This window comes from Streptomyces sp. NPDC018045, from assembly GCF_044327445.1.
Classification (GTDB): domain Bacteria; phylum Actinomycetota; class Actinomycetes; order Streptomycetales; family Streptomycetaceae; genus Streptomyces.
Genome location: NZ_JBIRFL010000023.1, coordinates 56,366 through 106,854 on the forward strand (window position 1 = coordinate 56,366; position 50,489 = coordinate 106,854).

The 50,489-nt window shown below is 72.8% G+C and carries 47 protein-coding genes (1 of these 47 cut by a window edge); 21 read left to right on the plus strand and 26 right to left on the minus strand.

Features of this window, described 5'->3' with window-relative positions; all coding sequences use genetic code 11:
• On the minus strand, positions 1 to 1,046 hold the 5' portion of the coding sequence (locus ACH4EB_RS31530) for a P-loop NTPase fold protein (protein ID WP_398351508.1). 820 nt of this gene lie to the left of the window's left edge; 1,046 of the gene's 1,866 nt are visible here — the first part of the coding sequence; the start codon lies at positions 1,044 to 1,046; its stop codon lies off the left edge, out of view.
• Between the two features lie 266 nt (positions 1,047 to 1,312).
• Between ACH4EB_RS31530 and ACH4EB_RS31535 the strand changes: the two genes are divergently transcribed.
• Together ACH4EB_RS31535 and ACH4EB_RS31540 are read left to right on the plus strand one after the other, a co-directional pair.
• Entirely contained in the window at positions 1,313 to 2,524 is a 1,212-nt protein-coding gene (locus tag ACH4EB_RS31535; protein WP_398351509.1) for a pyridoxal phosphate-dependent aminotransferase, read from the plus strand.
• Between the two features lie 134 nt (positions 2,525 to 2,658).
• Positions 2,659 to 3,075: a hypothetical protein gene (locus tag ACH4EB_RS31540; RefSeq protein ID WP_398351510.1), complete on the plus strand. Its 417-nt coding sequence runs from the start codon at positions 2,659 to 2,661 to the stop codon at positions 3,073 to 3,075.
• A 303-nt stretch (positions 3,076 to 3,378) separates the two neighbouring features.
• On the opposite strand, the gene ACH4EB_RS31545 is transcribed toward ACH4EB_RS31540, so the two are convergent.
• Positions 3,379 to 5,202: a phosphoenolpyruvate carboxykinase (GTP) gene (locus ACH4EB_RS31545; RefSeq protein WP_398351512.1), complete on the minus strand. Its 1,824-nt coding sequence runs from the start codon at positions 5,200 to 5,202 to the stop codon at positions 3,379 to 3,381.
• 243 nt (positions 5,203 to 5,445) lie between these two features.
• Here ACH4EB_RS31545 and ACH4EB_RS31550 point away from each other — a divergent pair, with 243 nt between their 5' ends.
• Positions 5,446 to 6,174: a hemolysin III family protein gene (locus ACH4EB_RS31550; RefSeq protein WP_398351514.1), complete on the plus strand. Its 729-nt coding sequence runs from the start codon at positions 5,446 to 5,448 to the stop codon at positions 6,172 to 6,174.
• A gap of 406 nt (positions 6,175 to 6,580) precedes the next feature.
• Positions 6,581 to 7,213 (plus strand): TetR family transcriptional regulator, encoded by a 633-nt coding sequence (locus ACH4EB_RS31555; protein WP_398351516.1) that lies wholly within the window; start codon positions 6,581 to 6,583, stop codon positions 7,211 to 7,213.
• A gap of 129 nt (positions 7,214 to 7,342) precedes the next feature.
• Here the strand turns inward: ACH4EB_RS31555 and ACH4EB_RS31560 are convergent, their stop codons facing one another.
• The 3 genes from ACH4EB_RS31560 to ACH4EB_RS31570 form a co-directional block, all read right to left on the minus strand.
• Entirely contained in the window at positions 7,343 to 9,379 is a 2,037-nt protein-coding gene (locus ACH4EB_RS31560; protein ID WP_398351517.1) for a thioredoxin domain-containing protein, read from the minus strand.
• Between the two features lie 265 nt (positions 9,380 to 9,644).
• Positions 9,645 to 9,962: a helix-turn-helix domain-containing protein gene (locus ACH4EB_RS31565; RefSeq protein ID WP_398351519.1), complete on the minus strand. Its 318-nt coding sequence runs from the start codon at positions 9,960 to 9,962 to the stop codon at positions 9,645 to 9,647.
• A complete protein-coding gene (locus tag ACH4EB_RS31570; protein WP_398351520.1) occupies positions 9,959 to 10,321 on the minus strand; it encodes a type II toxin-antitoxin system RelE/ParE family toxin in 363 nt (120 codons plus the stop codon). Before ACH4EB_RS31570 ends, ACH4EB_RS31565 begins: the two co-directional genes overlap by 4 nt.
• A gap of 323 nt (positions 10,322 to 10,644) precedes the next feature.
• On the opposite strand from ACH4EB_RS31570, the gene ACH4EB_RS31575 reads away from it, so the two are divergent.
• The gene (locus tag ACH4EB_RS31575) at positions 10,645 to 13,932 is read left to right on the plus strand and encodes a tetratricopeptide repeat protein (protein WP_398351522.1); all 3,288 of its coding nucleotides are present in this window, start codon (positions 10,645 to 10,647) and stop codon (positions 13,930 to 13,932) included.
• A gap of 51 nt (positions 13,933 to 13,983) precedes the next feature.
• Here ACH4EB_RS31575 and ACH4EB_RS31580 read toward each other — a convergent pair whose 3' ends face one another.
• Positions 13,984 to 14,271: a hypothetical protein gene (locus tag ACH4EB_RS31580; RefSeq protein WP_398351523.1), complete on the minus strand. Its 288-nt coding sequence runs from the start codon at positions 14,269 to 14,271 to the stop codon at positions 13,984 to 13,986.
• Between the two features lie 4 nt (positions 14,272 to 14,275).
• Positions 14,276 to 15,148: a mycothiol conjugate amidase Mca gene (gene mca, locus ACH4EB_RS31585; protein ID WP_398351524.1), complete on the minus strand. Its 873-nt coding sequence runs from the start codon at positions 15,146 to 15,148 to the stop codon at positions 14,276 to 14,278.
• Positions 15,149 to 15,244: 96 nt separating this feature from the next.
• On the opposite strand from mca, the gene ACH4EB_RS31590 reads away from it, so the two are divergent.
• Together ACH4EB_RS31590 and greA are read left to right on the plus strand one after the other, a co-directional pair.
• Complete coding sequence (locus ACH4EB_RS31590) at positions 15,245 to 15,652, plus strand: DUF4307 domain-containing protein (RefSeq protein WP_398351525.1); 408 nt, start codon at positions 15,245 to 15,247, stop codon at positions 15,650 to 15,652.
• A gap of 335 nt (positions 15,653 to 15,987) precedes the next feature.
• Entirely contained in the window at positions 15,988 to 16,485 is a 498-nt protein-coding gene (gene greA, locus ACH4EB_RS31595; RefSeq protein ID WP_398351526.1) for a transcription elongation factor GreA, read from the plus strand.
• 118 nt (positions 16,486 to 16,603) lie between these two features.
• Here greA and ACH4EB_RS31600 read toward each other — a convergent pair whose 3' ends face one another.
• The 3 genes from ACH4EB_RS31600 to ilvA all read right to left on the minus strand — a co-directional run bounded on the left by ACH4EB_RS31600 (position 16,604) and on the right by ilvA (position 20,237).
• The gene (locus ACH4EB_RS31600; protein ID WP_398351527.1) at positions 16,604 to 17,404 is read right to left on the minus strand and encodes an ABC transporter permease; all 801 of its coding nucleotides are present in this window, start codon (positions 17,402 to 17,404) and stop codon (positions 16,604 to 16,606) included.
• Positions 17,405 to 17,600: 196 nt separating this feature from the next.
• Complete coding sequence (locus ACH4EB_RS31605; protein WP_398351528.1) at positions 17,601 to 18,725, minus strand: ATP-binding cassette domain-containing protein; 1,125 nt, start codon at positions 18,723 to 18,725, stop codon at positions 17,601 to 17,603.
• A gap of 294 nt (positions 18,726 to 19,019) precedes the next feature.
• Positions 19,020 to 20,237, minus strand: coding sequence for a threonine ammonia-lyase (ilvA, locus tag ACH4EB_RS31610; protein WP_398351529.1), 1,218 nt, complete (start codon positions 20,235 to 20,237; stop codon positions 19,020 to 19,022).
• 345 nt (positions 20,238 to 20,582) lie between these two features.
• Between ilvA and ACH4EB_RS31615 the strand changes: the two genes are divergently transcribed.
• The 3 genes from ACH4EB_RS31615 (at position 20,583) to ACH4EB_RS31625 (ending at position 22,156) form a co-directional block, all read left to right on the plus strand.
• The gene (locus ACH4EB_RS31615; protein ID WP_398351530.1) at positions 20,583 to 21,083 is read left to right on the plus strand and encodes a MarR family winged helix-turn-helix transcriptional regulator; all 501 of its coding nucleotides are present in this window, start codon (positions 20,583 to 20,585) and stop codon (positions 21,081 to 21,083) included.
• Between the two features lie 181 nt (positions 21,084 to 21,264).
• Positions 21,265 to 21,873 (plus strand): sigma factor-like helix-turn-helix DNA-binding protein, encoded by a 609-nt coding sequence (locus tag ACH4EB_RS31620; RefSeq protein ID WP_398351531.1) that lies wholly within the window; start codon positions 21,265 to 21,267, stop codon positions 21,871 to 21,873.
• A gap of 31 nt (positions 21,874 to 21,904) precedes the next feature.
• Positions 21,905 to 22,156 (plus strand): hypothetical protein, encoded by a 252-nt coding sequence (locus ACH4EB_RS31625; RefSeq protein ID WP_398351532.1) that lies wholly within the window; start codon positions 21,905 to 21,907, stop codon positions 22,154 to 22,156.
• Between the two features lie 49 nt (positions 22,157 to 22,205).
• Here ACH4EB_RS31625 and ACH4EB_RS31630 read toward each other — a convergent pair whose 3' ends face one another.
• A complete protein-coding gene (locus ACH4EB_RS31630) occupies positions 22,206 to 23,366 on the minus strand; it encodes a cystathionine gamma-synthase (protein ID WP_398351533.1) in 1,161 nt (386 codons plus the stop codon).
• 210 nt (positions 23,367 to 23,576) lie between these two features.
• Between ACH4EB_RS31630 and ACH4EB_RS31635 the strand changes: the two genes are divergently transcribed.
• The 3 genes from ACH4EB_RS31635 to ACH4EB_RS31645 all read left to right on the plus strand — a co-directional run bounded on the left by ACH4EB_RS31635 (position 23,577) and on the right by ACH4EB_RS31645 (position 26,054).
• On the plus strand, positions 23,577 to 24,683 hold the full coding sequence (locus ACH4EB_RS31635) for a hypothetical protein (protein WP_398351535.1): 1,107 nt from the start codon (positions 23,577 to 23,579) through the stop codon (positions 24,681 to 24,683).
• Positions 24,684 to 24,888: 205 nt separating this feature from the next.
• Positions 24,889 to 25,557: a peptide-methionine (S)-S-oxide reductase MsrA gene (gene msrA / locus ACH4EB_RS31640; protein ID WP_398351536.1), complete on the plus strand. Its 669-nt coding sequence runs from the start codon at positions 24,889 to 24,891 to the stop codon at positions 25,555 to 25,557.
• Between the two features lie 80 nt (positions 25,558 to 25,637).
• Positions 25,638 to 26,054 (plus strand): hypothetical protein, encoded by a 417-nt coding sequence (locus ACH4EB_RS31645; protein WP_398351537.1) that lies wholly within the window; start codon positions 25,638 to 25,640, stop codon positions 26,052 to 26,054.
• An 88-nt stretch (positions 26,055 to 26,142) separates the two neighbouring features.
• On the opposite strand, the gene ACH4EB_RS31650 is transcribed toward ACH4EB_RS31645, so the two are convergent.
• The 3 genes from ACH4EB_RS31650 to ACH4EB_RS31660 all read right to left on the minus strand — a co-directional run bounded on the left by ACH4EB_RS31650 (position 26,143) and on the right by ACH4EB_RS31660 (position 29,451).
• Entirely contained in the window at positions 26,143 to 27,450 is a 1,308-nt protein-coding gene (locus ACH4EB_RS31650; protein WP_398351538.1) for a DUF2786 domain-containing protein, read from the minus strand.
• Positions 27,451 to 27,562: 112 nt separating this feature from the next.
• Positions 27,563 to 28,822 (minus strand): Ig-like domain-containing protein, encoded by a 1,260-nt coding sequence (locus ACH4EB_RS31655; RefSeq protein ID WP_398351540.1) that lies wholly within the window; start codon positions 28,820 to 28,822, stop codon positions 27,563 to 27,565.
• A gap of 245 nt (positions 28,823 to 29,067) precedes the next feature.
• Positions 29,068 to 29,451: a hypothetical protein gene (locus ACH4EB_RS31660; RefSeq protein WP_398351541.1), complete on the minus strand. Its 384-nt coding sequence runs from the start codon at positions 29,449 to 29,451 to the stop codon at positions 29,068 to 29,070.
• Positions 29,452 to 29,566: 115 nt separating this feature from the next.
• On the opposite strand from ACH4EB_RS31660, the gene ACH4EB_RS31665 reads away from it, so the two are divergent.
• Positions 29,567 to 29,926, plus strand: coding sequence for a hypothetical protein (locus ACH4EB_RS31665; RefSeq protein WP_398351543.1), 360 nt, complete (start codon positions 29,567 to 29,569; stop codon positions 29,924 to 29,926).
• 257 nt (positions 29,927 to 30,183) lie between these two features.
• Here the strand turns inward: ACH4EB_RS31665 and hutH are convergent, their stop codons facing one another.
• The 5 genes from hutH to ACH4EB_RS31690 form a co-directional block, all read right to left on the minus strand.
• Positions 30,184 to 31,728: a histidine ammonia-lyase gene (gene hutH / locus ACH4EB_RS31670; RefSeq protein WP_398351544.1), complete on the minus strand. Its 1,545-nt coding sequence runs from the start codon at positions 31,726 to 31,728 to the stop codon at positions 30,184 to 30,186.
• 113 nt (positions 31,729 to 31,841) lie between these two features.
• Positions 31,842 to 32,996: a diguanylate cyclase domain-containing protein gene (locus tag ACH4EB_RS31675; protein WP_398351546.1), complete on the minus strand. Its 1,155-nt coding sequence runs from the start codon at positions 32,994 to 32,996 to the stop codon at positions 31,842 to 31,844.
• 106 nt (positions 32,997 to 33,102) lie between these two features.
• Positions 33,103 to 33,897 (minus strand): enoyl-CoA hydratase/isomerase family protein, encoded by a 795-nt coding sequence (locus tag ACH4EB_RS31680; RefSeq protein ID WP_398351547.1) that lies wholly within the window; start codon positions 33,895 to 33,897, stop codon positions 33,103 to 33,105.
• A gap of 98 nt (positions 33,898 to 33,995) precedes the next feature.
• On the minus strand, positions 33,996 to 35,282 hold the full coding sequence (locus ACH4EB_RS31685; protein WP_398351548.1) for an adenylate/guanylate cyclase domain-containing protein: 1,287 nt from the start codon (positions 35,280 to 35,282) through the stop codon (positions 33,996 to 33,998).
• A gap of 424 nt (positions 35,283 to 35,706) precedes the next feature.
• Entirely contained in the window at positions 35,707 to 36,594 is an 888-nt protein-coding gene (locus ACH4EB_RS31690; protein ID WP_398351549.1) for a biotin--[acetyl-CoA-carboxylase] ligase, read from the minus strand.
• 141 nt (positions 36,595 to 36,735) lie between these two features.
• Between ACH4EB_RS31690 and ACH4EB_RS31695 the strand changes: the two genes are divergently transcribed.
• From ACH4EB_RS31695 to ACH4EB_RS31715, 5 genes are all read left to right on the plus strand, one after another.
• Entirely contained in the window at positions 36,736 to 38,325 is a 1,590-nt protein-coding gene (locus ACH4EB_RS31695) for an acyl-CoA carboxylase subunit beta (RefSeq protein WP_398351550.1), read from the plus strand.
• Positions 38,326 to 38,392: 67 nt separating this feature from the next.
• A complete protein-coding gene (locus ACH4EB_RS31700; protein WP_398351551.1) occupies positions 38,393 to 38,608 on the plus strand; it encodes an acyl-CoA carboxylase subunit epsilon in 216 nt (71 codons plus the stop codon).
• Positions 38,609 to 38,716: 108 nt separating this feature from the next.
• A complete protein-coding gene (gene mmpB, locus ACH4EB_RS31705) occupies positions 38,717 to 38,848 on the plus strand; it encodes a morphogenic membrane protein MmpB (RefSeq protein WP_398351553.1) in 132 nt (43 codons plus the stop codon).
• A 213-nt stretch (positions 38,849 to 39,061) separates the two neighbouring features.
• Positions 39,062 to 40,531: a peptidoglycan D,D-transpeptidase FtsI family protein gene (locus ACH4EB_RS31710; protein ID WP_398351554.1), complete on the plus strand. Its 1,470-nt coding sequence runs from the start codon at positions 39,062 to 39,064 to the stop codon at positions 40,529 to 40,531.
• 84 nt (positions 40,532 to 40,615) lie between these two features.
• On the plus strand, positions 40,616 to 41,236 hold the full coding sequence (locus ACH4EB_RS31715; RefSeq protein ID WP_398351555.1) for a Maf family protein: 621 nt from the start codon (positions 40,616 to 40,618) through the stop codon (positions 41,234 to 41,236).
• A 28-nt stretch (positions 41,237 to 41,264) separates the two neighbouring features.
• On the opposite strand, the gene ACH4EB_RS31720 is transcribed toward ACH4EB_RS31715, so the two are convergent.
• From ACH4EB_RS31720 to ACH4EB_RS31745, 6 genes are all read right to left on the minus strand, one after another.
• Positions 41,265 to 42,506, minus strand: coding sequence for a lanthionine synthetase LanC family protein (locus ACH4EB_RS31720; protein ID WP_398351557.1), 1,242 nt, complete (start codon positions 42,504 to 42,506; stop codon positions 41,265 to 41,267).
• Between the two features lie 67 nt (positions 42,507 to 42,573).
• Positions 42,574 to 42,741 (minus strand): hypothetical protein, encoded by a 168-nt coding sequence (locus ACH4EB_RS31725; RefSeq protein WP_398351558.1) that lies wholly within the window; start codon positions 42,739 to 42,741, stop codon positions 42,574 to 42,576.
• A 17-nt stretch (positions 42,742 to 42,758) separates the two neighbouring features.
• Positions 42,759 to 45,464 (minus strand): lantibiotic dehydratase, encoded by a 2,706-nt coding sequence (locus ACH4EB_RS31730; protein ID WP_398351559.1) that lies wholly within the window; start codon positions 45,462 to 45,464, stop codon positions 42,759 to 42,761.
• Complete coding sequence (locus tag ACH4EB_RS31735) at positions 45,457 to 46,542, minus strand: thiopeptide-type bacteriocin biosynthesis protein (RefSeq protein WP_398351560.1); 1,086 nt, start codon at positions 46,540 to 46,542, stop codon at positions 45,457 to 45,459. Before ACH4EB_RS31735 ends, ACH4EB_RS31730 begins: the two co-directional genes overlap by 8 nt.
• Positions 46,543 to 46,920: 378 nt before the next feature.
• A complete protein-coding gene (locus ACH4EB_RS31740; protein ID WP_361160271.1) occupies positions 46,921 to 47,130 on the minus strand; it encodes a DUF2180 family protein in 210 nt (69 codons plus the stop codon).
• A 218-nt stretch (positions 47,131 to 47,348) separates the two neighbouring features.
• Entirely contained in the window at positions 47,349 to 48,266 is a 918-nt protein-coding gene (locus ACH4EB_RS31745) for a helix-turn-helix domain-containing protein (protein ID WP_398351562.1), read from the minus strand.
• Between the two features lie 287 nt (positions 48,267 to 48,553).
• Between ACH4EB_RS31745 and ACH4EB_RS31750 the strand changes: the two genes are divergently transcribed.
• Complete coding sequence (locus ACH4EB_RS31750; RefSeq protein WP_398351564.1) at positions 48,554 to 49,282, plus strand: IclR family transcriptional regulator; 729 nt, start codon at positions 48,554 to 48,556, stop codon at positions 49,280 to 49,282.
• Positions 49,283 to 49,406: 124 nt separating this feature from the next.
• Here the strand turns inward: ACH4EB_RS31750 and ACH4EB_RS31755 are convergent, their stop codons facing one another.
• Positions 49,407 to 49,901, minus strand: a complete 495-nt coding sequence (locus ACH4EB_RS31755) for a hypothetical protein (RefSeq protein WP_398351566.1) — start codon at positions 49,899 to 49,901, stop codon at positions 49,407 to 49,409.
• A gap of 492 nt (positions 49,902 to 50,393) precedes the next feature.
• Between ACH4EB_RS31755 and ACH4EB_RS31760 the strand changes: the two genes are divergently transcribed.
• On the plus strand, positions 50,394 to 50,489 hold a 96-nt coding region (locus tag ACH4EB_RS31760), incomplete at its 3' end, for a biotin carboxylase N-terminal domain-containing protein (RefSeq protein WP_281179312.1).

Here is a 50,489-nt window from a genome sequence, read left to right on the forward strand (position 1 = left end):
ATCACATCGCCGCTGTCGGCGCCCGGCGGGCTGGTCATCATCCGGTAGAAGTCGGCGTAGAAGTACTGGATCAGCAAGGTGCGGAGCACGGCCTCCGGCGGGTGGTCCGCCCACATCGGATTGAGGGTGGCCTCCAGGACGAAGCCGTTGACCAGCCGTTTGATGCGGCGCGGGTTACGGGCCGAGCGCTCGGCGAGCAGTGCGACCAGCGGCTCGTCCAGCAGCCGCTCGATACCGGCGGTGCGCGCGCACCACTTGATGTACTCCTGTACGCCCTGGCCGTCGGCCACCGGGACGCGGTAGCTGGTCTGGAAGATCTTCTCCATGAACGTGGCGCCGGCCGGTGACAGGTCGCGCAGCAGACCGTTCGGTCCCATCGCCGAACGGTCGCAGCCGACGACGAACGCCAGCCCCGGCACGTCCAGGTAGACCTTGACCGCCTCGCACACCGCGAGCACCGTCTCCTCGGAGCAGCGGTCCAGGTCGTCGATGAAGACCACCAGCATCCGCCGCGGTGAGTAGTCGGCGGTCTCGGCCCATTCCCGGGCCAGCTCGCGGATGGCGTCCCGCATCTCGTTCCGGGCCTGGGAATTGACGGACAGATTGCTCCACAGCTCGTTGACCAGTCCGCTCGCGCCCAGCGGGCCGGCCACCACGGCCGCCAGTGCCCGCAGGACGCGCAGCAGCGCCCGCTGTTCGGAGGCCCGGTGCAGGGCCCGCCGCAGCAGCCTGCGGTCGAAGCGCATCAGCACCGACTTGATCAGCCCTTCCAGGGCGTCCGCGCCGGTCGAGGTCCAGGCGTTGTACCAGACGGTGTGCACCTCGGGCGCCGCGGTCAGCTCCGCGTCCACCAGCCGCATCAGGCTGCTCTTGCCCATGCCCCACCCGGCGTCGACGGCGAGCGTGAACGGGGTGGAGGCGCGGGAGGCGACCAGCAGATCGGCGAGCCGCCGGGCGGCGCGGCCCGCGTCCAGCAGGTCGGTGCCGGCCGAGTCCACCGGCTCGTCGTTGAGCAGCGCGAGGCGCTGTCGCGCGGATGCCGCCATGTCGCCCCCGTGGTCGGTGTCCGGGCCCGGCCGCCGCGCCGGGCCCACGGCACCGGCGCCCAGTGCCGTATCGGGCGCCACACCGTGCGCCCACCCGCCGGGAGCGTACGGCAGTACGCGCCTTGGCGGAGGCGGGTCGCGCACACTGCCACCCTGGGCCGGGCCCCCCGCCCGGTCACGGCGGGTGAGCAAGCCCACACCACGAGCCGTCCAGGGTGAACAAAAACACCAGGCGGGGCGTGTTACGCGCCCGTATGGTGGCTGGCATGCAGGTGATCCAGTCAACGAAGCTCGCCAACGTCTGCTACGAGATCCGGGGTCCGGTCCTTGAGGAGGCGATGCGGCTCGAAGCAGCGGGTCACCGCATCCTCAAGCTGAACACCGGCAATCCGGCGGCGTTCGGATTCGAGTGCCCGCCGGAAATCCTGGAGGACATCCTCCGTACGGTCGGCACCGCCCACGGCTACGGCGACGCGAAGGGGCTGCTCTCCGCCCGCCGCGCGGTGATGCAGCACTACCAGACCAAGGGCATCGAGCTGTCGGTCGACGACGTCTATCTGGGCAACGGCGTCTCCGAGCTGATCCAGATGTCCATGCAGGCACTGCTGGACGACGGCGACGAGGTCCTCGTACCGGCCCCGGACTACCCGCTGTGGACCGCCTCGGTCTCGCTGTCCGGTGGCACGGCGGTGCACTACCGCTGCGACGAGCAGGCGGACTGGATGCCGGACCTGGCCGACATCGAGCGCAAGATCACCGACCGCACCAAGGCCATCGTCGTCATCAACCCGAACAACCCGACGGGCGCCGTCTACGACGACGAGCTGCTGCGCGGCATCGCCGAGATCGCCCGCCGGCACCACCTGATCGTCTGTGCCGACGAGATCTACGACAAGATCCTCTACGACGGCGTCGCCCACACCCCGTTCGCCGCGATCGCCCCCGACCTGCTGACCCTGACCTTCAACGGGCTCTCGAAGTCCTACCGGGTGGCGGGCTACCGCAGCGGCTGGATGGCGGTCTGCGGCCCGAAGGCGCACGCCGCCTCCTACATCGAGGGCCTGACGATCCTCGCCAACATGCGGCTGTGCGCCAACATGCCCGCGCAGCACGCGGTGGCCACCGCCCTCGGCGGGCACCAGTCGATCAACGACCTGGTGCTGCCGGGCGGCCGTCTGCTGGAGCAGCGGGACACCGCCTACGACCTGCTCACCCAGATCCCGGGCGTCACCTGCACCAGGCCCAAGGGCGCGCTGTACGCCTTCCCGCGGCTGGATCCCAAGGTCTACAAGATCAAGGACGACCGGCAGATGGTGCTGGACCTGCTCCGCGCCGAGAAGATCATGATCGTGCACGGCACCGGCTTCAACTGGCCGGAGCCGGACCACTTCCGTCTGGTCACGCTGCCGAACAAGGACGATCTGACGGACGCGGTGACCCGCATCGGCAGGTTCCTGGACGGCTACGGACAGTACTGAGCGCGGGGGGGGCGCAGGCGGGGAGTACGTCCCGGGAAATGTCACCCGTACGCGGGCTGTACGGATCACAACTTTAGACACTGTCTAAGCTAGGATGGTCTCCTAGCCGTTGAGCGTTGCCAGGAGGCCGTCCCATGTACGAACCGATCCGCACCAAGTCGGTCCACTCCATGGCCGCCGACCAGGAGGTCCCGCACCGTTCCCGCACGGAGGAACTGGACATCCGGCTCGCCGGTCATCTGACCGCGCTGCTCACCGTCACCGACGAGCTGCGCACCACCGTGCCCGGCCCCGCCCTGGACGACGCCGCCGAGCGCATCGCCGAGCAGGTGACGCGGCTGCGCGGCGGGACCTACCCGCTGCGGGCCGCGCCCACCGGCGGCGGCGACCCGGCCCGAGCGCCCCGACTGCACCGGCGGGCCCGGATGCTCGCCGGGAGCGCCCTGGCCGTCGCCACCTCGCGCGGTGACGCCGCGGCCGCCGCGCTGGCGGCGGAGCGCATGGAGGCACACGAAGCCGACGCGGCGGTGCAGGAGCTGGCCACGGCCTGATCCCGGGTTGCGTACGGGAGCGGGGGCGCCGCTCGTGGGAGCGCACTGCCTGTGGGAGCGCACCGGCTGCGGGAGCGCACCGACTGCGCCTGGCGGAGCGTGCGGCCGTCGGGGCGCACCGGCTGGCGGAGCGCGGGGCCGCTGAAGCGCACTTCTCGCCGGAGCGCGGGGTTGCCGGAGCGCGGCCCCGTCCGCCCGCCGGGCGGAGGCTGTGGAACAAAGACGGCCGGAGTCGCGTGTTCGTGCACGCGGCTCCGGCCGTCGATCGTGGCGGCCCGGTCGGTGCCGGGCCGTTTCGCCGTACTAGCCCAGTCGGCGTACGAGCGCGTGGTACTCGTCCCACAGCTCCTTCGGCGTGTGGTCGCCGAACGTGTTCAGGTGTTCGGGGATGAGCGCCGCCTCGTCGCGCCACACGTCCTTGTCGACGGTGAGCAGGAAGTCCAGCCCGGCGTCGTCCAGGGCGAGGCCGTCGGTGTCCAGCGCCTCCCTCGTCGGCAGGACGCCGATGGGCGTCTCGACACCTTCGGCCTTGCCGTCCAGGCGCTCGACGATCCACTTCAGCACGCGGCTGTTCTCGCCGAAGCCCGGCCACACGAAGCGGCCCGCCGCGTCCTTGCGGAACCAGTTGACGTAGTAGATCTTCGGCAGTTTCGCCGGGTCCTTGTCGGCGCCGACCTTGAGCCAGTGGCCCATGTAGTCGCCCATGTTGTAGCCGCAGAACGGCAGCATGGCGAACGGGTCGCGGCGCAGCTCGCCGACCTTGCCCTCGGCCGCCGCGGTCTTCTCGCTCGCCACGTTCGCCCCGAGGAAGACACCGTGCTGCCAGGTCAGCGACTCGGTCACCAGCGGCACGGCGCTGGCGCGGCGGCCGCCGAAGAGGATGGCCGAGATCGGCACGCCCTTGGGGTCCTCCCACTCGGGCGCGATGATCGGGCACTGTCCGGCCGGGACGGTGAAGCGGGCGTTGGGGTGGGCCGCCGGGGTGCCGGACTCCGGCGTCCAGTCGTTGCCCTTCCAGTCGGTCAGGTGCGCGGGCAGCTCCTCGGTCATGCCCTCCCACCACACGTCACCGTCGTCGGTCAGCGCGACGTTGGTGAAGACGGAATTGCCCCACATGGTCTTCATGGCGTTGGCGTTGGTGTGCTCGCCGGTGCCGGGGGCGACGCCGAAGAACCCGGCCTCGGGGTTGATCGCGTACAGCCGGCCGTCCTCGCCGAAGCGCATCCAGGCGATGTCGTCGCCGATGGTCTCGACGGTCCAACCGGAGATCGTGGGCTCCAGCATCGCGAGGTTGGTCTTGCCGCAGGCGCTCGGGAACGCGGCGGCGACGTACTTGGCCTCGCCCTGCGGCGGGGTGAGCTTGAGGATGAGCATGTGCTCGGCGAGCCAGCCCTCGTCGCGCGCCATGACCGAGGCGATGCGCAGCGCGTAACACTTCTTGCCCAGCAGGGCGTTGCCGCCGTAGCCGGAGCCGAACGACCAGATCTCACGGTCCTCGGGGAAGTGCGAGATGTACTTCGTGGAGTTGCACGGCCACGGCACGTCGGCCTCGCCGTCGGCCAGTGGGGCGCCGAGGGTGTGCACCGCCTTGACGAAGAATCCGTCCTCGCCCAGTTCGTCCAGGACGGCCTGGCCCATCCGGGTCATGGTGCGCATCGAGACGGCGACATACGCCGAGTCGGTGATCTCCACGCCGAGCGCGGAGAGCGGGGAGCCGAGCGGGCCCATGCAGAACGGGACGACGTACATCGTCCGGCCGCGCATCGCGCCACGGAAGATGCCCTGCTCACCGGTGAAGATGTCGCGCATCTCCGCCGGGGCCTTCCAGTGGTTGGTGGGGCCCGCGTCCTCCTCCTTCGCGGAGCAGATGAACGTGCGGTCCTCGACCCGGGCCACGTCCGAGGGGTCGGAGGCGGCGTAGTACGAGTTGGGGCGCTTGATCGGGTCCAGCTTCGTGAAGGTGCCCTTCGCGACGAGCTCCGCGCACAGGCGCTCATACTCCGCCTCGGAGCCGTCGCACCACACGACACGGTCCGGCTCGGTGATGGCTGCGATCTCGTCGACCCAGGAGAGCAGTTCCTGGTGGTTGGTCGGTACGGGGGAGGGAGCCGCGTTGTCGCGCGCCACGATCGCTCCTAGATGAGGGTTCGGGTCGGACCACTGTCCGCTCATATGCCGGCAGAGCCCGCTTCTGAAGTTGCCTGCCCCTTGGGGGCTGCGACCCGGATGCTTCGCGACCGCTCATCCGGTGCCGACCGCACTCATTTGATCATCCGATCCCGATCCGCATCTGTCCAGAGGAGGTCCTCGTGACCGTCACCACTTCCGGACCAATCCGTAACTTACGGTCGCGTAGGTAGCATTGCGGCCATGACTTCCGCGCCCGACGCCGCCGAAAGCCGCCCTTCCTCCGTGACCAGCGCGGCCGCCGACACTGTCTCCGCGGTCGCCGCGGTGGCCGCACCACTCAAGCCCAAGCTGCGGGGCTGGCTGCACGCGGGAATGTTTCCCGCCGTCCTCATCTCCGGTGTGGTGCTCACGGCACTGGCCGACAGCACCCGCGGCCGGATCGCCTGCGCCGTCTACACCCTCTCCGCCTGCCTGCTCTTCGGCATCAGCGCCCTTTACCACCGCGGCAATTGGGGCCCGCGCACCGGCGCCCTGCTGCGGCGGCTGGATCACGCCAACATCTTCCTGATCATCGCGGGCACCTACACCCCGCTGACCATGCTGCTGGTCCCCGGCGGCCGCGGCCAGGCCCTCCTGTGGGCCGTGTGGGCGGCCGCCCTCGCCGGCATCGCCTTCCGCGTCTTCTGGGTGGGCGCGCCGCGCTGGCTCTACACACCCTGCTACATCGCGATGGGCTGGGCGGCCGTCTTCTTCCTGCCCGACTTCCTGCGCAAGGGCGGCATCGCCGTACTCGTCCTCGTCATCGTCGGCGGCCTCCTCTACAGCGCGGGCGGCATCATCTACGGCATCAAGCGCCCCAACCCCTCACCGCGGTGGTTCGGTTTCCACGAGGTCTTCCACTCCCTGACCCTGGCGGCGTTCGCGGTGCACTACGTCGGCATCTCACTGGTGGCCTATTCGCATACCTGAGGCACCCGGCGCGGCACCCCGACCGCCGGGAACGCCCTTCCCGCCGCGCGGTCCGGCACCCCCGCCCCGCTGACGAATGCCCCCGCTGCCCGTACGTGGCCGTGGCCGTGAGGCCGCGGCCACTTGCCATGTCAGGGCCGCCACCCCGGCCAGGACCAGCGCGACCACCGCGGCCGTGCCGCCGACGAGGAACCCTCCGACGCACAGCGCTGCCGCGAACACGACGAACACATCAATCGCGGTACGCATACCCGCAACACCCCCTCCAAGAATCACTGACGGTGACCTTGCCCTTGTCAAAGCGTTACACACGCCACTGACAGACAAGGGAGCATCAGGAAATGTCGCGGGACCGGCACGCACCGGCCCGCGGACCCCGGAGCCTCCGGCCGGGCGGTGCCCGACAATGGCGCTCATGGCCTCAGCACAGAAACCCGCCGGTCAGGCCGGTGTCCCCGCGATCGGGCTGCGGGAGCGGAAGAAGATCCAGACCCGGCGGGCGATCCGCCGGGCCGCCTACCGGCTCTTCGAGGAGCAGGGGTACGACGCGACCCCCGTGGACCGGATCGCCGAGGCCGCCGACGTCTCCCCCAGCACGGTCTTCCGCTACTTCCCCGCCAAGGAGGACATCGTGCTCACCGACGCGTGCCACCCGCTCCTGGAGGCGGAGCTGCGGGCCAGGCCCGCCGGCGAGCCGATGGCGGAGTCGATGCGGCACGTGGCCGTCGAGGCGCTGCGGCGGCTCTCGGCCGAAGAACGTGCCGAGCTGGCCCAGCGCGCCCGGCTCATCCGGGAGGTGCCCGCGGTCCGCGGCCGCACGGCCGAGAACACCGCGCGGGACAGCGCGACGCTCAGCGCCGTACTGGCGGAACGGACCGGCCGGTCCCCCGACGACCTGGAGGTCCGGGTGATCGCCACGGCGGTCCTGGCGGCCCTCCAGGAAGCCCTGACGTACTGGGCCGCGAACGGCCTGCGGGACGACCTCGGCGCACTCGTCGGCCGGAGCATGGACGTGCTGGCGCGGGGACTGAGGCTGTGAGGGCCGCCGGGCCCCGGGGCGAAGGGATGCGGCCCGTGTGACCCGTACAGCCCGTACGTGCCATGCGCCTGTATGGCCCGTACGGCCGTGCGGGCCGCGCCACCCCGGAGGGAGTGACGCCCGCACCCCTCAGCCGTGCAGCTTCTCGCTCAGCTCCTCGGGGGCGGTTGTCGGGCGCTCGCACGTGAAGTGGCGGCAGACGTACGCGGCGGGCCGGCCATCGACCAGCGGGCGGTCCTTCAGCAGCGGCACCTCCGCCGTACCGGGCTCCCCGAGGGCGACCACCGCACCGGGCGCGGTGCCCAGGAGGGCGGCGCGGTGCAGCGCCCGGGTGGCCGGGTCGCCGTCCGGGCCGACGACCGCGACCTCGCGCGGCCCGTCCAGCGCCGCCTCCGCGACGGCCAGCCCCCACCCGATGAAGCGCGGCGCCCGGCCGCTCAGCGCCTTGACGACGCCCAGGGCGCGTTCGGCGGCGTCCCGGTGCGGGCCGCTGCCGGTCAGCGCCGCGTACGACAGGAGAGCGCCGGCGGCCGCGGTCCAGCCGGACGGCGTGGCGTTGTCGGTGGGGTCCTGCGGCCGCCGGATGAGCTTCTCGGCGTCGTCGGCGGTGTCGTAGAGCGTGCCGTCCTCGGCGGTGAAATGGACGAGCACCGTGTCCAGGAAGAAGCCGGCGAACTCCACCCAGACCCCCTCCCCGGTGACCGAGGAGAGCGCGACGAAGCCCTCGGCGACGTCCGCGTAGTCCTCCAGGACGCCGGTGTTGGCGCCCGCCACGCCGTCGCGCGAGGTGCGGTGCAGCCGCCCCTGCCAGTCCATGTGGACGCGTACGAGCAGGTCGGCGGCGTCCGTGGCGGCCTGCACGAGATCCGGGCGGTCGAAGTAGGCGCCGGTCTCGGCGAGGGCGGCGATGGCCAGGCCGTTCCAGGCGGCGACGACCTTGTCGTCCCGGCCGGGACGCGGCCGGGCGTCCCGGGCGGCGCGCAGCCGCTCCTTGATGCCCGCGATCCGCGAAGCGTCCACCAGGTCGTCGGTGTCCGGGAGTTGCAGGACCGAGGCGCCCTCCTCGAAGGTGCCTTCCCGTGTCACGCCGAAGTAGTGCGCGGCGATCTCGGCGTCCTTCTCCCCCAGGACGTCGCGCAACTGCTCGGGCGTCCATACGTAGTACGCGCCCTCGACGTGCCGGCCACTGCCGTCGTCGGAGTCGGCGTCCAGCGCGGAGGCGAATCCGCCCTGGTCGGTCCGGAGTTCGCGCACCATGAACTCGGCGGTCTCGACGGCGACGCGGCGGGCCAGGTCCGACCCGGTGGTGCGCCACAGGTGCGCGTACGTACGGCACAACAGCGCGTTGTCGTACAGCATCTTCTCGAAGTGCGGCACCGTCCAGGTGGCGTCCACCGCGTAGCGCGCGAAGCCGCCGCCGAGCTGGTCGTAGATCCCGCCGCGGGCCATCGCCTCCGCGGTCGCCTGCACCATCTGCAGAGCCGCTTCGGACTGCGTACGGGCGTGGTGGCGCAGCAGGAACTCCAGCGCCATGGACGGCGGGAACTTCGGCGCTCCGCCGAATCCGCCGTGCACGGCGTCGAAGTCGCGGGTCAGCGTCAGCAGCGCGGTGGCCAGGTCCTCCGGGCCCGGCGGCACCGGGTCGCCCTTGGCCAGCGATTCGGAGAGCGACCGTGCGGACAGATCGGCGACGATCCGCCCGGCGACCTCGCCCACCTCGTCCCGGCGGTCCGTCCAGGCGCTCCGCACACCGTGGAGGACCTGCGGGAAGGACGGCATCCCGTGGCGCGGTACGGGCGGGAAGTACGTACCGAAGTAGAACGGCTCGGCCTCGGGCGTCAGGAAGACGGTCATCGGCCAGCCGCCCTGCCCGGTGGCGGCCTGCACGGCCTCCATGTAGACGGCGTCCACGTCGGGCCGCTCCTCGCGGTCCACCTTCACCGGCACGAAGTGCTCGTTGATCAGTGCGGCGACACCCTCGTCCTCGAAGCTCTCGTGGGCCATCACGTGACACCAGTGGCACGCCGAGTAGCCGACCGACAGCAGCACGGGTACATCACGCCGCCGCGCTTCCTCGAAAGCCTCCGGTGTCCAAGGCCACCAGTCGACCGGATTGTCAGCGTGCTGAAGCAGATAAGGCGAGGTCACACCAGCCAACCGGTTCATACGATCCAGCCTCTCACAGTGCCCCGACCCCATCGGCGAAGTCCGCCCGGCCTGTGTCCCACCCGACCGAGGCGCGGTGGTGCGCCATCGCGTGGTGAACGACAGCTCCCCGATCATCACCACTCGCCCGGGACAAGAAATCGGTTGAGGCGCTTCGCTGGGCCGACCGTGCCACGACAAGGGAAACAGGCCGATGCCGGATCGTCTGGCGTTCTTCGGCATCAGGCGCCCCGGCAGCACAGGACAGTAGGCTGGGAGCAGCGGCTCAGGCGATCGCCGCGATGTCCCCGTCGTCGAAGTAGATGGCCTGGTGCAGCCGCCCGCCGAGCGCCACAGCGAAGCGGGCGAGGACGTCTTGGCCGGAGATGTGTCCGCGCTCGATCTGCGACACCCGCCCCTTGGTGACACCCATTCGGTCGGCCACGTCCTGCTGCGTCAGCCCACGGGCCCGTCGCAGTTCCGCCAGGCGACGGCCGGTCGTCTCCGCGAGGAGTTCCTCCTTGCCCGCTCGTACGGCGTCCTCGCCACCGGCGCGAGCGACATGTCCAGCGCGAATGCCCTGCCAGCGGGTGTATCCACTCACGGTAGGCCGCCTTCTTCCCGGGCTCGGTCCCTTACGTAGGTCTTGTAACGCTGCTCGGCCAAGGGAATCGCTTCCTCGTACCATTCGGTCCACCGGCCCGACTTGTCGCCTGCGACCGGCAGGATGCTGCTGCGCCACGGGTCGAAGGCGAAGAGGATGCGCACGGTACCGGGGCGCAGCTCCTTCAGATTCACCATCGACGAGCCATGAATGGTGTCGACCAGCGGACGCCCCAGCCCAGGACCTCCCTCAGCCAGCGCGTCAAGGGCCTGGACCACCCGAGCAAGCACCGCTCCGTCGAGACCGTCGATCCAGTCGCGGACCTCGTCGATGAGGAAGATCTCCCACTCAGCGCTCACACTCAGTGCTCCCACTCAGCGCTCACACTCAGTGCTCCCACTCAGCGCTCACCGGGCAAGTACAGCTATCGCTATACCCTCCGACCGCTGATCGGCTCCAGCAGTCGGAAAAACCCCCGCAATGGATACCCGAGCGCCGGAGCGGGGAGTTATCCACAGGCCTGCCGGAATTCGCGCGGAAGCGGAAGACTGTGGGTACGGAACGGATCACCGCGGGCCGGGACGGGGGGAGCTGCCCCGGCCGTCGGGGAGTGCTGGGAGGCCGGGGATTCCGGGAGCACCGGAACCTGCCGGGACGCTGGGAACTGCAGGAGGGGGAAGGCATGGCGGGCTCACCGGCTGTGCTGCGGGACAGTCACCGGGCGGATGCGGAAGGGCTGCTGTCACGGGCCGTCGAGGAGGAGGTCCGGCGTTCGGGCGGGACCCTGGACCGGGGCGTCCTGCTGGCCCGGGCCCGCGCGGTGCTGGACGATCTGGTCGGCTCGGCGTCCGAGGAGTACGGCGCGTACGTGCACGCGCTGGACGAGTCGGCGGCCGGGCAGCGCCCGCTCTCCGAGCGCCTGTCGCGCAAGGAGCTGAGCACCCCCGCGGTGGCCACCGCGGTCGCGGCGGTCGCCGCCTTCGGCGCGGACCTCGCGTTCGGCACCAGCCCCGGCACGGCCCTCGGCGTCGGCGCCTCGGTGGTGGCCGCGGGCGCCGTGGCGACGGTCGTGAAGCTGACGGCAGGGCACTGGCCCGCGGCCCACCGGCAGGCGGGAATGCGCGGCCAGCCGGGCGGCCCCGAGCAACTGCGGCTCCAGTGGCTGACGGCGCTGGAGGTGCGCGGCGTCCGGCCGTTCCTGGACCAGCAGCGGATGCTGACGGCGGCGACGCGCGGCAGCTCCTCCAGCGCGCCCGCGGGCCCCCGCAACAGCCGGGTGCCACAACTGCGCGGCGCGGACCGCAGCGCGGCGGCCCGTCAGCGGTCCGTGCTGGAGCAGTCCTTCTCCCATCTGCCCCGGCCGGAGCAGCCGTTCGCGGGGCGGCGGGCCCATCTGGCGCAGATCGCGCGGTGGGTGCACGCGGCCCGCGCGAGTACGGAGACCCGGCCGACGGTCGTGGTGCTGCACGGCGAGCCCGGCTCGGGGCGTACGGCGCTGGCGGTGCGGGCCGCCCACCAACTGCGTGACCAGTTCCGCGGCGCGTGCGTGGTGGACCTGCGCGGGGACACCCCGGGCGAGACGCCGCTGCCGACGCGGGACGCCCTGCTGCACCTGCTCAACCGGCTCGGCGCGCCGCGCGAGCAACTCCTGTTCCGTGAGCGGCCCTCCCAGGAGCAGCACGTCAAACGGCTCACGGAGCTGTACCACAAGCACCTGACGGGCCTGCCCGTGACGGTCCTGCTGGACGACGCCCCGGACCCGGAGCAGGTGCGCCTCCTGGTGCCGGACCGCTCCGACAGCCTGGTGCTGGTGACGACCCGCGAGCCCATGGAGCTGCCCGGCGATCTGCAGGCGTGGGTGCACCAGCTACCGGTGGGCGCGCTGGACTCGGCCGGCACCGAGGAGCTGCTGCGGGCCGCGGCGGACGAATCCGAGGGCGAGACCGGACCGTACGACCACCAGTCCGTCGAGCGGATTGCGCAACTGTGCTCGGGACTGCCGCTGGCGCTGCGGGTGGCCGGTTCGTCGCTGGGCCCCCGGTCGCCCGCCACGCTCGCGGCGGACCTGGAGGAGAGCGCCGCGCGCTGCCCGGCCGCCGGAGGCCGGGCGACCCCGACCGAGGCGGCGCTGTGGCTGCGCTACAACGACCAGCCGGAGACGGCCCGCCGGCTGCTGCGCCGGCTGGCGCTGGTGGGACGGGCCAGCCTGGGGGCGGCCGCCGCGGCGGCGCTGCTGGGCGTGGACGTACCGGAAGCCGAGCGGACGCTGTCGGCGCTGGCCGCCGCGGGCCTGATCGAACACGTCCGCAGCGACCGTTTCCGCCTGCACGCCCTCGTGCACCACTTCGCCCACGCCCGCCTGCTGGACGAGGAGGACCCGGCCGAGCGCAGCACGGCGCAGGAGCGGCTGATCCGCAGTTACGCGGAGCTGGCGGACTCGGTGATCCGCCTGGTGGACGGCCGTACGTCCACCCGCGCCGACCGCTTCGGCTCGCACGGCTTCACCTCGCTGGACGCGGCGCTGCGGTGGCTGGACGACGAGACCAGCTTCATCACCGCCGCGCTGCGCCACGCCGACCAGGACGTGGACCAGGCGACCGTCTCCCACCTGCTGGGCGCACTGGCCGACTACTGCCTGCTGCGCGGCGACCTGTACCGCCTCGGCGAGCTGAGCGAGCTGACCAAGGCCGCCGACCGGGGGCTGCTCGTGCGGTCCGTGCAGTGGCGCACCGGCGTCGCGGCCCGTCAGCTCGGTGAGCTGGACAAGGCGCGTACGACCCTGACGTCGGTGGTCGACCTGTATTTCGAGGCGCAGCACCCGGTGGGCGCCGCGCGGGCCCTGCGCGACCTCGGCATCACTCTCCAGCAGCAGGGCAATCTGACGGAGGCCGCGGCCAAGCTGCGCGAGGCCATGGCGATGCAGTCCGGCCCGGACGTGCGCGGTGACCGGGCATGGACGCTGCACGCGCTGGCGGCCGTGGAGCGCGACCGCGCGCAGGTCGCGGAGGCGCTGGCGCTGCTGCGCGAGTCCCTGGAGCTGCACCGGGAGAGCGAGAGCCTGCACGGCCAGGCGTGGGCGCACTTCCAGCGCGGCCAGGTGTATCTGCGGATGGGTGAAGTCCCGGAGGCGGAAGGCGAGTTCCACGCGGCCCTGGATCTGTACGGCCGTACGCGCGACGACCGCGGCGAGGCGTGGGCGATGACCCAGCTCGCGCGGGCCCGGCTGGTGGACGGCGACCCGGATCCGGCGGTGGACCGGCTCCGCCAGGCCCTGCCCCTGCACCGCCGCTACGAGGACGCCCGCGGCGAGGCGTGGACGCTGTACTACCTCGGTCAGTCGCTGGAGGAGCAGGGCGACCTGGACGCGGCGCTGCGGCATCTGGAGCGGTCCCGGACGATGTTCAGCCGGATGCAGGACGGCTACGGCCTGGCCTGCGCCCGGCACCACTCGGGGCGGGTCACCCGGGACCTGCGGGCCGCGCAGACCGGCTCGCTGCGCAACAGCGGCTTCGCCCGGCAGCTCCTCCAGGACGCCCGCAAGGACTTCCAGCGGATCGGTGTCCCGCACGGGGAGGCGTGGTCCTGCCTGGAGCTGGTGATCATCGACGCGGGCAACGGCCGGACCGCGCAGGCGCTGGAGCTGGCCGACGAGGCGGCGCGGACGTTCGCCGGTTACGGCGACCGGCGCGGTGAGGACTGGGCCCGGTTCCTGCGCTGCACGCTGCTGCCGTTCGCCTCACCGGGCGGCTCGGTGGTCGGCACGGCGGTCGCGCAGGAGGAGCTGGTCCGGCTCGCGCGGGACGGGCACCCCACCCGCGATTCGAAGGTGGAGGACTGCGCGGAGACGTTCGGGCTGCTGCTGGAGCGCGGCGTCGAGCCGGAAACGGGGTGGGAGGCATGGCGGCTCGGCATGGTTCCGAACCGCCACGCGCGCGAGGTCATGGGGGTGTCCATACCCTCGACGCAGTGACGCCGGACGGGCGGTGGACGATCCCACCCCGCCCGGCGTCCGGGGACCCGCTCAGCCCGCCTTGGGCTGCGCCTTCCCCGAGGGCCGGCTCTTCGCCTGGCTCTTCGCCGTGCCCTTGGCCGTCTCCGCGCCCCCGGAGGCGGCGGGCGTCTCCGGGGTCTCCTGGAAGTCGACCTTCTTCATCTGCTTGTTCATGGACTTCATCAGCAGCCATACGGCGCCGCCGATGACCGCGAACACGATGAAGCCGAGGACGCCCGGGGTCACCTTGTCCTTGTCGAAGCTGTCGGCAAGGGTGACGAAGTGCGTCACGGCGAGGGTGCTAGTCGCGCTCATCATGGAATCAATTGTTGCGGATGCCCGCGAAGAGGTCGTCCTCGGGGAGGGACGTGTCGACGAGCGACTTGGCCAGCTCGTACTCCTCCGTCGGCCAGACCTCCCGCTGGATGTCCATCGGCACCCGGAACCAGCCGCCGTCGGGGTCGATCTGCGTCGCGTGCGCGATCAGCGCCTTGTCGCGGATCTCGAAGAAGTCGGCGCAGGGCACGTACGTGGTCAGCGTGCGCTCGCGGCGCTCGAAGTCCTTCCAGCGCTCCAGCCACTCCCCGTACGGGGACTCCAGGCCGCGCTCCAGCAGCGCCTCGTGCAGTGCGACGGTGCGCGGCCGGTTGAAACCCTGGTTGTAGTAGAGCTTCTGCGGCTGCCAGGGCTCGCCCGCCTCCGGGTACTTCTCCGGGTCGCCGGCCGCCTCGAAGGCCACCATCGTGATCTTGTGGGTCATGATGTGGTCGGGGTGCGGGTAGCCGCCGTTCTCGTCGTAGGTCGTGATGACCTGCGGCTTGAACTCACGGATCAGCTTCACCAGCGGCTCGGCCGCGGCGTCGACGTCCTGGAGGGCGAAGCAGCCGTCGGGCAGCGGCGGCAGCGGGTCGCCCTCGGGCAGCCCGGAGTCGACGAATCCCAGCCACTCCTGCTTGACACCCAGGATCTCCCGGGCCTCGTCCATCTCCTTCTTCCGCACTTCGTGGATGTGCTCCTCGATGTACGGATCACCCTGGAGCTTGGGGTTGAGGATGGAGCCGCGCTCCCCACCCGTGCAGGTGGCGACCAGCACGTCCACCCCCTCGGACACGTACTTGGCCATGGTGGCCGCGCCCTTGCTCGACTCGTCGTCGGGATGGGCGTGGACTGCCATCAGTCGAAGCTGCTCAGTCAAGACTCGATCCTCAGTGAAAGGCCGGAGAAGATGTTTCCTATAGTGACCGAAGCGCGGGGCGATTAATTCCGGAGCCCCCGGGCAGGAGGAGCGATCATGACCGCGGTGCGCGAAGGGCTGCCCGACGGACGCTACGGCCGCTCCGCCGATCAGCGCGCCGACCGCAAGCTGAAGATCATCGGTGCCGTGCTGGGCGCGGCGCTGCTCGGCGTGGTCGGCTGGTCCGGATTCTCCTACATCTCCGGGCAGGACCTCAGCGGCCGGGTGATCACCTGGAACCGCGTCTCGGACAGTGCCGTCAAGGTGCATCTGGAAGTCGTCAAGGGCAAGGACGACACCGGCGTGTGCACGCTGCGCTCCCAGGCCGACAGCGGGGCCGAGGTGGGGCGCAAGGACGTCACCGTCGATGCGCCGAAGGAGCAGGTGGACGTCGAGGTCACGATCCGTACGACGGCGCGGGCGACCAACGCCGTACTGGTCGGCTGCACGTCCTCCGGTAGCTGACGGGGAGCCGGGAGGCCGAGACGGGACCGGAGGCCGCAACCGGGACCGGCAACCGACCGGCGCCGGGCCGCCCGCCGCCCGTCCCCACTGGCTCCCCCCCGGCCGTCCCCGAGGCCCGTCCCGAGCCCCGCTCCCGGCCGTTGTCCCGGTGTGTCGCCGGGCCCGGTCCGGGGCGGCGCGCTGACCGGCCACGATCCGGCCCGATGACGTTCCCGGTGAATTTCCCTTCCCCGTTTTGTGCCGGAATTGTTAGGCTCGTGGTTTCGCCCACCCGTGGAGGCGCAGCCTTCCTGGTAGGGCGTTTGATTTATCCCCAGCACCGACGAGGAGCACCTGTGACCCAGACCAGCGACAACGTCACCTGGCTGACCCAGGAGGCGTATGACCAGCTCAAGGCCGAGCTGGAGTACCTGTCTGGTCCCGCACGCGCCGAGATCACCGAGAAGATCGCGGCGGCCCGCGAGGAAGGTGACCTGAAGGAGAACGCCGGGTACCACGCGGCCAAGGAAGAGCAGGGCAAGCAGGACCTTCGGATGCGCCAGCTCAAGCAACTGCTGGAGACGGCGAAGGTCGGCGAGGCGCCCGCCGCCACTGGTGTCGTGGCCCCCGGCGCGGTCGTCACCATCGCGTTCGACGGAGACCCGGACGACACCCTGACGTTCCTGCTGGCCTCGCGGGAGTACGCGAGCTCGGAGATCGAGACCTACTCCCCGCAGTCCCCGCTGGGCTCCGGTGTGAACGGCAAGAAGATCGGTGAGACCGCCGAGTACGAACTGCCCAACGGCAAGAAGGCTTCGGTGAAGATCCTCGAAGCCAAGCCGTACACGGGCTGACCGTCCGGCGGCGCCCGCCCGTGACCGGCGGCGCCCGCCCGGAGCCCGACGACGACCGGCCCGGAGCCCCAGCGGCTCCGGGCCGGTCGTATCTGCGTATCCCCGCCCCGCGCCCGCCTCAGGCCGCGGCGGACCGGTACTTGCGTACCGCGAGCGTGCGGAAGACGACCAGGATCAGCAGGGACCACAGCACCGAGGCCAGGACCGGGTGCTGCATGGGCCAGGCGTCCGGGGTCCTGAAGCCGGGTGGCAGGTTGCCGAACAGTTCACGGGCGGCCTGGACCGTGGTGCTGAAGGGGTTCCACTCGGCGATGTGCCGGAAGACCGTCGGCAGTTTGTTGGAGTCGACGAAGGCGTTCGAGATGAACGTCAGCGGGAAGAGCCAGATCAGCCCGCCCGAGGTGGCGGCTTCCGGTGTCCGTACGGACAGGCCGATGAGCGCGCCGATCCAGGAGAACGCGTAGCCGAGCAGGAGCAGCAGGGCGAAGGCGGCGAGGACCTTGCCGATGTTCTCGTGCGCGCGCCAGCCGATGAGCAGCGCCACGAGGGCGAGTACGACCATGGTCAGTGCGGTCTGCACGAGGTCCGCGAGGGTGCGGCCGGTGAGGACGGCGCCGCGCGCCATCGGCAGCGAGCGGAACCGGTCCACGAGGCCCTTGTGCATGTCGTCGGCGATGCCCGCGCCCGCTCCGGCGGTGGCGAAGGTGACCGTCTGGGCGAAGATGCCCGCCATCAGGAACTCGCGGTAGGTCTGCTGGGAGAGGGAGCCGCCGACCTGGATCGAACCGCCGAAGACGTACGTGAAGAGCACCACGAACATGATCGGCTGTATCAGCCCGAACAGCACCACCTCGGGAATCCGGCGCATGCGGATCAGGTTCCGCCGGGCGAGGACCAGGGAGTCGCTCATGGTGCTCATGACGTCTGCTCCTTACCGGCGCCGGGCCGTCGGGACCCCGGGGTGGGGCCCGGCCGAGAGGGGCGGGCACGATGCGGGGGCCGCGGCGCGCGGATCGGAGCGCGCTCGGCGACGGCCAGGGGGTGCCGGACGGACCGGCTGACCGCGCCGCGCCGCTTCGGTGCGCCGGCCCGCGGCGTCGTGTGCGTGACGGTGCTCATTGGGCACCCTCCTTGGTGTCCTGGGCGCCCCGGGTCCGTTCCGGCGCCCGGCGCGACGGCCGTCCCGCGGGCCCGGCGTCGTCCGCGCCACCCCCGTTCCCGCCGCCCCCGCCTGCGCCGTACCCGTGCCCGCCCTCGCCGTTCTTGCCGTTCTCGCCGTTCTCGCCGTTGTCCTCCGCGACCTCGGCGGCGTGGCCGGTCAGCGCGATGAACACGTCGTCCAGGGTCGGCCGGCGCAGCCCGATGTCGTCGATCTCGACGCCCCGTACGTCGAGTTCGCGGATGACCTCGGCGAGCAGCTTGGCGCCGCCCGTCACCGGCACCGTGATCTTGCGCGTGTGCCGTTCGACCTTGCTCTCGCCCTTGCCGAAGCCGCGCAGCACCTCGTTGGCCGTGGCGATGTGCTCGGCGGCGTGCACGACGACCTCCACCCGCTCGCCGCCCGTGCGGGCCTTGAGTTCGTCGGAGGTGCCGCGGGCTATGACCTTGCCGTGGTCGACCACGCAGATGTCGTGCGCGAGGTGGTCGGCCTCTTCCAGGTACTGGGTGGTGAGCAGCAACGTCGTGCCGCCGGCGACCAGGTCCTGGATGACCTCCCACAACTGCTGGCGGTTGCGCGGGTCCAGGCCGGTGGTGGGCTCGTCCATGAACATCACGGGCGGCCTGACGACCAGCGCGGCCGCCAGGTCCAGCCGGCGCCGCATACCGCCGGAGTAGGTCTTGGCCGGCCGGTCGCCGGCGTCGGCGAGGTGGAAGCGTTCCAGGAGTTCGGTGGCCCTGGCCTTCGCGTCGCGCCCGCTCAACTGATAGAGCCGGCCGACCATCGTCAGGTTCTCACGGCCCGTCAGATACTCGTCCACGGCGGCGAACTGGCCGGACAGGCCGATGAAACGGCGTACCGCGTCGGGATGCCGGAGAACGTCGATACCGGCGACGACCGCGGTGCCGCGGTCCGGTCGGAGGAGGGTGGTCAGGACCCGTACGGCGGTGGTCTTGCCCGCGCCGTTCGGGCCCAGCAGTCCGAGGACGGTTCCTTCGGGTACGTCGAGATCGACGCCGTCCAGAGCCCTCACCTTGCCGAAGGTCTTCACCAGACCCTCGGCGTAAATGGCGCCTGGCATGTGGGTACTCCCAAGGTATGGGTTGACTCCAGGAAGAATTTTACTTTCACCGGGTATGAGCCGCTCTATGGGGATATACCCGGCACCCAGGGCGCACCGAACCACACGGCAGCCCCCCGTTGGACCCGGACCCTACCGCGTACGCGATACATCGCGACATACGCTGGATGGCGCTTGCGCCCGCGCGGCGCCTCAGCCGCGCGCCGCGGCGCACCGGCACACGTCGGACACCGGCCCTCTGAATCCGTGCCCGACCGGAACCCATCCGCCGGCTCTCAGCCCACGCCCCGGATCTCAGCCCATGACGGTGTAACCCGCCGCCCGCAGGGCGGAGCTGACCTCCGCGCAGTGCTCCGGACCCTTGGTCTCCAGATGCAGTTCCACCTCCGCTTCCGTCAGCCCGAGCCGCGGGTCGGTCCGCACATGGCTCACGTCCAGGACATTGGCGTCGACCTCCGACAGCACCGCGAGCAGCGTCGCGAGCGCCCCCGGCCGGTCCGTCAGCCGCAGGCGCAGCGACAGATAGCGCCCCGCGGCGGCCATGCCGTGCCGCAGGATGCGCTGCATCAGCAGCGGATCGACGTTCCCCCCGGACAGCACCGCGACCACCGGCCCCTCGAAGGAGTCGGGCCGCGACAGCAGCGCCGCCACCGGACTCGCCCCCGCCGGCTCCACGACCAGCTTGGCCCGCTCCAGGCAGAGCAGCAGAGCGCTGGACAACTCGTCCTCGGACACGGTCCGGACCTCGTCGACGAGTTCACCGACGATGGCGAACGGAACGTCGCCCGGCCGCCCGACCTTGATGCCGTCCGCCATCGTCGCCGGTGCCTCGATCGAGACCGGCCGTCCGGCCGCGAGCGAAGGCGGGTAGGCGGCCGCGCCCGCCGCCTGCACCCCGATGATCCGTACGTCCGGCCGCAGCGCCTTGACCGCCAGCGCGATGCCCGCGGCGAGCCCGCCGCCGCCGATGCCCACGACGATCGTGCGCACCTCCGGGCACTGTTCGAGGATCTCCAGGCCGACGGTGCCCTGGCCCGCGATGATGTCGCGGTGGTCGAAGGGGTGGATGAAGACCGCGCCCGTCTCGCGGGCGTACTCCTGGGCGGCGGCCAGCGTCTCGTCCACGACCTGGCCGTGCAGCCGCACCTCGGCGCCGTACTCGCAGGTCGCGGCGACCTTCGGCAGCGGGGCACCGACCGGCATGAACACCGTCGAGCGCACCCCGAGCAGCGACGCCGCCAGCGCGACACCCTGCGCGTGGTTGCCGGCGCTGGCCGCGACCACGCCGGCCGCCCGCTCCTGCGGGGACAGTCCGGCGATCCGCACATACGCGCCACGTATCTTGAAGGAGCCGGTGCGTTGCAGGTTCTCGCACTTCAGATGCACCGGCGCCCCCACCGATCCGGACAGGTGCCGGCTCCCTTCCAGGGCGGTGGACCGCGAGACGCCGGACAGGATCTTCTGCGCCTCCCGTACGTCCTCGACAGTGAGCGCGGCAGAGGCTGCGGCCACCGGTTCCGGGACCGGTCCGGAAGCGGAGGCGGAACCGGAACGTGACGCCGGTGCCGCGTCCGTACCGGATGCCTCCGCACCCGCCGGGACCGATGCCTGGCCGGGCTGCCGACCAGCGGCAGAAGCGGAAGCGGAACCCGAAGGGGAACCGGAGGCAGGAGTGTGCTCGTGCGGCGTGTGATCGGCCATGAAGCCCAGTCTTACAGTTCGGACCGCGGCGGGTACGCGGGGCCGCCGGACCGGTGCCGCGGAGACACGTCTTTGGGCAGCGCCGGTACGGTCCGCGCCGGGGCCGCGTACTCTGTCCCCCAATCCGTACGCATCCCATGAAGCGAGCTCCCGGCCATGCCCACCTCTTCGGACATGACGACCCACACCGACCCCGCTCTTCTCGACGCGCTGCAACACCAAGTCGCCGTTTTCGCCCGCCGCGCCGAACAGAGCCGGCTCGGCGGCGTCGGCCAGGCACGCAACTCCATGGACCGTGCCGCCTATCTGCTCCTCAACCGGCTGGACAAAGAGGGCCCGATGGGGGTCAAGGCGCTGGCCGCCGGCATGGGCATCGACTCCTCGACCGTCACCCGGCAGGTCGCCCCGCTGGTCGACTCCGGCCTGGTCAACCGCGCCTCGCACCCCGAGGACGGCCGTGCGGTCGTGCTTCAGCTCTCCGAGCGCGGCCGGTCCCGGCTGGAGGAGGTACGGGCCTCGCGCCGCGCGCTGATGGCGCTGGTCACGGAGGAGTGGACGGAGGAGGAGCGGAACTCGTTCTGCAGCCTGCTGACGCGCTTCAACGCCTCCCTGTCCACGGTCACCGCGACCCTGCCCCCGGTGCCGTCCAGCTCCTGACCCGACAGCGGAAACGGGCCGCCGGGCCCTGCGCCGTGCGTTCCCCACGGGCCGCGCGCCGCGCATCCGCCCCGCCCGGACGATGTGTCCGCGCGTCCGCTCGGACGGCGTATCCGTGCGCCGCCCCGCTTTTTCCCCGCCGCCCCTTGACCGCGTGCCGGGCCTGCCGTGACATGGAGCTGTGCGAGAGCGGCGGGCAGCTCAGGAACGCCGTCGTGCCCGGGAGTTCGAGGCGTTCGTCGCGGGCGCGGCCGGCCGTCTGCTGCGTACTGCCACGCTCCTGACCGCCGAGCCGGAGGACCGGCCGGCCCCCGCCGCCGAGCGCCTGCTCGTCCTCGCGCTGGCCCGTACGTACGCCGCCTGGGGCCGGCTGCGCGGCGAGGACCCGTACGACCGCGCGCGCCAGGAGATGGCCGCCCACTTCGCGCACTCCGCCTGGCGGGAACGCCTCCCCCGCGCCCTCGGACACGGCAGCCGCCCGCCGCCCCGCGGCCTCCTGGGGCGGCTGTCCCCGCAGGAGCGGCTGGTGGTCGTCCTGCGCCTCTACGAGGGCGTGGCCGAGGAGCAGACCGCGGCGCAGCTCGGGCTGCCCGCCGAACGCGTCCACGCGCTGTGCCTGCGGGCCGTGGGGCACCTGCGCAGCGATCCCCCCGCCGGGTGCGCCGGACCGCCGGTACGGGTCGGCACGCGGGCTCCGGAGCCCGACGGCGTACCGGAGGCGCTGCTGCCGCCCACGCCCCCGGTGACAACGCCACTGCCACCCCCGCCCAAGGAGGCGGCGACGCCATGAGCCTCCCGGACCGCCGGAAAGCCGAGGCGCCATGAGCCTTCCGGACCGCAAGGAGGCCGAGGTCCGGCGGATGCTGGACGGGCCGCATCCGCCGGTCCCGCCCGACCTCGCGCTGCGCGCCGCCGCGAGCGGCCGCCGGCTGCTGGTCCACCGGCGGCTGGCCCGCCGGGTGCTGTGGCTGCTGGCCGTGGCGGCGCTGGCGGCGCTCCTGGTCTGGGCGGCCGTCGACCAGCCGTGGCTGCCGCCGCCGGCGCACACCACCCCTCCGCTGGAAGGGTGGTGAGCCGGGGCCCGGCGCGCCCCGGGCCCGCGGCCACCCCTGAAGGCGCTTTCTAGCCCAGCGCCTGCGTGAGATCCGCGACCAGGTCGTCGATCGACTCGATGCCGACCGAGAGCCGTACGAGGTCGTTCGGGACCTCCAGCAGCGAGCCCGCCGTCGAGGCGTGCGTCATCTTGCCGGGGTGCTCGATCAGCGACTCGACGCCGCCGAGCGACTCACCGAGGGTGAACAGCCTGGCCCGGTTGCAGACCTCCACCGCGGCCTGCTCGCCGCCCGCGACGCGGAAGGACACCATGCCGCCGAAGGAACGCATCTGCTTGGCGGCCGTCTCGTGGCCGGGGTGCTCCTCCAGGCCCGGGTAGTAGACCTGCGTCACCTTGTCGTGCGAGGCGAGCAGCTCGGCGATCCGGGCGGCGTTGGCGCTGTGCCGGTCCATCCGTACGGCCAGCGTCTTCAGGCCGCGCATCACCAGCCACGCGTCGAACGGCCCGGCGACCGCACCCATCGCGTTCTGGTGGTAGGCCAGTTCGTCGCCCAGCTCGGTGTCGTTGACGACGAGCGCGCCGCCGACGACGTCCGAGTGGCCGCCCATGTACTTGGTCGTGGAGTAGACCACCACGTCCGCGCCGAGGGCCAGCGGCTGCTGGAGGTAGGGGCTGGCGAAGGTGTTGTCCACGACCAGGCGGACCCCGGCGTCGCGCGCGACGGCCGCGAGCGCGGAGATGTCCGTGATGCCGAGGAGCGGGTTGCTGGGCGTCTCCACCCAGATCGCCTTCGTACGGGGGCGCAGCGCGTCCCGTACCGCCCGCGGGTCGGAGGTGTCGGCGACCGACCACTGCACGCCCCACCGCTCGACGACCTTCGAAATGAGGCGGAACGTGCCGCCGTACGCGTCATTGGGGATGACGACGTGGTCACCGGGGACCAGGAGGGTGCGCAGCAGGCAGTCCTCGGCCGCGAGGCCGGAGGCGAAGGCCAGGCCGCGGCGGCCGCCGTCGAGGGCGGCGAGGTTCTCCTCCAGGGCGGTACGGGTCGGGTTGGCGCTGCGGCTGTACTCGTAGCCGCCGCGCAGCCCGCCCACCCCGTCCTGCTTGTAGGTGGACACCTGGTAGATGGGCGGTACCACCGCGCCGGTCGCCTCGTCGGGCTCCTGACCTGCGTGAATGGCAAGGGTCTCAAAATTCTGGGGGCGCTGCTCGCGCTGCTCGCTCATGTCTGCCGAGGGTAGTCGTCCACACCCGCGAACTTTTCGGAACTTTCTGCTTCGCTGGATAGTGGATACATACAAGACACCTTCGCGCTCCATCCGGCTCCACCACGTTCCACGCCCGTCCCCGCTCCACCACGCCTCACCCACGCTCCAGCTCCCTGACGCCCCACCCCCTCCACCCGCATCCCACGACCGGAATCCGAGACTGACCACATGGACGCTCTGCTGGTTCTCTTCGCCGCTGCCGCTCTCGGCGGTCTCGTCCTGCTGCCCTGGCTGCGGCGCCGGCAGGCCGCACAGCAGGCCGAGCAGGGGCTGACGGCGGCCACCGACCCGATGGCGGGCTACGGATTCGTGCCGGCCCAGGAGCTGGACGTACGGCTGCCCGGCCCCGACCGGGAGCTGGAGGACGCCCTCGACGAGATCCGGCGCAGCCACGACTGGCGCCCGGCCGCACACCTGCTGAAGGCCACCGGCGAGGACTGGGAGCGCCGCTGGCAGCGGGTGCAGACGCTCGCCGGGGCCGCGGCGTTCGAGCTGGCGGAGCGGCCCGGGCAGGGCGGTATCTGGCTGCGTACGTGGCGCTCCGAGGCGCCCAAGGACCCGGGCGGCGCCCAGACGCACGCCCAGTTCCTCGTCATCCAGGCGCTGCGCGACCCCGGCTCGCAGGACTTCCGCATGATCCTGGAAGAGGCCCGGACGGTCTGCCACGAGGCGGCCCTGCTGGCTCCCGGCAGCCCCGTCCCGTACCTCACCGAGCTGGCCGTCGCCCGCGGCCTCGGCGACCGCCGCGCGGACTACGACGCGCTGTGGTCGAAGGTCACCCAGCGTGCGCCGCACCACATGGGCGCGCATCTCGCCGCCCTGCCGTACTGGTCGCAGAAGTGGCACGGCTCCAAGGAGGAGGCCACCGCGTTCACCGAGAGCGCCGCCGCGGGCGCCCCCGCCGAGAGCCTGCTCCCCGCCCTCCCGCTCTTCGCCGTCTACGAACACCTGCCCGAGGCCAACATGGTCCGCGGCCTCTATCAGAGCGAGGTCGTCGAACGGGCCATCGAGGGCGCGCACTTCGCGCTGCGTGCGGCCCCGGCGGACCACCCCATGGCCCCGCACGTCCGGCACCTGCTCATCTGGTTCCTCGTGCACGCCGAGCGCTATGAGGAAGCGGTGGAGCAGCTCCGCCTGGTCGACGGCCATGTCGGCGCCGTCCCGTGGTCGTACGGCAGCAGCCCCGCAGCCGAGTACGCCGCGTTCCGCGCCCTGGCCGTGGCCGGCTGGGAGCGCGGCGGCGGCACGTCGTCCCACTTCCGCCCGCAGCCGTGATCACCGGCCGCTTCCGCCGGCCCACGGGCCCACCGGCCCGGCGACGGGCCTCGTCCTTGGCGCCCCTGGTTTCGTTCCCGGGGCCCTGGCCCTCGTCCCCGGGCCGCCGGCCCTCGCCCCCGGTCCCTGGAATGCGGCTCCCCCTCCCCGCGTTGTCCCAGCGGGCCGCCACCGCCCTCTCAGCCGACCCCTGGAGCGAGACGCCATGCTCTTCAACCGCTTCAAGAACGCCCTGCCCTCCCCGGAGGAGGCCCTGAAGGGCCGCCCCGAGCGTGACTTCACCGTCCCCGACCGGCACACGGTCCTCGGCAACCCCCTCCTCGGCCCGTACCCCGGGCACCTGCGCGTCGCCGACTTCGGCATGGGCTGCTTCTGGGGCGCCGAGCGCGTGTTCTGGCAGACCGAGGGCGTCTGGACGACGCTGGTCGGCTACCAGGGCGGCCACACCCCGAACCCCACGTACGAAGAGGTGTGCAGCGGCCTCACGGGCCACACCGAAGCGGTCCGCGTCGTGTACGACCCCGCCCGGATCTCGTACGCCGCCCTCCTGAAGCTCTTCTGGGAGTCCCACGATCCCACCCAGGGCTTCCGCCAGGGCAATGACGCCGGCACCCAGTACCGCTCGGCGATCCACACCCACTCCCCCGCCGACCAGCAAGCGGCCGAAGCCTCCCGCACCGCCTACCAGTCCGCCCTCGACTCCTCGGGCCACACCACCATCACCACCGAAATCCTCCCCGCCTCCCCCGACCGCCCCTTCTACCCGGCCGAGCCCTTTCACCAGCAGTACCTCGACAAGAACCCGGCGGGCTACTGCGGGATCGGTGGGACGGGGGTTTCCTGTCCGGTGGGGGTGGCCAAGGCGGACGGGTGAGGGGGACCGGCGGGTCTCACTTCTGGACGGTTGACTCTTCCCGGGTGTGAGCCCGCCCCTGACGCGCCACCATGGGCTGCATGGCTACTTCGGGGGCACGTGGCGGTCGTCTCGGCGGGTTGGGGCAGTGGTGGGGCATTCTGGCCGGCGTCCTGCTGATCGCGGCATGGATCAATGGCGCCGCCGGTCCGGCCGTAGTGATCCTCCTGTCCGCTGTGGTGGTCCTGTGGAGCTTCTTCCAGGCACCGGTGACGTGCGGCGCTCCGGTGCGAGGACGCGCGGACGGCTGCCGCAACAACGCCTTCGGCCTCCTGCTGGGCTGCCACATCCGCCAACACCGCTGGCAGAAGCTGAAGCTGCTGATCGTCCGCCGGCAGGTGCGCGCGTTCTGTGCCGGTCTGTTCTCGGACGGCAAGGCGACGGTCGTCACGCTGGCCGGAGTGGGGAGCTTCGTTTCCGGGCTCGCCGCGCTCGTCCCCGGTGTCATCGTTCGCTGAGTCCCTTGGTCCGGCTATCACCGGGGGCATGTATGGCCGCGGCCCTGAGGGGGCTGGGGGCCTGAAGGGGTACGGCGGGAGGCGGGGCTCACGTCCGGCGGCCCAGGCGGGCGCGGTCGGCCGCTGCCGCGCCCTGCTCCCAGCCGGCGGCGTCGCGTACGCCCCGCATACGGACGGCGGCGGTGTCGGGGAACAGCTCACCGGTGGTCTCGGCCACCGCGACCTCGCGGGCGGCCAGGACCGGCAGGAGGCCCGGCGTGCCGGTGGCGGCTTCGGTGGTCGCCTCCTCGGTGGCCGCGGTCAGGCGGGTGCGGATGCGATCGGCGTAGGCGACGAGGAAGGCCTGGCGGAACTCGCGGGTGCGGCGGGAGCGGCCGCGGCTGTGGTGGGCGTCGCCCGCGCGGTGCATGGCGGTGGTGGCCTGGAGGAGCAGCGAGGTGTAGAGCAGTTCGGCCGCCTCCAGGTCGGCCTCGAAGCCGACGAGGGTGGAGAAGCCGACGTCGCCGGACCAGACGGCCTGGCAGCGGTTGGCGGCGGCCACGGCGTCGAGGAGGAGCGCCTTCGCCTGCTCGTACGGGCCCTCGATGCCGATGCGGATGGCGGCGGGGGCGGCGGTCCGGCCGGCGCCGGTGCCGGGCCCGGTTCTGGCGCCGGTGCTGGTTGCGGTCCCGGCTCCGGCTCCGGCTCCGGCGTGATCGAGCAGCGCCTCGTCGATGCTGTGCCGTGCCATCAGCTCCTGGGCCTTGGCCGACAGCGCCTCCGCCTCCTCCGGATAGTCCGTCGCCTCGGCCTTGGCCAGCAGGCCGCGGATACGGCCGAGGGCCCGGGCATCGGCGGAAGTGCCTGGGCGTACGGGGCGAGCGGTCGGCAGGGGCGTGATGCGGGGCAGCCGCGCCAGGACGCGCAGCGCCGCCAGCACGTCGTACGCCGTCTCGAAGCGCGAGCTGCGGAGGCGGCGCGCCAGCTCTTCCAGGTAGCCGGTTTCCGCCGTCCACCAGACGTCGGCTCCGAGGTCGCGGAGCTGGGCCGCCCAGCGGGGCCCGCGGGTGTGTTCCGCCGCCCGGCCCGCGCGCCGCGCCTCGGCCGCCATCGCGTCCACGACGACAGCGGTACGCGGGCCGCCGCCCGTCTCGCGCCGCACGATCCGCTCCAGGTCGGCGGGCTGCCAGCCGCCCTGCCAGCAGCGGTGTGCGGCGTCCTCCGCCGCGGCCAGCAGCGCGGCGCTGACGGCCTCCGGGCCCGCGGGCGCCGCCGCGAGCATCGAGGCACCGGCCTCCAGGGCGTCCTCGGCGGCCGCCCCGTCCGCGGCGTACCGGACGCTGCCGAGCACGGTGGCGACCAGTTCCCCGGCGGCGGCCCGGCCCTGCTGCCGCGGTCCGTCCTTGCGCTTGTTCACGCGGCCACCTTACGGAGGCGGGCGGCGCCCTCACGAAGACGGGCGGCGCCCTCGGTCGTCGAGGGAGCCGCCCGCCGGTGCCTCCAAAGGGAAGCAGGGGTGCCGAAAGGGGTTACTTCACGGCGCTGCCCGCCACCCACTCGTTCCAGTCCATGTTCCAGCCGTTGAGGCCGTTGTCCGGCTTGATGGTCTTGTCCGGGGAGTTGACCATGTGGACCACGTCGCCGACCAGGGAGTTCTGGTAGAACCAGGCGCCGTCCGTGCCCGGGTCGCCGGCGCCCTTCACGTCCTCCAGGCCGATGCAGCCGTGGCTGGTGTTGGCGTTGCCGAAGATGCCCTTGCCCCAGTAGTTGCCGTGCAGGAACGTGCCGGAGCTGGACAGCCGCATGGCGTGCGGGACGTCGGGGATGTCGTACTCGCCCTTGCCGTCGTTGTTGGTGAAGCCGACCGTGGAGCCGTCCATCCGGGTCTGCTGGTACTTCTCCGAGACGACCATCTTGCCGTTGTACGTCGGGTGCTCCGTGCTGCCCGCGGAGATCGGGATGGTCTTGATCGTCTTGCCGTCGCGCACCACGGTCATCTGGTGGGTCTTGGCGTCGACCGTGCTGACCTGCGAGCGGCCGATGCGGAAGCGCACCGTCTTGTTCTGCACACCCTTGACGCCGGGTGCCGCCTCGACGCCGTCCAGCTTCAGGCCGACGGTGACCTCGGAGTTGGGCTTCCAGTAGTCCTTCGGGCGGAAGTCCAGGCGCTGGTCACCGAACCAGTGGCCGACGACGTCCTGGTTGCTGCTGGACGCCACCTTGATCGCGGACTGGACGTCCTTCTTGTTCTTCACCGGCTTGTCGAAGTTGATCGACACCGGCATGCCGACGCCGACGGTCGAGCCGTCCTCCGGCGTGTAGTTGCCTATGAAGCTGTGCTTCGGGGAGACCGTGGTGAAGGTCGAGTGCTCCACCGCCTCGCGGCCCTTGGAGTCGGCGGCGTGGGCGGTGATCGTGTACTTGGTCGAGCGTTCGAGCTGCTTCTTCGGCTTCCAGGAGCTGCCGTCGGCGGCGAGCGTGCCCTCGACCGGCTTCTTGCTCTCACCGGCGGTCATCGTCACGCCGGTCAGCTTGCCGCTGTCGACGGTGACCTGGGCGGTGCTGTTGATGCCCGCGTCGGTGGATCCGTTCTTCGGGTCGATCTTGATCTTGGCATCCGAGGCGTCCTTCGCCGCCGCCTCGTCGACCTTCTTCGTGTTGTCCTGGCCGCCCCCGTCACCGCCGTCACCGCCACCGCACGCCCCGAGTGTCAGCACACCCCCGAGCAGCGCGGCAGTGGCTATCAGGCCCTTGCGACGCTTGCTGTCCGTCATCACACGATTCTCCATTGCCTTGCTACCGAACCCGGAAACCCCCGAGCCGGGCGTCACACCGCATACCGCCGGCCGACACCTCAGGAACGTCTGTTCCGTTTCGTCCGTTCCATACGTGGCGCATCTGTGGGAAACGCCACGCAACCCCCGCACGACGGCGGGCGTCGTACGGAGATCGCGTGGCGTCGACTGCGGGCGGCCGCGGTGGAGGCGCCGGACCGGTCGCGGAGGGTGCCGGGCCCGGGCCGCCGGCCCGCTCCTCAGAACCGGACCCGCACCCCGTCACCGGAGGTCTCGGCCCCCTCGGGCTCCTCGTCCTCCGCGAAGTCGTCGTCCTCCGCGTCGTGCCCGAGGACCCACTCCGCGTCGGCGTCGTAGTCGATCTCCTCGCTGCTCCACGACGCCTGCGTCAGTTCCACCCCCGGCACGTCCTCGACCAGGTCGAAGGGGTCCACGAGGTACGCCAGCGCCTCCGCCGGATCGGTCTGGACCGTTTCCCGCGCATGCCCGCGCTCCTCCGCGGGTAGAGAAGGGTCACCGTTGATGTGGTCGAGTGCCGCGCCGGTCAGCCGGTCCGAGTCGGTTACCTCCATGACCAGTTCGACATGGAGCCGGACAAACCGTGATGTCTCGTCATTGCTCATGTCTGGGAGCGTAAGCACCACCGGCTCCTGACTTCCCCGCGACCCGCGGCTGTCACTAACATCTGTTGTCAACGGTCAATTCGCCGAGCCCACAAGGGGGATCGTTTCCGTGCCCGTGACCGCACGTCGACCACTGCTGACCGCCGCAGCCGCGGGATCGGTGCTGCTCGCCCTGTGGTTCGTACCGTCCGCGAACGCCACCGTCGAGCACGGCGAACAGACGACACCCGGCGCCCCCCGGTCGGCCCAACAGGGCACCGCGACGCAGTCGCACACCGCCGCGCGGCCCGGCCAGGCCCGGCAGGAGGCCGACCGGAACCAGCAGGAGGCCGGCGGCGGCCCGCAGGACGCGCTGCTCGCCGACACCGGCGCGTTCGACACCACGCCGTACGTCGTCGGAGGCGCCGTGTTCCTCGGCCTCGGTGCCGGGCTGGTCGGTTTCTCCGTCCGCCGCGCCCGCGGCGACCTGGCCTGACCGTCCCGACCAGGCAAGAAAGAACGCCCCGAACAGGCGGAAGAACGCCCCGACCTGGCAAAGAAGCGCGGAATGGCGCGCGAACCCCCTGGCCGGCGGTTCCGGCGAGGCGGACAGCGGCGGGGCGTAGCGGGCGAACTACGGCGGGGCGGGCGAGCAGCGGCGCGGCGGCTCCGGTGAAGCGCGCCGCACCCGCCCGGCCCGGCCCAACCCCAGGTCCGAGGCCGGCCCCGAGGCCGGACCCGCCGGCCCCGACCTCAGGCCAGCTCGCCGGTGACCTGCTCCACCGCCTCGACCAGCCGGCCGCCGCGCACGAACTCGTACGCCGCCTCCAGGTCCGGCGCGAGGAAACGGTCCTCCCCCGGACCCTGGATCCCCGCGGCCCGTACGGCGTCCAGCACCGCGCGGGTGGCCGGCGCCGGGGTCAGGCCCTCGCGCATCTCCACCGCCCGGGTCGCCGCGTACAGCTCGACGGCGAGCACCCGGGTCAGGTTGTCCACGGCGGTCCGCAGCTTGCGCGCCGCCGACCAGCCCATCGAGACGTGGTCCTCCTGCATCGCGGACGACGGGATGGAGTCCACCGACGCGGGCGCGGCGAGCCGCTTCAGCTCGCTGACCAGCGCCGCCTGCGTGTACTGGGCGATCATCAGGCCCGAGTCGACACCCGGGTCACCGGCCAGGAACGCGGGCAGGCCGTGCGAGCGGTTCTTGTCCAGCAGCCGGTCCGTACGGCGCTCCGCGATCGAGCCGAGGTCGGCCGCGGCGACGGCGAGGAAGTCCAGGACGTACGCGACCGGCGCGCCGTGGAAGTTGCCGTTCGACTCGACCCGGCCGTCCTCCAGCACCACCGGGTTGTCGACGGCGGCGGCCAGCTCGCGGCTCGCGACCAGGCGGGCGTGGTCCAGCGTGTCCCGGCCCGCGCCCGCGACCTGCGGGGCGCAGCGGACGGAGTACGCGTCCTGGACGCGCGGCGCGTCGTCCTGGTGGTGGCCGGTGAGTCCCGAACCGGCCAGGACCTTGAGCATGTTGGCGGCCGAGGCGGCCTGGCCGGGGTGCGGGCGGATGGCGTGCAGTTCGGGCGCGAGCACCTTGTCCGTACCGAGCAGCGCCTCCAGGGAGAGCGCGGCCGTGATGTCCGCGGTGGTGAAGAGGCGGGCCAGGTCGGCGCAGGCCATGATCAGCATGCCGAGCATGCCGTCGGTGCCGTTCAGGAGGGCCAGGCCCTCCTTCTCGCGCAGCTCGACCGGCGCGATGCCGTGCTCGGCGAGCAGGTCGCCGGCCGGCCGTACGACGCCGTCCGGGCCCTCCGCCTCGCCCTCGCCCATGAGCGTCAGCGCGCAGTGCGACAGCGGCGCGAGGTCGCCGGAGCAGCCGAGCGAGCCGTACTCGTGGACGACGGGGGTGATCCCGGCGTTGACGATCTCGGCCATGGTGCCGACGACGAGCGGCCGGACCCCCGTACGGCCGGAGGCCAGGGTCTTCAGGCGCAGGAACATCAGCGCGCGCACCACCTCGCGCTCCACCCGCGGACCCATGCCGGCGGCGTGCGAGCGCACGATGTTGCGCTGGAGCTGGGCCCGCAGCTCCGGGCTGATGTGGCGTACGGCCAGGGCGCCGAAGCCCGTGGAGACGCCGTACACCGGGTCCGGCTTGGCGGCGAGGTCGTCGATGACCGCACGGGCGGCGGCGACGGCCGCCGTGGCCTCCTCGGACAGCTCGATACGGGCGGCGCCGCGGGCGACGGCGATGACGTCCTCTGCGGTCGTGCCGGACGTCCCCAGCACCACAGTGTGCATATCCATATTCAGGCACCCTAGAGACTGAATCCCTGGATGTCACCACGGGATCTCCGGCACGGCGGCCGCCGCCCGCCCGGGTCACGGGGCACCGCACGGGGCCGGTGGGCCGCGCCCGGTCACCGCCGGAAGCGGCGGCGTTCCGTCGGCGAGGCGGGTTCCGGGGCGTCGGCCAGGCGGATCACCGGGTCGTCCGGGCCACCCTCCCTGCCCGCCACGACGGGGCCGCGCGAGCCGGTCCCCTTCGCCCGGTACTGCGCGGCGTCCGCCAGCCGGAACAGCCGCCGGGCCGAGCGCACCGGGCCGATCGGGTCGCCGGTCGACGCGACGCCGACCGCCACCCCCTCGCCCAGCTCCAGCTCCGCCGCCCGGTCGCACAGCTCCGCCGCCACCTTGGCCACCTCGTCGGCCGAGGGGCCCACCGTGAGCAGGCAGAACTCATCGCCGCCGAGGCGGGCGGCGAGGGTGCCCGGCAGTATGGCACCGCACAGGGACAGCACCGAGCCGAATCGTTCCAGCAGCCGGTCGCCGACGGCGTGCCCGCACGAGTCGTTCACCCGCTTCAGCCCGTTCAGGTCGCACACCACCAGGCTCACCACCGCGCCGTCCCGCCGGTGCCGCTCCAGGGCCTCGTCGAGCCGCATGTCCACCGCGCGCCGGTTGGCGAGGCCGGTCAGCGCGTCCGTGAACGCCAGCCGGCGCGCCTCCGCCAGCCGCTCCGTCTGCGCGATCCCGGCCGCCGTCACCGCGGCCAGCACGGTGGCGAAGTCCGCGTCCGCGCGCGAGAAGACCGGCTCCCCGGCCGAGCGGGCCACGTACAGCTCGCCCCACGCGCGCCCGTGCAGCACGATCGGCGCGACCACGCAGCAGCCGCGGCCCCTGCGGCGCAGCGCGGCCACCCGCTGGTGGTTGTACGGACCGTCGTCCGCGCCGTCCTCGGCGGTCTCGACCCAGGCGTTCGGCTGGCCGCCCCCGGCCCACTGCTCGTACAGGAAGCCGACGATCTCCGGGAACTCGTGCACCGGGTACGACTCGTCCTCGGGGTACACCACCTCGTCCGCGGTCAGCTCACCGACGTTGACCAGCACCTTGAGCTGTCCCAGCTCACGTTCCCAGGCCGAGATGGCCGCGAACGAGCCCCCCAGGGCCGCCCGCACCCCCTCCGCGGCGGCCCGCACCGACTCCCGCGGGGTGTGCGCCGCCGCCATCGCCTGCGCCAGTGCCACCACGGCCCGAAGCCTGTCATCGCCTTCGCCCGTCACCGGACCTCGCATTCCGCCACCGTGAGCACGTCGTGTCACTACAGCGTAGGAACGTTCCAGGGCATTCGCCCTTTCCGACCGGGCCGGGGCCGCGCCGTGGCAGGGGCACCGGCGCCCCTCACTCCCCGGGCCACTCCGGCCGCCGCTTCTCGTTGAAGGCGGCCACGCCTTCCGCCCGGTCGCCCGAGAACGCCACGCTGCGCCAGGCGCCGTCCTCCAGGTCGAGGCCGGTACGGAGGTCGAGGCCGTGGCCCAGGCGCAGGGCGCGCTTGGCGGCGCGGAGGCCGACCGGGGAGTTGCGGGCGATGCGCCCGGCCAGCGCCAGCGCCTCGTCGGTGTCCTGGCCTGCGTCGACGAGGTGATCGACAAGGCCCAGGTCACGGGCTTCGGGCGCCTCCACCCGCCGCCCCGTGAAGATCAGCTCGGCCGCGCGGGCCGCCCCCACCCGCCGCGGCAGGAGCTGCGTACCGCCGCCCCCGGGAAGCACGCCGACCGACACCTCGGGCAGCCCGACCACGGCCGTACGGTCCGCCACGATCAGGTCGCACGCCAGCGCCAGCTCGAACCCGCCACCGAGCGCGAAGCCGTGCACGGCCGCGACGGTGGGCATCGGCAGTTCCAGGACACCGGTGTAGGCGGCCCGGGTGCGCGGGCGCTGGCGCATCAGGTCGGCGTCGCTGAAGGAGTTGCGCTCCTTCAGGTCGGCGCCCACGCAGAAGGCCCGCTCGTGGGTGGAGGTCAGCACGGTGACGCGGACGTCGCGGTCGGCGGCGAGCGCGGCGCAGGCGGCGCTGATGCCGTCCGCCATGGCCGTGGACACGGCGTTCATCGCCTGGGGCCGGTCGAGCCGCAGTTCGGCCACGTGCCCGTGCCGGTGTACGCCGACGAAGTCCCCGTAGCGTTGCGTGTCCATACGGCACCCTCCCTGGTTAACGATCGTTCCGTCACTGTAACCATGGGGCGCAAGAGGCAGTCGCGTACGGACCGGGAAGGGCGGGACCCGGCGTACGGTCAGCCGCGGCGGCTGAGCAGCCAGGGCTCGACGACGCCCAGCCCGCGCACCGGCCGCTGCCACATCGGCTGGAGCGCGAAGCGGTACTCGGGCAGCGGCCCCGCGCCGTCCTCGGCCGCCGCGGCGGCCGCCTTCGCATCGGCCTCGGAGACCGGCGCCTCGCCGATGCGTCCCAGTTCCTCCGCGAACGCCTCGTCGACCAGCACCGTGTCCTTCGGCGCTATCGACGTGAGCCGGCTGGCCAGGTTCACGGTCGTACCGAAGACGTCGCCCATCCGGGTCGTGACCGTCCCGAACGCGATGCCGACCCGCAGCTCCGGCATCGTCTCGTCGTTGGCCATGGTCTCGATGAGGCGGAGCCCGATCTCGGCCGCCGTGCCCGCGTCGTCGGCGGCGAACAGGACCTCGTCGCCGAGCGTCTTGATGAGCCGGCCGCCGTGCGCGGCGACCAGGTCGGCGGCCGTGGTCTCGAACGCCTCGACCAGCTCGCCCAGTTCCTCCTCCTCCAGACGGCGGGTCAGCCGGGTGAAGCCGACGAGGTCGGCGAAGCCCACCGCCAGGCGCCGGTCGACCATCTCCGCGTCGTCCTGGGCCTGCACGACGCGGCCGGTCGCGGCGGCGAGCTGGCGGCGCCAGACGTAGACGAGGAATTCCTCCAGCTCGGGCAGGAGGAGTTCGACGAGGGGGTATGTGATCTCCGTACGGGTCAGGCCGGAGTCCTGGGGCTCGGTCAGCCCCTCCAGGAACGAGTCGATCTGCCAGTCGGCGAGGCGGGCGGTGGTCTGCCCGGTGGATCGGGCCACCTGCACCGCCATCGCCTCGCTGAGCAGGCCGGCCTCCACCAGGCCCGCCAGCCGCCGCAGCGCCAGGACGTCGGCCTCGGTCAGCGCCTTGACCTGGCCGATGTCCGCGAAGCCCATGGCGCGCCAGAAGCGGGAGGCCAGCTCCATGGAGACACCGGCGCTGCGGGCCGCCTGGAAGGGGGTGTAGCGGCGGTCGGCGCCGAGGATCAGTTGTTCCAGGCGGATGGCGATGGTGTCGTCGTCGGGGTCGCCCCCGGCGCCGTCGCCCCCCGCGCTGTCGACGCTCGCGCCGTTCACCGTGCCGGGCGCGGGGCCGCTCCGGTCGCCGCCGTCGGCCGCGCCGCCCCCGGCCTGCCCGTGCGTGCCGTCGGCGCGTGCGGTGCCGTCCGCAGGTGCCGAGTCCCCCTCACGAGGAGCGGCCCCCGTCTCACGAGGGGCGATGTCCGCTTCGCGCGGGCCGGCGCCCGAGTCGCCGGCGGTCACCGCTCGCTCCCTGTCCGTTCCCTGCGCACTGCCCTTCCGATCACTTCTCGCTCGTTCGCCCGCTCCACGGCGGACGGCCTCAACGATACGGCAGGTGTGCTCTGGCTCACTCTCACACCTCGTCGCTATCGCCCCAATCGACACATAAGTGCGATTGCTCCCGAGGTTTCTTGACCAGGATCTGATCGTTTCTGACCGCCATACGGACGGGAGGAGGACCGAAGACGCACTCCGGCGCATCCGGCTCCCCCGGTGCGGCCGCCCCGCCGTCCCCGCTCGGGCCACCGTACGAGGGCGCCCGGGGGATCCGCCCCGACGGTTGGACGGCAGTTGGACGGAGCCCGGGGCGCGTCATGGCGAAGCCGGCCCCCGGAGAGCCGACCCTTCGGAGAGCCGGCCCCTCGGAGCCGTCCCCACCGCCCCCTTACGCCTCGGCCGCCGGCCGCACATGCACGATGTCCCCCGCGGCGACCGGCCGCTGCATCCCCTCCTTCGTGGCGAGCACCAGCCGCCCGTCGCCGTCGATGGCCACCGCCTCGCCGAGCAGGGCCCGGTCGCCGGGCAGTTCGGCGCGCACGGAGCGGCCGAGCGTGGCGCATCCGGCCGCGTACGCGTCCTGGAGGCGGCAGGCCGCCGCGTCGCCGTCCGCCGCGGTCCACTGCCCGTACCAGTCCTCGACCGAGCGCAGGACGGCCCGCAGCACCGGGTCCCGGTCGGTGACCTTGGCGCCGGCCAGGGCGAGCGAACCGGCGCCGGGCACGGGCAGTTCTCCGGCGCGCAGCGTGACGTTGAGGCCGATGCCGATGACCACGCCGTCACCGGCCCGCTCCGCGAGGATGCCGCCGGCCTTGCGCTCCTCGTCACCGATGGTGACCAGCAGGTCGTTGGGCCACTTCAGGGCGGTGTCCACACCCGCGGTGCGGGCCACCGCGCTGGCGGTCGCCACTCCGGCGAGCAGCGGCAGCCAGCCCCAGCGCTCCGGGGGGACCCGTGGGGCGAGGTAGAAGGAGAAGAACAGGCCGGAGCGCGGCGGCGCCGACCACCTGCGGTCCAGCCGGCCACGCCCGGCCGACTGCTCCTCGGCGACGAGGACGGCCCCTTCGGCCAGCCCCTCCGCGGCCCGCGCGGCGAGGTCGGTGTTGGTCGAACCGGTCGAGGGCACGACGTCGAGGGCGGTCCACAGCGAGCCGGACCGCAGCAGAGCGCGCCGCAGCGCCGCCCCGTTCAGCGGCGGGCGGTCCAGGTCGGACCAGCGACCTCCGGCGCCACCGCCGTGGTCTTTGTCCTGGTTTTCCGGTGGTTGAGGCGTCATGGCCCCAGCCTAGGTGTGGTCAACGACGCAGTGCCCCTGAGCAGTCCCGCCGATACGCTACGAAGCGGTAGCCCATCCCGTTCAACCCCCGTACCACCCTCGTACGAGCACCAGTCCAGGACGAGCAGGAGCCGCATCCCGATGTCCGAGCCGGAAGCACACATCACCACGACCGCGGGCAAGCTGGCCGACCTCCAGCGCAGGATCGAGGAGGCCACCCACGCCGGGTCCGCGCGGGCCGTGGAAAAGCAGCACGCCAAGGGCAAGCTGACGGCGCGTGAGCGCGTGGAGCTGCTCCTCGACGAGGGCTCGTTCGTCGAGCTGGACGAGTTCGCGCGGCACCGTTCGACCAATTTCGGCCTGGAGAAGAACCGGCCGTACGGCGATGGTGTGGTGACCGGTTACGGCACCGTCGACGGCCGTCCGATCTGCGTGTACTCACAGGACTTCACCATTTTCGGCGGTTCGCTGGGCGAGGTCTACGGCGAGAAGATCGTCAAGGTGATGGACTTCGCGCTGAAGAACGGCTGCCCCGTCGTCGGCATCAACGACGGCGGCGGCGCCCGCATCCAGGAGGGGGTCGCCGCCCTCGGCCTGTTCGCGGAGATCTTCCGCCGCAATGTGCACGCCTCCGGCGTGGTCCCGCAGATCTCGCTGATCGTCGGCCCGTGCGCGGGCGGCGCGGTCTACTCCCCCGCGATCACCGATTTCACGGTCATGGTCGACCAGACCTCGCACATGTTCATCACCGGCCCCGACGTGATCAAGACCGTCACCGGCGAGGACGTGGGCTTCGAGGAGCTGGGCGGCGCCCGGACGCACAACACCACCTCCGGCGTCGCGCACCACATGGCGGGCGACGAGAAGGACGCCATCGAGTACGTCAAGGCGCTGCTGTCCTACCTGCCGTCCAACAACCTCTCCGAGCCGCCCGCCTTCCCCGAGGAGGCGGACCTGGAGACCTCGGCGTACGACCGCGAGCTGGACACGCTGATCCCGGACTCGGCGAACCAGCCGTACGACATGCACACCGCCATCGAGCACGTCCTCGACGACGGTGAGTTCCTGGAGACGCAGGCGCTCTTCGCGCCGAACATGGTCACCGGCTTCGGGCGGGTGGAGGGCCACGCGGTCGGTGTGGTCGCCAACCAGCCGATGCAGTTCGCGGGCACGCTGGACATCAACGCGAGCGAGAAGGCCGCGCGGTTCGTGCGCACCTGCGACGCGTTCAACGTGCCCGTGCTGACGTTCGTGGACGTACCGGGCTTCCTGCCGGGTACGGACCAGGAATGGGACGGCATCATCCGGCGAGGCGCCAAGCTGATCTACGCATACGCGGAAGCGACGGTTCCGCTGATCACGGTGATCACGCGCAAGGCGTTCGGCGGCGCGTACGACGTCATGGGCTCCAAGCACCTGGGCGCGGACCTGAACCTGGCCTGGCCGACCGCGCAGATCGCGGTGATGGGCGCGCAGGGCGCGGTCAACATCCTGCACCGCCGCGCGCTCGCCGCGATCGAGGAGCAGGACGCGCAGGACGCCCGCCGGCAGGAGCTGATCCAGGAGTACGAGGACGCGCTGCTCAACCCGTACGTGGCGGCCGAGCGCGGCTACGTGGACGCGGTGATCATGCCGTCGGAGACCCGCCGGCACATCGTCCGCGGGCTGCGCACGCTGCGCAACAAGCGCGAGTCGCTGCCCCCGAAGAAGCACGGCAACATCCCGCTGTAGGGCCGCCCGTGTCCGTCAGCAGCGCTGTCCGCCGCTCGCCGCAACCCCTCAAGGAGGTCGGTCGATCATGATCAAGGTCGTCCGGGGCAACCCCACACCCGAGGAGCTGGCCGCCGCACTGGCGGTGGTTCGCACCCGCGCGGCGGCCGCCGCTGCCGCCGCCTCCGCCGCGCCCGGCACGGAGCGTACGGACGAATGGTCCGACCCGGCGTCCACCATCCCGAGCCGCCGGCTGCCGCACCCGGGCCCGCGGGCCTGGCGTACGAGCCACTGGCCGCGCTGAGAGCCCGGGGCCGCGACGCGGGCCCGGGCCGGCCGTAGTGACGACACCCGGCGGCGCTTGAGTACGCGTACTCAGGCGCCGCCGGCGTTCCCGGCGCAGGATCGAAGGATGCTGTGGTCCGATCCGCCCGACGAGCCTCCCGAGGAGCTGCGCCAGGTACAGGAGATGCTCCGCCGGATGGGCATCGTGCTGGCCGTCGCCGCGGTCGTGCTCATGGTGATGCTGGTCGGCGGGGCCTGAGCGCCTGCGCCCGGGCATCCGCGTCTGCGCACCTGCGTCCGGACGCCCCCGGACGGGCGCACACGGCCGGACGAAGAGGACCAGCTCACACCCCCCGCCTGCAACCGCAGCCCCCACTTGGGACATCCTTTACCCCTGAAGGCCGCAATTCGGGCGCCTCTGGGGCCGGTCCGCGCGGCACCGGGCCGGGCACGGCATGGGGAGTGGAGAGCGATGAACAGGCCGCTGAGACACATAGCCGTCTTCTGCGGGGTGCTGGTGCTGGCGCTGCTGGTGCGCGTCACCTGGGTCCAGTTCGTCCAGGCGGATTCGCTGGCCAACGACGACAACAACCGCCGGGTGAAGATCGAGGCGTTCTCCTATCCGCGCGGCAACATCATCGTCGGCGGCAAGCCGATCACCGGCTCGGTCGAGACGGCCGGCGACTTCAGGTACAAGCGGGTCTACAAGGACGGCCCGATGTACGCGCCGATCACCGGCTACGCCTCGCAGTCCCAGGGCAGCACGTTCCTGGAGGGCGTCTACAAGGACATCCTCAGCGGCAAGGACGACAAGCTCTTCCTCAAGCGCGCCAAGGACATCCTGACCGGGGAGAAGCCGCGCGGCGGCGACGTGCTGACGACGATCAGCGAGAAGGCGCAGCGGGCCGCGTACAAGAGCCTGACCGACCTGGACGCCAAGGGCGCGGTGGTCGCCCTCGAACCGGGCACCGGCAAGATCCTCGCGATGGCGAGCACGCCGTCCTACGACCCGTCGGTCTTCGCGGGCAGCTCCTTCAAGGAGGGCGACAAGTACACCGCCCTCATCAAGGACGAGTCCAAGCCGATGAACAACCGGGCGTCGCTGGAGATCTACCCGCCCGGCTCCACGTTCAAGATCCTCACCGCCGCCGCGGCCCTGGAACACGGCGTGGTCCCGGACATCGACACGCCGGTGCAGGCGCCCGTCCCGTACACCCTGCCCAACACGGCGACGAAGGTCCGCAACGACATCCCCACCCCGGACTGCGTGAACGCCTCCCTCAAGGTCGGTATGCAGTGGTCCTGCAACAACACCTACCTGGAGACGGCGAACCGGCTGGGCACGGACAGGATGCGCGAGACGGCGGAGAAGTTCGGCTTCAACCAGAAGATCTTCACGCCGGTGCGCACCGCCACCAGCGGCTACCCGAAGAAGCTGGACAAGCCGCAGACCGCGCTGACCGGCATGGGCCAGGGCAGCCTGACCAGCACGCCGCTCCAGATGGCCATGGTCGTCGCCGGGCTCGCCAACAACGGCAAGGTCATGCAGCCGTACCTGGTCGAGGAGACGCGCGGCCCCGACCTGTCGACGATCGAGAAGTTCGAGCCCAAGGAGCTGAGCCAGGCCGTCTCCGAGAGCACCGCGAAGAAGGTGCAGGAGATGATGGAGAACACCGCGGAGAACGGCACGGCGAAGAAGGCGCTGATCGACGGCGTCAAGGTCGGCGCCAAGACCGGTACCGCCCAGCACGGCGTGAACGTCGACGACGAGCGCCCGTACGCCTGGTTCGTCTCGTACGCCAAGCAGGGCAACGGCTCGCCGGTCGCGGTCGCGGTCTTCGTCGACCCCTCGGACATGGACCTTCCCCGCAAGGAGATCGCGGGCGGCAAGCTGGGCGGCCCGATCGCGAAGAAGGTCATGGAGGCCGTGCTCGGCAAGTGAGCGCCGGGTCCGCGAGGCGGGCGGGCCGGGTGTCCACGGGGCGGGCGTCATGCGGCGTCCGCCCCGCTCCGTACGATGGCGGGCATGACCGTTCAGCCCGGCACCGCCGCCCGCCGTCTCGTCCTCGCCTCCCAGTCCCCCGCCCGGCTCGGCCTGCTGCGCCAGGCCGGGCTCGCGCCCGAGGTCGTCGTCAGCGGCGTGGACGAGGACGCGATCACCGCGGACTCCCCCGCCGAGCTGGCCCGGGTGCTCGCCGAGGCGAAGGCGGACGCGGTGGCCACGCGCCCCGAGAGCGCCGGCGCCCTCGTCATCGGCTGCGATTCGGTGCTGGAGCTGGACGGGCGGGCGCTGGGCAAGCCCGCCGACGCCGAGGACGCGACCGCCCGCTGGAAGGCGATGCGCGGCCGTTCCGGCGTCCTCCGGACGGGCCACTGCGTGATCGACACGGCGGACGGGGGGCGCCGCGTGTCGGCCACCGCGTCCACCACCGTCCGCTTCGGCGAGCCGAGCGACGCGGAGATCGCCGCGTACGTGGCCTCCGGCGAACCGCTGTACGTGGCGGGCGCCTTCACCCTCGACGGCCGGTCGGCGCCGTTCATCGACGGCATCGACGGCGACCCCGGCAACGTCATCGGCCTGTCCCTGCCGCTGCTGCGGCGCCTGCTGGCCGGTCTGGACGTCGCGATCACCGATCTCTGGGCGTGACGCGGCCCTTCGGCCGTGCAGCGGCTCCTCAGCGGAGACCGAAGCAGGGCTGCCACCGGCGGTCCGCCTCCGGTACGGCCACGGTGAGCAGCGCGCACAGCGGGCCGGTCGCCCCGCCCAGCAGTCCCATGCGCTCCTTCCCCAGCGACCGCACCTCCGGCAGCCGGTCCAGGAGGTGGCGGGCCAGCCGCGCGCGCAGGGCCGTCGCGGCGGGCAGCCGCGCGTGGTGGTGGAAGGCGTCCGCGACGGCCAGGACCCCGGCGGCGCCGTGGCAGCAGGCGAGCAGGTCCGCCGGGTGCTCCCCGAAGAGGTGGAAGTTCTCGTCGTAGCGCTCGGCGAGGCCGGTGAAGGCCCGCGCCGCCCAGGTGGCCGCCGCCGCGTCGTCCAGTGCGTCGGCCGCGTCCCACAGCGCCCAGGTGACGCCGGGGTTGCCGTAACACCACGCCTGGCGCGCGCGGGCGCCGTCGGGCGGCGGCTCGTCGAGTCCGGCGCCGTCCCAACTGCGGATGCCCCGGGCGTCGTCGAAGGACTGGCGCGCCAGCCATCGGGTCGCGGTGCGCAGCGCGCGCCGCGTGCCGGCGTCCGGCCCGGTACGGCGGGCGGCGGCGGTGAGCGCGGTGACCAGACCGGCGACACCGTGCCCCATGCCGGTGTTGACGCGTCCCTGGACCCAGCTCAGGTACGGGTGTCCGGCGTACCCGTCGGCCCGGAGCCGTGGCAGCTCCGCGCCGTCACAGAGGGACGTCAAGTGCGCGACGTACGGCGCGAGGTGGCTGCCGTCCGGGCGGGCGCCGACGCAGAGGGAGAGCAGGGTGCCGGACGGCCCGACGATCAGGTCCTGATCGGGGAAGCGGACGCCCGTCCGCCGCCACGGCCGCGTCTGCGCGACGCTCAGCAGATGGTCGCGCAACCGGTCGGCGACCCGGTGCAGTTGCGGGTGGAGGCGGGCCCCCAGCCGCAGCCCGGCGAGGGTGCCCGCCAGACCGCCGTCGTACAGGCCTGGGTGGCCCTGGCCACGGCCGATGCCCCGGGCCCAGACGGCCACCGGGTGGCCGGCGGCGGCGGCCTCGGCGGGCTCTCCGGTGTCCGCCAGCAGGGCGGCCAGCGCGGGGACGCCGGGGTCGCAGGGGGCGGTCCCGGCCGTCCACTGTTCGCCGGACGCCTGCCGGAACGCCCAGGCGTCCAGCAGCTCGACGGCGAGGGCGCGGAGTTCCGGGGCGGCATCAGCGGCGGCGGGGGTGGTGTCCTCGGTGCGGGTGCTGGTGCTCATGTCCGTGTCCGTCCGGGAAGCGCGGCCGTCCGTCCGAGCGGGGCCGGACGGACGGCCGGCGGTGGGGTCAGCTACAGATGACAACGGTGCCGCAGACGAGCACCGTACAGACGTTGCTGCAGTGACCGGAGTGAGCCTCCGTCTCGGGCAGTTCGGTCTCGGTGATCCGGGTCTCCAGGTCACCGATGAGTTCGTCGAGGTCGGTGAGTTCCGTGCGCTCCATGGTGTCCGACATGACGATGTTCCCTTCTCTCAATGGATGGGGTCCGCCCCGGCGGCGCGCCCGCTGGGGGCGAGCGTTCCGGGGAGGTGGGTCCCGCCGCGCAGGGCGGCGGCCGCGGACGCCGCGAGATCACTGATCGTGCGGTCGTGCGGAAGCCTCATGAGCAGTTGGGCGGCGACGAACGCGCCGTCGCGGTGCACCCGGTCGCGCAGCACCAGCCCGTCCGGCGCGGGCAGCATCTCCTCGACCAGCAGGTGGTCGGGGGGCGCGTCCGGGGCACCGCTCCGGGCGCGCAGGCGGTCGACGACGCGCAGCGTCGGCAGCGCCGCGAGGTCCACGGGTACGGGCTTGGCGCCCGCGCCGTACCGCAGGAACGCGTACCGGGGCAGCCCCGCCGTACGGCACAGGGCCGCGAGGGTGCGCACCTTGGTCAGGTCGCTGTCGTCGGGGCGCCACAGGGCCGTGCGCGGCAGCCGCCAGGTGGCCGGTGAGACGACCAGCCGTCCGCCCACCGTGAGCCGGGGCAGCCGCTCGGCGCGCGGGAACGCGCCGGCCAGCCCGTCGAGCTGGACCAGGTACGCCGTACCGGGGTGGCTCGCGGACATCAGCAGCCGCACCAGCACGTCGTACGGCGGCAGGGCGCTGCGCGTCGCGTGGTGCACCGGCACGACGCGCCGGCCGTCGGCCTCCGCGACGACCCGGCCGCCGTCGCGGCGCAGCGTGATGCGGTCGAGCGGCAGATGGCGGGCCGTGCCGGGGCCGGGGGTTGTCCCGTAGTACGGCGCGGGGTCCGGGTCGCCGGTCCACCAGCTCGTGACCAGGGGGCGGCGTACGGCGTTGGCGGCGCGCTCGGCCAGCGGCGGCACCAGCACCTCGACGAAGCGGACGTCCGCCGCGCGTTCGACGGCGGCGAGGAAGGCGCGGTAGCGGTCGGCGTTGGCGTAACCGCCGTGCAGGGTGTGCAGCGCGTCGGCGAAGCGGGCGTCCAGCATGCCGGCGGGCGAGGCCGTCTCCAGGACGGCCGACGGGCCCGGTCCGGCGAGGGGCCGCAGGACGCAGTCGACCGGCCAGGGCGGCAGCGCGGCGGTGCCCGGCGGCGCGCCGAAGGTGTCCAGCAACGCGTCGGTGACGTCCACCTGCCGCTCGTCGCCGCGGGTGGCGAGGTGGGCGAGGAGGCGGGCGTAGCCGGAGTGTGCGGTACGGGCCGGGTGCCAGCCTTCGTAACGGGCCGGCGCGGACGCGGTGGGCCCGCCGTCCTGCCGTGGGGAGCGGGCGGCGTCCGGCCAGTGGCCGGCCAGGAGGTCGCTGAGGGCGCGCGGCCGTTCGTCGAGCGCCCGCGCCTCTTCGGGGAGCTGTCGTCCGGTGGCGTCCGGGCAGCGGTCGGCCTCGCGGAGCGCGGCCAGGCGGGCGGCGGTGCGCAGGGCGTCGCGTACGGCGTCGGCGGCGGCCGCCGGGACCGTGGCAGCTTCCTGCCCGGGACCCTCGGCCGTACGGTACGAGTCGACGAACTCCGCCTCCCCGAGGGGCTCCGTCCGCGGCAGCCGGTCCCGCTCGCGGACGGCCACCGGCGGAGTCCACGCGCTGTGCCGGCGGCGTGGGGCGGCGCAGACCTGAAGGACGCCGATGCCGTGCAGGTGCGCGAGGAAGCCGCGCAGCACCCGGCGGGTGTCGTCCGCCGGCTGCCCGGTCCCGGCGCCGGGCGCGCCGCCCGTGGTGCCGAGCAGCGCGTCCTCGATCTCGCCCAGCGGGCGCGGCCCTGCGGCCAGCAGCGTCAGTACGGCGTCCAGGGGCCGGGTGCGGCGCAGTTCCACCTGGCGCATCCGGTCCCGTACGGACGGGTCGATCACCCAGCAGCGCAGCACGCCGTCGGCACGGAAGTGCAGCGGGGCGGGGGCGAGCGGGGTGGCGGGGTCCGCCGTCGTCAGATCGACGGCGCTCAGGCGCGTCCGTGCCACGTGGACGTTCTCCGCGGCTTCGGACGCCAGCGCGGTGAGCGCCGTGCCGGGCGCGAGCAGCGGCGGCGGGCCGTCCGCCCCCGTACCGCCGGCGGCCGGGCGGGACGCGACCGCGACCGGCGCGACCTGGCCCACCCAGCCCCGCGGGGTGGTCTTCACCGCGGCCCGGCCGAGCGCCCGCCACAGGTACGCGCCGCTCTTGCGCAGCCGCTTGCCGTTCCAGGACTCGCCCTGCGCCAGGCGGCGTTCGACGGTCGGCACGAGGTCCGGCGCCGCGTCGGCCAGGAAGGCCCGCATGACCGGACCGGCGCAGGCCAGCGCCCAGCCCAGGGCGCCCACGCGGTCCGCCTCGTCCGCGACCGCCTGTTCGAGTTCCTGCCGGGTGCGGGCCAGTTGTACGTCGTTGCGGTGCACCGCAACGGCTTCGTGCACGAGGTCTTCCGGGACGGCCGCCAGCGACGCCAGGAAGGCGCAGTCCGCTTCGCCGGGTGCCGTGCCGCCGTGCAGGCGGCGGCGGAGCGCCAGGACCGGCCGGCGGTCGGCGGCGGTGAGCCCGGGGTGCGGGACCACCGTGGTGCCCAGCCGTTCGGCCAGGGCACGGGCCCGGCCCGCCTGCTGCTGCCGCGCGCGGCCGTACGCTCCGGCCCGCTCGAACAGCCGCGGGTTGCCCGCTTCCGTCCACGCCGCGACCGGCATCCCGGCGGCCCGCAGCAGCGCCGTACCGCCCGGTACCGGCGTCCCGGCCGCGCCCGTCTCCCGGTCCGCCCCGGCCTCAGCCACCGCCGGTCACCCCCGCCTCGGCCACCGGCCGGTGGGGCCGCGCCCCGGGCGCGTGGCCGGGGCGCGGTTCCGCCGCGGGCGCGCGGCTCATCTCGGGGGCCGCCAGGGCCGCGGTCAGCAGGGCCTGCCGCGCCAGGGAGAGCCGCCCGCGGTTCCAGTGGAAGATCACGCAGTAAGCGGCGGCCCGGCGCGGCCCGGTCCCTTGGGCGTCGCCCGACTCGAAGTACCCCGTACGCCACCGCCGCGCGGCCGCGCCGACCGCGTCCCGGTGGGCGTCCAGGGCGGCGCGTTCCGGCGCGGGCAGCCCGGCCGTCAGCTCCTCCCGGCCGCGCCGCCAGAACGCGCGGATGCCGTCGGCGGCGCGCCGGGTGGCCGCCGCGTCGGTGCCGTCGCCGAGCCGCCGTCCGGTGTCGTCGCGTACGCACTCCCACACGCCGCGGTGCTCCCAGCCGACGATGCCCAGCCCGTCGAGCAGGTCGCGCAGCAAGGTCAGCGACACCCGCCAGTCCGCCACCGGCGGGGCGGCCGGGGCGATCGCTCCGGCCGCCGCCGGGCCGGCGTGGTGGTCGAGCCAGGCGAGCGAGTCCGCCGTGAAGACCCCGTGCGCCCACGGCATGGCGCGCTCCCCGCCGAACAGGTAGGTCTCCGGCTCGTACACACCGCGGACGGGCGGGCGGGTCAGCCCGCCGCCGAGCGCGGCGTCGGCGGCGAAACGTGCCGCCAGGTCGTCGCACAGCGCGTCGCCCGCGTCCCGCGCCGGGGCCTGGAAGCGCAGGCGCAGGCCGGGCGGCTTGTGCATGAAGAAGAAGTTGCGTACCGCGCCCGCGTCGAGGAGTGCGCGGACGGTCTCCGCGAGGCGCCCGTACAGACCGCGTGGCACGCCCGCCCCCGTGTCCAGGCCGAGCTGCACCCAGTCCGCCCCCGGCCCCTCGTCCCGGAGCGCCGCCAGCCCCGCCGCGAGGAAGGCGCGGCGGGCTTCCGCGTACGCGGGGTCCTCCGGCCCCACGGGCACCGTGCCGAGCGAGGCACCCCGGGCGTCCCGCAGGCAGTCGGCCAGCAACTCCGCGACCGGCAGCATCCCAACCTCCTCACGAGGGCCACTCAGACACTCTTCGCATGGTGGCCCCGGGAGGCGTGGACCGCATGCGGAGCGGGCTCCGGTTCGGGTGACGGGGAGTGACCGGGACACCGGCGCGCCCGGGCTCCCGTAACGGGCCCGATGGCCGCACGGGCGTCATGACCGGGCACGGGACGGGACGGGGCGGGACGGGGCGGGGCGGGGCGGGACGGGGCGGTGGTTCCCGTCGTGCGGGGGAAGTACGAGGAGGCGTCGGCCGCGTCGGTCAGGGCGCCCCGCGGAGGGCGCCCTGACCCGACCCCGTCTACGACCAGCGGCAGGCCCGGCCGCGCGAGACCGTGCGGCGCGCGGCGCCCTGACCGCCGCGGCCGCCCGGCGTCATGCCGCTGCCGTCGCGGCGTGCCGGCAGTGCGTGCACAGCAGGCGGCGGCCCGCCGAGTGGGCCGTGCTGCGGCCCAGGCCCGCCGTACGGTGGACCGTCCGCGGAACGGCGGCGGCGTGCGCGGCGCACGCCGCCGCGCCGCAGTCCGCACAGACCGCCAGCGCGGCGGTCTCGCTGCCGAGTTCCGCACAGTCGAAGCACTGCATTCAACAACTCCTGGTGAGCTTGGTTCCTTGATCGCCGGTAGGGCGGCCGTTCTGACTGAACGGCGACCGCCCGCCGCGCATTCCGGGAATTCGCGCGCGGTGACCACCGTCACGATGCCGCGGAATTCGACGGCCGCCCAGGCCTCTTTTCCACCAGGAACCGCATTCCTGGTAATGGCGCTGCCACCCGGGAATCCGGACAGCGGCGCCACGCGTGGTCACCCTTCGGCCGCCAGCCGGCGCAGCTTCCGGTCCGCCGCCGAACCCGGCTCGGCCAGATAGACCACCACCGCCTGGTCCGGCTCGTCCGGCAGCCGCAGCGTCTCGAAGGACAGGTCCAGGGAGCCGGCCCGCGGATGGTGCAGCGGCTTGCTGCCGTACGTCTTGTCGCGGACGTTGTGGTCGGACCACAGGCGGCGGAAGTCCTCGCTCTGCTCGGTGAGTTCGGCGATCAGCGCGGCCAGCTTCGGGTCGCCCGGGTGCCGCCCGGTGTCCAGCCGCAGGAACGCCACCGTGTCGTCGGCCTTCTGCTGCCAGTGGACGTACCGCCGGCGGGCGGACCGGTCGAGGAACGTCAGGCGGGCGAGGTTGCGCTCCTCGGGCGGAAGGGCGGGGAAGTCGGCGATCAGGATGCGCGCCAGCGCGTTCCAGGCCAGCACCTCCTGGCGGCGGCCGACCACGTACGCGGGCGCGTACGTGAACGTCTCCAGGAGCCGCAGCACGCCGGGCCGCACCACCTGCCCCTGCCCGGCGGCCGGCTGCCGGGCATCGTCGTGGCGGCCCTCCTCGCCCCGGACGAGGGCGTACAGATGCGCCCGCTCGTGCGCGTCGAGCCGCAGGACGTGCGCGATGGCGTCCAGCACCTCGGCCGAGGCGTGGCCGCCGCGGCCCTGCTCCAGCCGTACGTAGTAGTCGACGCTGACCCCGGAGAGCTGGGCGAGTTCCTCGCGGCGCAGGCCCGGCACCCGGCGGCGGCCGCTGAATCCGGTGCCCGGCGTGATGCCCGCGTCCTCCGGGCGCACCCGGGCCCGCCGCGATCGGAGGAATTCCCGTAGTTCGGCCCGCCGGTCCATCGTTTCCACCTTCGATACCGCGGGCCGCGCGCTCTTCGCCACGGAACCCGTGCTTCCCTGCATCCTTGCTTCTTCGCCGCCTTGCTTCTCGGCTGCCGCCGCACTTCTCCGTCGCCGCGTTTCTGCGCCGCCGCACTTCTCCGTCGCTCTTCCGCGCCGTCCCGCTTTCCTCATTCTCGCGCGATCAATTCCCGGCCGCGGATTGTGCGGGATCGCCAGCGTACTTCCGCGCGCCTCGGAGAGCTGTGCGAGGCTGGAAGGCCGTACGCGCGCCGCCCGCCCGCATACGCCCGCCCCGCACACGCCGTGCCCCGCGCCCGTACCGCGCCCCGTCCCGGAGGGAGACCGCCATGCCGCAGTCCGTCGACCGTGCCCTGGACCTGCTCGACGCGGTCGCCGGGGCGGCGGAGCCGGTGACCGCGAAGGCGCTGGCCCGGCAGTTGGACTGCGGGCTGTCCACGGTCTACGACCTGCTCGGCTCGCTGACCGAACGCGGCCACCTGGCCCGGACGGCCGCGGGCTACACCCTCGGCTACCGCGTACCGGCCCTGCACCAGGCCTTCCAGCGGCAGTTGCGGGTCGACGAGCGGGTGCATGAGGTGCTGCTGCGGCTGCGCCGCTCCTCCGGCGCCGACGTCTTCTTCAGCACGTACCGGGACGGTGAGATCGCCGTGCTGGACGGCGCCGCCGGACCGGGCTCCGCCTTCTCGGTCGGCCAGGACACCGCCGCCCACGCCACGGCGCACGGCCGCGCCCTGCTGGCCGCCCTCCCGGCCGCCACCCGGCGCCAGTACCTGGCCGCCGGCGGACTGTCCGCCCGGACCGCGCGCACCATCACCACACCGGAACGGCTGGAGCGCGAGCTGCGCCGGGTCCGCCGCGACGGGATCGCCGTCGAGCGGGAGGAGGCCGCGTCCGGAATGGCGTGCGTCGCCGTACCGGTACCGATACGCCCCGGCGGCCCCGGCACCCCGGCAACACTGACCGCCGTGTCCGCCGCCCTGCCGGTCGAGGACTTCACACGGCTGCGCGCTCCCCTGGCCGAGGCACTCCGACGCGAGGTGGCGGCACTGGCCTGAGCCCGGGGCGGGGAGGTGGTCCGCCCTGCCGGGTGCCGCTGCCGGTCGCGGACGGTGGCGTGTGCGGGCGCGAAGTTCGCCGTGCCGCCGCCGGGCAGGCTGTCGGTGGGCGACGCGGTGGCCGTCAGTTCGTGGGGCGAGCCGGAGCGGTAGCCGGGGTGCCGGAACCGGGCCGGGTGCCGTCCGCGCCGTACGTGCTGCCGTACGCCGTCAGCGTCAGCACCAGCAGCGCGAGGACGGCCATCAGCATCGCGAACGCCGCCCAGCCGACCAGTCCGACCGCGAAGGCCCCCAGAACGGCGTGCACCACGGCGCACGTGACGAGGGCGATGCGCCCGAACGTCCCCGGCGGGCGGTCGCGCAGTCCGGTGCGGGCCAGCAGGACGGCGCAGCACACCAGGTAGAGCGCGAAGACGGCGCCCAGTACCCACGCGCCGGTGGACATCGCGCCGGGGTCGACGCCCGCCATGGACATCTGCTGCTTGTCCACGACGATGCTCAGCACCCAGTTCAGGAAGAGGACGCCGAGCGCCTCCAGCACCAGCGCCACCGCCGCCACCCACGCCACCGGCCCGCGTGCCGCCACCCCGTCCACCCACTTCCGAGTTACGCGTCGCACCGTTTACGCGTCGCACTGTTACCGCGAGTACGAAAGAACACCGGGCACGCTACTCCTGAGTACCCCTCGTGCTGCAAGAGCCCGGAGACGGGTATGAGCCGGGAAGCGGAACGGACCGGAGGAGCGGAGGGAGGAGCGGACCGAGGAGCGGGGCGGCTGCGGGGTACGACCGGACGGGCCCGAGGGGACGCGGACGGGCCGGACGCAGCCGCGGGCAAAGTTTCCTTCGCCCATTCGTAGGGACTCCACAAAGAAACGAGGTTCCGGTGTAGGGGCGGGAGGCGAGACCTTGCCCACATCTTGATCACCCCACCGCCCCCGGAATGCGGGCCTACCCTGGGATACCGGGGGACTTCGGACCCGTATCCGCATCGGACACACGCTCCGTGTGGGCAAGCTCACTACCGGGAACGGGTCGGCACGCGGTGTCGCCAGTCCCTAAACTCGCGACGTCCTAATTTGTTGCGGCGAAGCGCCAAGGAGGAACCGATCGTGCGCAAGGTGCTCATCGCCAACCGAGGCGAAATCGCTGTCCGTGTGGCCCGGGCGTGCCGGGATGCCGGTATCGGGAGTGTGGCGGTCTATGCC

Bases quoted from the DNA above. Each gene is read 5' to 3' on its own strand.
- ACH4EB_RS31535 (WP_398351509.1), top strand. From the start codon at position 1,313: ATGCAGGTGATCCAGTCAACGAAGCTCGCCAACGTCTGCTACGAGATC.
- ACH4EB_RS31540 (WP_398351510.1), top strand. From the start codon at position 2,659: ATGTACGAACCGATCCGCACCAAGTCGGTCCACTCCATGGCCGCCGAC.
- ACH4EB_RS31550 (WP_398351514.1), top strand. From the start codon at position 5,446: ATGACTTCCGCGCCCGACGCCGCCGAAAGCCGCCCTTCCTCCGTGACC.
- ACH4EB_RS31555 (WP_398351516.1), top strand. From the start codon at position 6,581: ATGGCGCTCATGGCCTCAGCACAGAAACCCGCCGGTCAGGCCGGTGTC.
- ACH4EB_RS31560 (WP_398351517.1), bottom strand. From the start codon at position 9,379: ATGAACCGGTTGGCTGGTGTGACCTCGCCTTATCTGCTTCAGCACGCT.
- ACH4EB_RS31575 (WP_398351522.1), top strand. From the start codon at position 10,645: ATGGCGGGCTCACCGGCTGTGCTGCGGGACAGTCACCGGGCGGATGCG.
- ACH4EB_RS31580 (WP_398351523.1), bottom strand. From the start codon at position 14,271: ATGATGAGCGCGACTAGCACCCTCGCCGTGACGCACTTCGTCACCCTT.
- ACH4EB_RS31590 (WP_398351525.1), top strand. From the start codon at position 15,245: ATGACCGCGGTGCGCGAAGGGCTGCCCGACGGACGCTACGGCCGCTCC.
- ACH4EB_RS31600 (WP_398351527.1), bottom strand. From the start codon at position 17,404: ATGAGCACCATGAGCGACTCCCTGGTCCTCGCCCGGCGGAACCTGATC.
- ACH4EB_RS31605 (WP_398351528.1), bottom strand. From the start codon at position 18,725: ATGCCAGGCGCCATTTACGCCGAGGGTCTGGTGAAGACCTTCGGCAAG.
- ACH4EB_RS31615 (WP_398351530.1), top strand. From the start codon at position 20,583: ATGCCCACCTCTTCGGACATGACGACCCACACCGACCCCGCTCTTCTC.
- ACH4EB_RS31625 (WP_398351532.1), top strand. From the start codon at position 21,905: ATGAGCCTTCCGGACCGCAAGGAGGCCGAGGTCCGGCGGATGCTGGAC.
- ACH4EB_RS31630 (WP_398351533.1), bottom strand. From the start codon at position 23,366: ATGAGCGAGCAGCGCGAGCAGCGCCCCCAGAATTTTGAGACCCTTGCC.
- ACH4EB_RS31635 (WP_398351535.1), top strand. From the start codon at position 23,577: ATGGACGCTCTGCTGGTTCTCTTCGCCGCTGCCGCTCTCGGCGGTCTC.
- msrA (WP_398351536.1), top strand. From the start codon at position 24,889: ATGCTCTTCAACCGCTTCAAGAACGCCCTGCCCTCCCCGGAGGAGGCC.
- ACH4EB_RS31645 (WP_398351537.1), top strand. From the start codon at position 25,638: ATGGCTACTTCGGGGGCACGTGGCGGTCGTCTCGGCGGGTTGGGGCAG.
- ACH4EB_RS31655 (WP_398351540.1), bottom strand. From the start codon at position 28,822: ATGGAGAATCGTGTGATGACGGACAGCAAGCGTCGCAAGGGCCTGATA.
- ACH4EB_RS31660 (WP_398351541.1), bottom strand. From the start codon at position 29,451: ATGAGCAATGACGAGACATCACGGTTTGTCCGGCTCCATGTCGAACTG.
- hutH (WP_398351544.1), bottom strand. From the start codon at position 31,728: ATGGATATGCACACTGTGGTGCTGGGGACGTCCGGCACGACCGCAGAG.
- ACH4EB_RS31675 (WP_398351546.1), bottom strand. From the start codon at position 32,996: ATGCGAGGTCCGGTGACGGGCGAAGGCGATGACAGGCTTCGGGCCGTG.
- ACH4EB_RS31680 (WP_398351547.1), bottom strand. From the start codon at position 33,897: ATGGACACGCAACGCTACGGGGACTTCGTCGGCGTACACCGGCACGGG.
- ACH4EB_RS31690 (WP_398351549.1), bottom strand. From the start codon at position 36,594: ATGACGCCTCAACCACCGGAAAACCAGGACAAAGACCACGGCGGTGGC.
- ACH4EB_RS31695 (WP_398351550.1), top strand. From the start codon at position 36,736: ATGTCCGAGCCGGAAGCACACATCACCACGACCGCGGGCAAGCTGGCC.
- ACH4EB_RS31700 (WP_398351551.1), top strand. From the start codon at position 38,393: ATGATCAAGGTCGTCCGGGGCAACCCCACACCCGAGGAGCTGGCCGCC.
- mmpB (WP_398351553.1), top strand. From the start codon at position 38,717: ATGCTGTGGTCCGATCCGCCCGACGAGCCTCCCGAGGAGCTGCGCCAG.
- ACH4EB_RS31710 (WP_398351554.1), top strand. From the start codon at position 39,062: ATGAACAGGCCGCTGAGACACATAGCCGTCTTCTGCGGGGTGCTGGTG.
- ACH4EB_RS31715 (WP_398351555.1), top strand. From the start codon at position 40,616: ATGACCGTTCAGCCCGGCACCGCCGCCCGCCGTCTCGTCCTCGCCTCC.
- ACH4EB_RS31720 (WP_398351557.1), bottom strand. From the start codon at position 42,506: ATGAGCACCAGCACCCGCACCGAGGACACCACCCCCGCCGCCGCTGAT.
- ACH4EB_RS31725 (WP_398351558.1), bottom strand. From the start codon at position 42,741: ATGTCGGACACCATGGAGCGCACGGAACTCACCGACCTCGACGAACTC.
- ACH4EB_RS31735 (WP_398351560.1), bottom strand. From the start codon at position 46,542: ATGCTGCCGGTCGCGGAGTTGCTGGCCGACTGCCTGCGGGACGCCCGG.
- ACH4EB_RS31740 (WP_361160271.1), bottom strand. From the start codon at position 47,130: ATGCAGTGCTTCGACTGTGCGGAACTCGGCAGCGAGACCGCCGCGCTG.
- ACH4EB_RS31745 (WP_398351562.1), bottom strand. From the start codon at position 48,266: ATGCAGGGAAGCACGGGTTCCGTGGCGAAGAGCGCGCGGCCCGCGGTA.
- ACH4EB_RS31750 (WP_398351564.1), top strand. From the start codon at position 48,554: ATGCCGCAGTCCGTCGACCGTGCCCTGGACCTGCTCGACGCGGTCGCC.